Origin of the sequence: Oligella sp. HMSC05A10, from assembly GCF_001808335.1 — a bacterium.
GTDB classification, from domain to species: Bacteria; Pseudomonadota; Gammaproteobacteria; order Burkholderiales; family Burkholderiaceae_B; genus Oligella; species Oligella urethralis.
The window spans coordinates 1-55477 of the sequence record NZ_KV792853.1; the positions used below are offsets into that span (position 1 = coordinate 1).

At 46.6% G+C, this 55477-nt stretch carries 46 protein-coding genes and 2 riboswitches; of the genes, 10 read left to right on the forward strand and 36 right to left on the reverse strand.

Annotated features, from left to right (window positions below; translation table 11 throughout):
- Window positions 1-124: 124 nt before the first annotated feature.
- From HMPREF3144_RS01300 to HMPREF3144_RS01360, 13 genes are all read right to left on the reverse strand, one after another.
- Window positions 125-1132, reverse strand: coding sequence for an LLM class flavin-dependent oxidoreductase (locus HMPREF3144_RS01300; RefSeq protein WP_070475860.1), 1008 nt, complete (start codon window positions 1130-1132; stop codon window positions 125-127).
- 93 nt (window positions 1133-1225) lie between these two features.
- A complete protein-coding gene (locus tag HMPREF3144_RS01305) occupies window positions 1226-1528 on the reverse strand; it encodes a DUF2149 domain-containing protein (protein ID WP_048767303.1) in 303 nt (100 codons plus the stop codon).
- 3 nt (window positions 1529-1531) lie between these two features.
- Window positions 1532-2011, reverse strand: a complete 480-nt coding sequence (locus HMPREF3144_RS01310; protein ID WP_115117227.1) for a MotA/TolQ/ExbB proton channel family protein — start codon at window positions 2009-2011, stop codon at window positions 1532-1534.
- 21 nt (window positions 2012-2032) lie between these two features.
- Window positions 2033-6001 (reverse strand): cobaltochelatase subunit CobN, encoded by a 3969-nt coding sequence (gene cobN / locus HMPREF3144_RS01315; RefSeq protein WP_083290349.1) that lies wholly within the window; start codon window positions 5999-6001, stop codon window positions 2033-2035.
- A gap of 5 nt (window positions 6002-6006) precedes the next feature.
- Window positions 6007-8004, reverse strand: a complete 1998-nt coding sequence (locus tag HMPREF3144_RS01320; protein ID WP_070475867.1) for a TonB-dependent receptor domain-containing protein — start codon at window positions 8002-8004, stop codon at window positions 6007-6009.
- Between the two features lie 119 nt (window positions 8005-8123).
- Entirely contained in the window at window positions 8124-8885 is a 762-nt protein-coding gene (trmD, locus tag HMPREF3144_RS01325; protein WP_070475870.1) for a tRNA (guanosine(37)-N1)-methyltransferase TrmD, read from the reverse strand.
- Window positions 8885-9556 (reverse strand): ribosome maturation factor RimM, encoded by a 672-nt coding sequence (gene rimM / locus HMPREF3144_RS01330; RefSeq protein WP_070475873.1) that lies wholly within the window; start codon window positions 9554-9556, stop codon window positions 8885-8887. The genes trmD and rimM overlap by 1 nt, the downstream gene beginning before the upstream one ends.
- A 150-nt stretch (window positions 9557-9706) precedes the next feature.
- Window positions 9707-9961: a 30S ribosomal protein S16 gene (gene rpsP, locus HMPREF3144_RS01335; protein ID WP_018027193.1), complete on the reverse strand. Its 255-nt coding sequence runs from the start codon at window positions 9959-9961 to the stop codon at window positions 9707-9709.
- A gap of 144 nt (window positions 9962-10105) precedes the next feature.
- A complete protein-coding gene (locus tag HMPREF3144_RS01340; RefSeq protein ID WP_070475876.1) occupies window positions 10106-11503 on the reverse strand; it encodes an SLC13 family permease in 1398 nt (465 codons plus the stop codon).
- A 66-nt stretch (window positions 11504-11569) separates the two neighbouring features.
- Window positions 11570-11806, reverse strand: coding sequence for a sulfurtransferase TusA family protein (locus HMPREF3144_RS01345; RefSeq protein WP_070470149.1), 237 nt, complete (start codon window positions 11804-11806; stop codon window positions 11570-11572).
- A gap of 159 nt (window positions 11807-11965) precedes the next feature.
- Window positions 11966-14584: an alanine--tRNA ligase gene (gene alaS, locus HMPREF3144_RS01350; RefSeq protein ID WP_070475878.1), complete on the reverse strand. Its 2619-nt coding sequence runs from the start codon at window positions 14582-14584 to the stop codon at window positions 11966-11968.
- Between the two features lie 112 nt (window positions 14585-14696).
- Window positions 14697-15080, reverse strand: coding sequence for a TrbG/VirB9 family P-type conjugative transfer protein (locus tag HMPREF3144_RS01355; RefSeq protein ID WP_070475881.1), 384 nt, complete (start codon window positions 15078-15080; stop codon window positions 14697-14699).
- 94 nt (window positions 15081-15174) lie between these two features.
- A complete protein-coding gene (locus tag HMPREF3144_RS01360) occupies window positions 15175-15705 on the reverse strand; it encodes a DUF2818 family protein (RefSeq protein ID WP_018027199.1) in 531 nt (176 codons plus the stop codon).
- 237 nt (window positions 15706-15942) lie between these two features.
- On the opposite strand from HMPREF3144_RS01360, the gene HMPREF3144_RS01365 reads away from it, so the two are divergent.
- Both HMPREF3144_RS01365 and fghA read left to right on the forward strand, forming a co-directional pair.
- Window positions 15943-17052, forward strand: coding sequence for an S-(hydroxymethyl)glutathione dehydrogenase/class III alcohol dehydrogenase (locus HMPREF3144_RS01365; protein WP_102705430.1), 1110 nt, complete (start codon window positions 15943-15945; stop codon window positions 17050-17052).
- A gap of 12 nt (window positions 17053-17064) precedes the next feature.
- Window positions 17065-17898, forward strand: coding sequence for an S-formylglutathione hydrolase (gene fghA, locus HMPREF3144_RS01370; RefSeq protein WP_070475887.1), 834 nt, complete (start codon window positions 17065-17067; stop codon window positions 17896-17898).
- Between the two features lie 64 nt (window positions 17899-17962).
- On the opposite strand, the gene HMPREF3144_RS01375 is transcribed toward fghA, so the two are convergent.
- The 7 genes from HMPREF3144_RS01375 to HMPREF3144_RS01405 form a co-directional block, all read right to left on the reverse strand.
- Entirely contained in the window at window positions 17963-18967 is a 1005-nt protein-coding gene (locus HMPREF3144_RS01375) for an FAD:protein FMN transferase (RefSeq protein WP_231552504.1), read from the reverse strand.
- 10 nt (window positions 18968-18977) lie between these two features.
- Window positions 18978-19583 carry a nitrous oxide reductase accessory protein NosL gene (locus HMPREF3144_RS01380; protein ID WP_036559624.1) on the reverse strand — a complete coding sequence of 202 codons (606 nt, stop codon included), beginning with the start codon at window positions 19581-19583 and terminating at the stop codon, window positions 18978-18980.
- 19 nt (window positions 19584-19602) lie between these two features.
- Window positions 19603-20430: an ABC transporter permease gene (locus tag HMPREF3144_RS01385; RefSeq protein ID WP_018027204.1), complete on the reverse strand. Its 828-nt coding sequence runs from the start codon at window positions 20428-20430 to the stop codon at window positions 19603-19605.
- Window positions 20427-21329 (reverse strand): ABC transporter ATP-binding protein, encoded by a 903-nt coding sequence (locus HMPREF3144_RS01390; RefSeq protein WP_018027205.1) that lies wholly within the window; start codon window positions 21327-21329, stop codon window positions 20427-20429. Before HMPREF3144_RS01390 ends, HMPREF3144_RS01385 begins: the two co-directional genes overlap by 4 nt.
- Complete coding sequence (locus HMPREF3144_RS01395; RefSeq protein ID WP_018027206.1) at window positions 21316-22560, reverse strand: nitrous oxide reductase family maturation protein NosD; 1245 nt, start codon at window positions 22558-22560, stop codon at window positions 21316-21318. The genes HMPREF3144_RS01390 and HMPREF3144_RS01395 overlap by 14 nt, the downstream gene beginning before the upstream one ends.
- 73 nt (window positions 22561-22633) lie before the next feature.
- Window positions 22634-24571, reverse strand: a complete 1938-nt coding sequence (nosZ, locus tag HMPREF3144_RS01400; RefSeq protein WP_026156938.1) for a TAT-dependent nitrous-oxide reductase — start codon at window positions 24569-24571, stop codon at window positions 22634-22636.
- A 64-nt stretch (window positions 24572-24635) separates the two neighbouring features.
- Window positions 24636-26918 carry a NosR/NirI family protein gene (locus tag HMPREF3144_RS01405; RefSeq protein ID WP_083290351.1) on the reverse strand — a complete coding sequence of 761 codons (2283 nt, stop codon included), beginning with the start codon at window positions 26916-26918 and terminating at the stop codon, window positions 24636-24638.
- Between the two features lie 381 nt (window positions 26919-27299).
- Window positions 27300-27386: riboswitch (glycine riboswitch) on the forward strand.
- Between the two features lies 1 nt (window position 27387).
- Window positions 27388-27485: riboswitch (glycine riboswitch) on the forward strand.
- A 27-nt stretch (window positions 27486-27512) separates the two neighbouring features.
- Between HMPREF3144_RS01405 and HMPREF3144_RS01410 the strand changes: the two genes are divergently transcribed.
- The 8 genes from HMPREF3144_RS01410 to HMPREF3144_RS01445 all read left to right on the forward strand — a co-directional run bounded on the left by HMPREF3144_RS01410 (window position 27513) and on the right by HMPREF3144_RS01445 (window position 37520).
- Window positions 27513-28133: a trimeric intracellular cation channel family protein gene (locus HMPREF3144_RS01410; RefSeq protein WP_018027209.1), complete on the forward strand. Its 621-nt coding sequence runs from the start codon at window positions 27513-27515 to the stop codon at window positions 28131-28133.
- A gap of 259 nt (window positions 28134-28392) precedes the next feature.
- The gene (locus HMPREF3144_RS01415) at window positions 28393-30615 is read left to right on the forward strand and encodes a TonB-dependent receptor (protein WP_070475894.1); all 2223 of its coding nucleotides are present in this window, start codon (window positions 28393-28395) and stop codon (window positions 30613-30615) included.
- A 73-nt stretch (window positions 30616-30688) separates the two neighbouring features.
- Window positions 30689-31369 carry a Fe2+-dependent dioxygenase gene (locus HMPREF3144_RS01420; RefSeq protein ID WP_018027211.1) on the forward strand — a complete coding sequence of 227 codons (681 nt, stop codon included), beginning with the start codon at window positions 30689-30691 and terminating at the stop codon, window positions 31367-31369.
- 1 nt (window position 31370) lies between these two features.
- Window positions 31371-32474, forward strand: a complete 1104-nt coding sequence (locus tag HMPREF3144_RS01425; RefSeq protein ID WP_070475897.1) for an alpha-hydroxy acid oxidase — start codon at window positions 31371-31373, stop codon at window positions 32472-32474.
- A 102-nt stretch (window positions 32475-32576) separates the two neighbouring features.
- A complete protein-coding gene (locus HMPREF3144_RS01430; protein WP_181778368.1) occupies window positions 32577-32915 on the forward strand; it encodes a zinc ribbon domain-containing protein YjdM in 339 nt (112 codons plus the stop codon).
- Window positions 32916-33107: 192 nt separating this feature from the next.
- Window positions 33108-35201, forward strand: a complete 2094-nt coding sequence (locus HMPREF3144_RS01435) for a TonB-dependent receptor domain-containing protein (RefSeq protein WP_018027214.1) — start codon at window positions 33108-33110, stop codon at window positions 35199-35201.
- Window positions 35202-35275: 74 nt separating this feature from the next.
- A complete protein-coding gene (locus tag HMPREF3144_RS01440; protein WP_018027215.1) occupies window positions 35276-37015 on the forward strand; it encodes an ABC transporter ATP-binding protein/permease in 1740 nt (579 codons plus the stop codon).
- A 19-nt stretch (window positions 37016-37034) separates the two neighbouring features.
- Window positions 37035-37520, forward strand: a complete 486-nt coding sequence (locus tag HMPREF3144_RS01445; RefSeq protein WP_018027216.1) for a HugZ family pyridoxamine 5'-phosphate oxidase — start codon at window positions 37035-37037, stop codon at window positions 37518-37520.
- Window positions 37521-37615: 95 nt separating this feature from the next.
- Here HMPREF3144_RS01445 and nuoN read toward each other — a convergent pair whose 3' ends face one another.
- The 16 genes from nuoN to HMPREF3144_RS01530 all read right to left on the reverse strand — a co-directional run bounded on the left by nuoN (window position 37616) and on the right by HMPREF3144_RS01530 (window position 54992).
- The gene (gene nuoN / locus HMPREF3144_RS01450; RefSeq protein ID WP_070475900.1) at window positions 37616-39100 is read right to left on the reverse strand and encodes an NADH-quinone oxidoreductase subunit NuoN; all 1485 of its coding nucleotides are present in this window, start codon (window positions 39098-39100) and stop codon (window positions 37616-37618) included.
- A 9-nt stretch (window positions 39101-39109) separates the two neighbouring features.
- Entirely contained in the window at window positions 39110-40588 is a 1479-nt protein-coding gene (locus HMPREF3144_RS01455; protein WP_018027310.1) for an NADH-quinone oxidoreductase subunit M, read from the reverse strand.
- A gap of 1 nt (window position 40589) precedes the next feature.
- Window positions 40590-42593, reverse strand: a complete 2004-nt coding sequence (gene nuoL / locus HMPREF3144_RS01460) for an NADH-quinone oxidoreductase subunit L (RefSeq protein WP_070475903.1) — start codon at window positions 42591-42593, stop codon at window positions 40590-40592.
- A 10-nt stretch (window positions 42594-42603) separates the two neighbouring features.
- A complete protein-coding gene (nuoK, locus tag HMPREF3144_RS01465; protein ID WP_018027312.1) occupies window positions 42604-42930 on the reverse strand; it encodes an NADH-quinone oxidoreductase subunit NuoK in 327 nt (108 codons plus the stop codon).
- Window positions 42927-43571, reverse strand: a complete 645-nt coding sequence (locus HMPREF3144_RS01470) for an NADH-quinone oxidoreductase subunit J (RefSeq protein ID WP_036559609.1) — start codon at window positions 43569-43571, stop codon at window positions 42927-42929. Before HMPREF3144_RS01470 ends, nuoK begins: the two co-directional genes overlap by 4 nt.
- A 12-nt stretch (window positions 43572-43583) precedes the next feature.
- Entirely contained in the window at window positions 43584-44072 is a 489-nt protein-coding gene (nuoI, locus tag HMPREF3144_RS01475; RefSeq protein WP_018027314.1) for an NADH-quinone oxidoreductase subunit NuoI, read from the reverse strand.
- A gap of 10 nt (window positions 44073-44082) precedes the next feature.
- A complete protein-coding gene (gene nuoH, locus HMPREF3144_RS01480; protein WP_018027315.1) occupies window positions 44083-45183 on the reverse strand; it encodes an NADH-quinone oxidoreductase subunit NuoH in 1101 nt (366 codons plus the stop codon).
- Window positions 45183-47483, reverse strand: coding sequence for an NADH-quinone oxidoreductase subunit NuoG (gene nuoG, locus HMPREF3144_RS01485; RefSeq protein WP_036559607.1), 2301 nt, complete (start codon window positions 47481-47483; stop codon window positions 45183-45185). Before nuoG ends, nuoH begins: the two co-directional genes overlap by 1 nt.
- A 12-nt stretch (window positions 47484-47495) precedes the next feature.
- Window positions 47496-48863, reverse strand: coding sequence for an NADH-quinone oxidoreductase subunit NuoF (gene nuoF / locus HMPREF3144_RS01490; RefSeq protein ID WP_018027317.1), 1368 nt, complete (start codon window positions 48861-48863; stop codon window positions 47496-47498).
- 5 nt (window positions 48864-48868) lie between these two features.
- Entirely contained in the window at window positions 48869-49354 is a 486-nt protein-coding gene (gene nuoE, locus HMPREF3144_RS01495; protein WP_018027318.1) for an NADH-quinone oxidoreductase subunit NuoE, read from the reverse strand.
- Window positions 49355-49397: 43 nt separating this feature from the next.
- Window positions 49398-50654 carry an NADH-quinone oxidoreductase subunit D gene (locus HMPREF3144_RS01500; RefSeq protein WP_018027319.1) on the reverse strand — a complete coding sequence of 419 codons (1257 nt, stop codon included), beginning with the start codon at window positions 50652-50654 and terminating at the stop codon, window positions 49398-49400.
- A gap of 2 nt (window positions 50655-50656) precedes the next feature.
- Window positions 50657-51355 carry an NADH-quinone oxidoreductase subunit C gene (locus tag HMPREF3144_RS01505; RefSeq protein ID WP_070475906.1) on the reverse strand — a complete coding sequence of 233 codons (699 nt, stop codon included), beginning with the start codon at window positions 51353-51355 and terminating at the stop codon, window positions 50657-50659.
- A 9-nt stretch (window positions 51356-51364) separates the two neighbouring features.
- Complete coding sequence (locus HMPREF3144_RS01510) at window positions 51365-51850, reverse strand: NuoB/complex I 20 kDa subunit family protein (RefSeq protein WP_018027321.1); 486 nt, start codon at window positions 51848-51850, stop codon at window positions 51365-51367.
- 21 nt (window positions 51851-51871) lie between these two features.
- Window positions 51872-52231: an NADH-quinone oxidoreductase subunit A gene (ndhC, locus tag HMPREF3144_RS01515; RefSeq protein WP_018027322.1), complete on the reverse strand. Its 360-nt coding sequence runs from the start codon at window positions 52229-52231 to the stop codon at window positions 51872-51874.
- Window positions 52232-52741: 510 nt separating this feature from the next.
- Window positions 52742-53275, reverse strand: a complete 534-nt coding sequence (locus HMPREF3144_RS01525) for a hypothetical protein (protein ID WP_070475912.1) — start codon at window positions 53273-53275, stop codon at window positions 52742-52744.
- 439 nt (window positions 53276-53714) lie between these two features.
- Complete coding sequence (locus HMPREF3144_RS01530) at window positions 53715-54992, reverse strand: porin (RefSeq protein ID WP_070475915.1); 1278 nt, start codon at window positions 54990-54992, stop codon at window positions 53715-53717.
- Between the last annotated feature and the right edge of the window lie 485 nt (window positions 54993-55477).

The window sequence follows — 55477 nt, forward strand, 5'->3', positions numbered from 1 at the left end:
GCGGGACACGCCCGGTTCGCCTGTGAAGTGAGCGGTGCAGTCATGCCGCCAGCAGCAGGAACCCACCGAAGCGATTCAGGTGCGGCTCAATGCCGCAGCTGAGCGCCGTAGGAATCTCCGGCCTTCAGACCGGGGAGGATGTCAAAAACTGCGCTAGTACCTTAGCACTACGCTGCAGTGACTCAAGCCGTGCATCAATATCAAAAATTCGGGCATGCACCATCAACTCATCCGTCGGCACATCATTTAAAAACTGCTCTAATTGCGCTGCGACCGTCGCCTCCGAGCCCACAAAAGAATAGCGCAAATGTGAATCCACGGCATGACGCTCAGACACATTTAAGGACGCCTCATAGCCCTCGATCGGTGCCTGCAACTTCTGACTGTGATTACGGAATAAAGCCAAAACACTTTGTTGATGCGAACTAAACCAATACTTCGCCTCTTCATCCGTCTCGGCCACCACCATATTTACCGCAGGCATCGCATACGGTTCCGCTACCGCTTTAGAGGCTTTAAATTGCTGACGATACACCCTGAAGGCATCATGTAACATGGCTGGTGCAAAGTGTGAGGCAAAGGAGTACGGCAAACCTAAATACGCGGCTAATTGTGCCCCATACAAACTGGAGCCTAAGACCCATGGCTGCACTTGTGAATTCTGACCAGGAAAGGCCTGCACCTGCTGCCCCGCCTGCGGTTCCCCGAGGTACATTTGTAATTCTTGAATATCTTGAGGAAATGACTCAGCGGCTGCCCTGAGATCACGGCGCATGGCTCTCGCCGTCGTCTGATCGGTGCCCGGTGCTCGACCCAGACCCAAGTCCACCCGTCCTGGATACAGCGCATCCAAAGTACCATATTGCTCCGCAATCACTAAGGGCGAATGATTTGGCAACATCACCCCACCGGCACCAATGCGAATTGACTGGGTACCTGCCCCGATATAGGCTAAGGCAACCGCTGTCGCCGAACTGGCAATGGCCGGAAAATTATGATGCTCTGCCATCCAAAAACGGTGATAACCGTTGGCCTCAGCGGCTTGCGCCAATTGTAATGACTTGGCTAGAGCCTCACTCGCTCCCTCACCCTCAATAATGGTTGAAAAATCCAGTACCGAATACGCTTGCATAAAAAACTCCCTTACTCATTAGCTCATGCATCATTTTTATGTGGGGCGTATTGCTAGATTATCAATAGATCATATCTCTATCACTCAGCCACCCTATTCAGGCACATAGATCATACGACCGTCATTTAAGCGATAGGTAACACCGGCGCGCAAGCCCTCACCCTCACCGATTTGTTGAGTGGACTCATACTGTTGAATTTCCTCACCCTCTTTGATGGTGATGCGCATACGCTCCTCGCCGGGATTTTCTATCACAATCACCCTATCCTGCTGAAAAGGGCTTAAAGGATTTTGTGCCATCATGATCATCAGCACACCGATAATCACCAAAAAAAGATCAATTAAATTGACCACCGAGAGCATCGGATCGTTATCCTCTTCCGTGATAAATCGCATGCTTTAGGACTCCTGCTTTGCACTTTCGACACGACGCAAATCTTCTAATAACCAGCGACGCCTAAAGCTGAAAATAAAAAAGCTAAGGCTCGCAGCTAGCAGGGCCAAAATCACAGAAGAAAAGGCGACAACCATATTACGCCCAACCGCCGCCGTATCATGCTGACCTAAAGCCAGTAAGGCCGGCCCCATGGGAATCATGGTTGCAATTAAGCCCAACATGGGCGCTGTGCGCGAAATAATACGCAACCAATCCAGCGCTTTGATAATTTTCAATTCCAAATCATCGCTCTGAGAGCTCGCGCCATCACGCACAACAAAGGAACGGAATTGACCGCGTCGACGCTGCCACGCCTCCATTAAAAAAGCCCCAAAAGCAAATAGTGAATACAGCAAAGCCACCACGATTAATATCATCACCGGCACTAAAAAGAGTCGGGAGAAAGCATATAAAAAGCCTTCAAACTGTTGCATAACTTCCATTTAAACACTCATCATTTATGGCTAAGGACGTTGTTGACGATATTGCCAAAAACCACCCAAAGCGATCCATAACATTAAAAACAACACGTAATACGCCGGGCGAGGGTCGATAGCTTGCACCCTCACCCTTTCCAATACTTGTCCCTGTACCTGCTCTAATGGCGGTGCCTGCGAAGCGTCAGCTACCTCGTTCTGAGGCGGCTGTGCAGACTCAGTTGCCAGCTCAGCGGCGCTATCTGGACGAGCTCCAGTTAAACCATAACCCGCAGCCATCTCAGCTAAAAACGTCTGACTGACAGCGGCAATATCCGTGATCTCATAGCGCGCATTCAAATCCTGCCAACGCTCGGCCAAAGCCGCTTTGGTACTAGCCGAGGCCTCCCAGTAACCGTGACGAATAGCCTCTGCCATCCGCTCTAACAGTTGCGCCTCGGCATTGGGGTTATGCGCTTCAAACCATTGATTTAAACCGAGCTCATAGCGATCCATCACATAAGTATCAAACATGGCTTGCCATTGATCGTCTCGCACCGTGTTCTGATTCATCACTTGCCAACCAAATAAATTATTGGTGATATTCAACATCGCTAGGGTCCCAGCATAGCCCTCTCCTTGCATCGCTTGAATCCACTGCGGATTCAGATAGCGTGAACGCAATTCCTGCGCTAAAAAATGTTCTAACGAGCTCGTATGAGGTGTCTGCTGACGCAAATCAGACACCAATAACTGCGGCGCAGCCCCATTTATCAACTCAATCGCAGCCGATAAGCCACCCAAAAACTCAAAGCCATGATCGGTGGACAAAACGCCGTGGACATGAGAAGAACGGCTCATAATCGCTGCATCTACGCCTGCTAATTGAGCTGACAACACCGCCTTAGCATTTTCTGCACTAAGCTGACTTAAGCCAGTACCGTTGCGATAAGGATAGGATTGACTTTGCATAAATTGCTGCGCCAACACCTCGGCATCATCCCACTGACTAGACTGCAAGGCCAAATGTGGTACGCCCGTGCCATAATGACCGGCATCATTCGAGAAAATGCGTAAATTTGCCTGCGCCAGTGCCGCTTCTGCTGATAGCGACAGACCCGCTGTCTGCCTCAAATGCGCCGCCACGGCTTGACTATTCGCAGCAATGGGATTCATCGCCGGATCCTCATCTAAGGTCGCCAACTCGGCAATTGCCTGATTTAATAGCGTCATAAAATGATCAAACTGATCACGATAAACACCGGTCACCTGCACCACCACATCAACCCGTGCTCGCCCCAGTTCACTGAGCGGGATAATATCCAAGCGCTCTAGCCGCCCACTCGGTTCCCAGACGGGGCGCAGACCCAAGGCATGTAGTAACTGCGCCTCGGTGACACCTAAATGACGAATCGCCTCCGACGACCACAAACTGAAAGCCAATTTCTTAGGTAATGCGCCCTGATGCGCAGCTTGATACGCCGCTACCAACTGCTTAAAGGCAAGCTCACCCGCCTCATAGCTCTGCTTGGTAGGGATTTTATTTGCCTCAAATGCGTATAGATTACGCCCGCTAATCAGACCAGGTTGACGTATCGGATCACCCCCATTACCCGGCAAGACATAACCACCAGCCAAGGCCCGAATTAAGGCTGCATTTTCTTCATTCTGCTGCAGGGCTTGATTAAAGCTTAATGCATCATCATAAAAACCGCTTAAGGCACTCATTGCCTCAGGTACCTCGGCGCCATTTAGCCAAGCGGCAATTTTAAGATAGGCCGGATGCTGTTGTACTGTCTCCGCATCACTTACTAAGCGCTCCTCTGCAGCTAAACCCAAGGCATCATAAAAAGGCTCACCCAATTGCTGCATCAGGGTCACCATACGCTCATGCTCGCTCGCCGGCTCACCGAAAGTATGTAAACCTAAAGGTATGGCCGCTTCGGCTATCTCATGCAAATAATCATGTAACGCTGCGCTAAAAGCCAAGCTATCTTGCTCTGCCGTCTCACGCGTCCACCCTAAATCCTCTAGGTAGTGATGCTGAGCTGCCAAATCAATCAACTGCGCAAAAGTTTGCTGCTTGACCATGCCCTCATCTAATTGACTTAAGGCATGAATTAAATCGTGCATTGTGCGCAACTGATCGTATAAACCGGCCGGCGCAAAGGCAGGCGTTTGATGACTAATCATCACGGCCCGTCCGCGGCGTTTTGCTTGAATCGCTTCACCGACGTTATCTTGAATGTAGGGATAAAATACCGGCAAATCACCCAAGGCCAACCAAGGATAATCCTCCACCGCCAAGCCTCTGTCCTTACCCGGCAACCATTCCTGTGTACCATGCGTACCCAGATGAATTAAAGCGTGGGCGGCATACTGTTGTTGCAAATAAAGATAAGCTGCCATATAAAGATGATCCGGAATCTGCTGCACATCATGATAATGTGCATTCGGATCACCGGCTCGCGGCATTTGTGGCATCAATACTAGATTTGCTAAGCGTAAACGCGGCAGAACAAAATAGCGCTTACCGTCAACCTCTCGCAGCGCCCAATGGGCTTGAAGATCATGGTGACGCATCATGGCAGTCTGCACCGCTGGTGCTTGGATTTGCAACCATTGCATATAACGTTCGAGTGGCAACAAGGCATAGTGACGATACTCAAGCCGCTCTGCTGTTGGCACTTCCGCGGCAAGTAAGGCGTCCAGCTGCTCAGGCCTATAAATCGCACTCAACAAGGCCTGCAACTCAGTAATCAAAGTCTCTTCACTTAGCGTCTCACCCACCTCATAGGCGGCCGCTTGTAAAGCCTGTTGAATCGACAACACACTCCGCGGCACATTAAGATTAGAAGCACCGAGATTCTTTTCACCGGGTGGGTAGTTCCAAAACAATAACGCCAAACGCTTTTGTGGATTCGGCGTTTTTCTTAAGGCAATTAACTTCCTCAGTTTAGCCATCAAGGCATCCAACTGCTTTGGCATGAGGACATCACGCCCCTGACTACGCCCAGCTAACACAATCGGATCGCTTAAACCCCAGGTCTCGGGTAGCGCCAAAAACGTTGCCGCCACCGAGGCCGAGACCCCGCTACTTGCTTTGGACCACTGACGGATATCTGCCTCTCTAAAGCGCAAACTCTGAATCACCGGAATATCTAAAGCATCAAACTCACTGACTAAATCATGGCTATTTTGCAAGTGTGTCAAATTGACGAGGGCATCTAGCTGCGCCTCCTTAAATAGCGCTTGTAAGGCACCCGCTGGGGCATCATTTGCCAGCCAAAATACGATTGGCTGAATCCCCTTCAACTCCGCCGCAAGCATGATCTCATCAATTATGTCGGTGACTAAATCTGACACCACGCTAGCCGAAATTAAAAAAGCCACACGTCCTTGAGGTACGACCACTGGCGCTTGAAAATGATTGCCAGCCTCTTGTAAATAGGACTGATGCCACGCCAAATAGGCATTTAAATCGCTAAACACCGTTGCTGCGGCAAAGTGATAAAAGCCGCTTTCCGGCAAAGTCTGCACGGTCGGCAAGTCATTGACCTCTAAAGTAGCCAATGCTTGCTGCTGAATCAACTCAAAGAAATGCTGAAAATTCTGCGCCCCACCCTGTGTGTACAAGGCAATCAAGTGCTTTGCCAAGGTCGCATCCATATGCTGCCAATGCGCTGGCCCAGCGCCCATCACTAATTGCTTTTTGTCCTGTACCTCAAAGGCCGCCAAAAAACGCGCTACACTCGCCCTATCACTGGGCCGAGGCACATCCAAAATTAAGCAATCGGCATCCGCAATTAACTCCGCAGCACGGGCTGCAGGCGTATTAATATTGAGCGATTGCAATACCACCTCATGCGCATCAGCAAAGCGCTGCAACACCTCGATTTTCTGCGTCGCCACAAAATCATTATGCACCACTAACAGCCGTGGCTGACTGTGCGCTGTTGTCATCGCCCCCATTAAGCAGACAATGAAACACAAGGCTTGTATAACTCGACACCACATACCGCTTAATACGCCAAATTAAAACCTGCATAAAAACGTCTACCCTCATCCGCCGCCTGATAAAGCTCGGGCTGCTCATTGGCTAAACGTTTATTGCTGATATTTTCTACCCCACCATAGAGTCTGAGCGATTTATTCAGCTCATAACTTATATCCCAGTGGATTAAGGCATAGCTTGGACGTTTAATTGATTGATTAGCGACGGCGCCACTACCTAACTGCGATCCCACATACTCATAACGCAACGTCGTCTCAAGCTGCGCCAATGGGCTCCAAGTTAAAGCCACATTCGCGCGATGACGCGTACGATCCAATAAAGGCTCATTTTTTAGGCGATCGCGCGCACTCAAATAGGTGTAATTCGCACTGACTGCCCAATCCGTACTAACATCCCATTGCGCACTTAATTCCACCCCTTGTAGCCGTGTTTGATTAATGTTTTGGTAATCTAGACAAACAAAGCCACGCTCATTGCACTTAGGTAAACGTACGGTGGTGATAAGATTTTTCACATGATTTTGAAATAAGGTCGCTGCCACCGACCAATCATCTGCACGATACGCAGCCCCTAATTCGTAGGAGGTATTTGTTTCTGCTGCCAAGTCCGGATTACCACGAACAATACCACGCCCTCCCATGGCCGCTCGAGACTCATAAGATGGTGACAATTGTTTTAAGGTTGGCGCTTTAAAAGCCTTACCCACACCGGCTCTGAACGTCCAGTTATCAGTAGGTTTAAATAACAAATAACTGCGTGGGCTAAACTGCCAACCAAAGCGCTGATGCTTATCAAAACGCCCACCAATCACAGCCTCCCACTGCTCGCCTAAACTAATTTCATCCTGTAAATAAACCGCAAAATGACTTTGCTTATCCTTTTGCTCTGCATTGATATTCGGATCTTCCACCTGTTCACGGCGCCATTCCACACCTAAGCTCAGACGCTGGTAGGCTCCCACATCAATTTGCGTTTGCGCATCCCAAACCGTGTCCACAAAGCGGTTTGGTGCGCTTACTTCCTTGGTATCACTCCGCTCCACATCACGCTTTAAACGGCTTTGGTACCAGCGCAACTGCAACGATCCCCAAGCCCAATCACCACGATAAGCCAAGCTATAGCGATGTCGACGAATCAAGCTATCAATCTCATAGGGCGTATTAGCCTTAGTCCGTCCAGCAGATGCTAAGCGCACCCCCGCTAATTCCTCTCGATTGATATCAACCCCTAAATCAATGCGTTGATTCGTATCTGGCGTCCACGTCAATCCCACATGCAAGCTTTTTGCTTGTTGTTCATCGAGCGTACTAAGACGCCGATCCTGCGCATTTAATAAAGCTTGACGACGACGCAATTCACCCCATAGATTGATCCCTAAGGTATTTTCAATCAACGGTCCACCCGCATAAAAACCGCTTTTATATAAATCCCCCTTTAAGCGCTTGGAGCCCAAGCGAAAAAGCTGATTAAAAGAGGCCTGCCATTGTTCAGTGGCTGCCCGCGTTACCACATTCACCACACCGCCCAAAGACTCGGAACCATAAAGCGAGGACATCGGACCACGCACAATTTCAATACGCTCAATCGCTTCGGCAGGGACCCATGTTTGTTCCAAATTCGAGTGCGCAATGCTGCCTGCCGTATGATTAATCCGCTGCCCATCAATTAATATCAAGCTATGCTCTGAATCCATGCCACGAATGGATATACCGCGTCCGCCCCCAGCACCCACATACTCAGAAGCTATACCGACTTGATCGTGAATCATATCGAACAAATCATTATGCGGACGACGTCGCACCACAACACCATCGACCACGGACACACTGGCCATGGCTCGCTCAAGCTCACGTGTGGACGCTGTGGTTGAAACCACCACATTAGGTAATTGCTGAATTTCCTCCAACGCTTGGGCCTGCAACGCAGTGACTGGCACCAATGAATACATGGCAAAGACGATGCCTTTTATCGCTACAGGCTGATAACACGGTTTAAATGGAATCATTTTTAATCTTTTTATACACTCTGAAATATACGATATAACATAACAAACATTATGTAACGATATATCGTATCATTTTATGCTGATGCATTGCAATGGTTGTGAATGATTCCCAACACGAGTTAGAATAAATTATCGCTTGCTAGTTGTGCTAAAAATTTAAGATCAGCCTTAGAAAGGAGGCCTTTATCCCTAGCCTGTTGCAGTAGATCGGGACGACGCTCTGCGGTCAGTTGAAGCGAGCGCTGACGGCGCCATTGCTTGATATTGGCATGATGCCCAGAGAGTAATATCGGCGGCACCGCGGCCCCCTCAAACACCTCCGGCCGAGTGTAATGCTCACAGTCCAAGAGCCCTGACAGCGCCGGATGAAAGGAGTCCTGCAAGGCCGATTGCTGGTCATTCAACACCCCGGGCAGCAAACGGATGGTGGCATCCAACACCGCTAAAGCGGCGATCTCACCCCCCGACAACACAAAGTCACCGAGCGAGATTTCCTCATCCACATAGTGCTCGATAAAGCGCTGATCAATGCCTTCATAACGACCACAGACAAAGGTCATGTGCGGTAATTGCGAGAGCCGCTCTGCCTGCGCCTGATTAAAAGGTACCCCCGCTGGGCTTAGTAAAATCACTGGGCCACTACTTTGCTGATGCTGCTTAATATCATTGAGCGCATCCAGTAAGGGCTGTGCTAGCATCACCATACCCGGGCCACCACCATACGGACGATCATCGACCGTTTTATGGATATCATGCGTGTAGTGCCGAGGGTTCCATGTACTTAAGGACCAAATCCCTTGCTCATGCGCCCTACCCGTCACGCCCTGCGTGCTTAGCAGCTCGAACATCTGCGGGAATAGGCTAATGACATTAACTTGCATTAGAAATCCAAGGGCCAATCAACCTCAAGCCAGTTATTTTCGAGGTCAACCTCTAGTACATGGGCATCTACAAAAGGCACCAGACTTTGCTGCGGCTGCCCCTTGGCATTTAAGAGCGGTTGCGGCTCGCTATCGGGCTCGCCACTATCGATATAACGATCGATATGCAGCACGGCATGCACCCCATTATCCGATAGCTCACGTACACGACCTAGGAGTACATAGTCCTCGTCAGCCACGGCTAACTCACGCACCGCCGCCTCATCAACGGTATAAACCCAGCAACCCACCAGATCGACCCAGTAGAACTCATCCTCAGCCTGTACCGGAAAGTCCGCTCGGGAAACCGAAATCACCATCCCTTTGAGCTCTTCTGCTACATCACGATCGCTAATATCACAAAAGGCGGCAATTAAATGGTCCGCATGCCAGCGGCACTGACTCACCTCAAACAGCTGATGCGCTGCCGGTGCCACGCTAGCGGCCGTCATGCCAGGCGCTAAACGACGCTGTAACCACCAACGATCGACCTGCGGCAAAATGGACTCGGTAGAGTACGGCTTGATCTTGACCATACCACGCACCCCGAAGGCGCCGGTAATGTGACCTAATGCGACCAGATCATCTGGTACTATGGAAGGACTTTGCTGCTGTGAGTGAGCTTTTTTCATAGAATTGTGCTTTTTTATAGGCATAAAAACAAGATTGACCGTCAAATAGTTGACGGTCAATCAAATCCACTAGGATCATCGCCTTTATGCTAATGAGTCAAAAGAGCTACTCCGCCTCGGTCAATCCCGGGCGCATAACGATAAACTCAATTAAGCAGCTTGCTGCTGAGCGTACTCTTTAGCTAAACGAGCAACGGTAGGAGATAACTGAGCGCCCTGACCCTTCCAGTACTCTAAACGATCCAAGGCAATACGTAAGGCCTCAGTGCCCTCAGGAGCTACTGGGTTATAAAAACCGATGCGCTCAATAAAGCGACCATCACGACGGTCACTACGGTTAGCTGCAACAATTGTATAAAATGGACGTTTTTTAGAGCCACCACGGGCTAAACGAATAACCACCATAGGTGTACTATCCTCATTAATTGGTAAATTGATATAAATATTGACAAAAATTAGCTAGATAGTATAACAACTTATTAGCCCTGACCGCAACAAAGCTTCACAACTAGGGGAAAAAGTGTCGCCTTTTCCCCTATGAAGCAGCGCTTATCCTACAAAAAAGTAAATAAATAACGACACCGCTGCCACGCATAGTACGTTAAGCACCATCCCGGTGCGGATCATTTCTCGCTGATGAATTAAACCACTACCAAACACAATCGCATTAGGCGGCGTTGCAACTGGCAGCATAAAGGCGCAAGAGGCACCAATACCGATCACCAACACCAAGACCTCTGGCGGCATATTCATCTGCGTTGCCACACCAGCAAACACCGGCACTAGTAGCGCAGCCGAGGCCGTGTTACTTGTGAACTCTGTCAAGACAATAATGAAGGTACAAATCACAAAGATAACTAGCAGCGGATGAGCACCGCCAAAGGTATCCGCCACCAACTGACCAAGCACCTGGGAAGCACCGGATTGCTGCATGACCTGACTGAGGGTAATACCACCACCAAATAGCAATAACACGCCCCAGTCAGTATTATCCGCCACGTCCTTCCAGCTAGCACAACCTAAGACGACCACCATCACGGCCGCAAAGATCGCAATCAATGAGTCAGTACTGCTAGTACCTAATAGGGCCGTGATATTGCTACTGAAAATCCAGCAAAGCGCAATAAACACAAACAAGACCAAGGTCACCAAGCGGATCGGGGTCCACTCAATATCCTCTTTAATCGCTAAGCTACCAGTCTCACCCTTAAAATTAGGACGGAAAACTAACCATAAAACATAAATCATCAATGGTAATAAAATGATCACCATTGGCAAGCCGATTTTCATCCAAGCAGCGAAATCCATACCCAGCTCACGTGCAGCAATGGCATTTGGCGGCGAGCCAACTAGGGTACCTAAACCACCGATACTGGCACTATACGCCACACCCAATAAGACAAACACGTAGCTGTTACGGTTAGTATTGCGATCCAAATTGCTCATCACGCCCAAGGCTAAAGGCAACATCATGGCAGCCGTTGCGGTATTACTAATCCACATAGACATAAAGGCTGTCACCGCAAAGATCATCAAGGATGCGAGCAGTAAATTACCGCGTGATAAAGACAGCAAATAATAGGCAATTTTGCGATCTAATTGCTGTATGTGCAAGGCAGTGGCTAAGGCAAAACCACCAAAGAAAATAAAGATCACGGGATCGGCAAAATTACTTAAAGCTGATTTAGTCGTGATCCCCTCAAAACCCAAGACCACCGCAATAATTGGCACCATCAAGGCCGTCACGGTAATGTGCACCGCTTCGGTAAACCATAAAATTGCGATAAACAAAAGCACCGCTAGGCCTTTGTTAACATCATTTTCAAAAGGCAAGAATAAATACAACAAATAAGCCAACACAAAGGCAAGCACAGCAACGGCCATCCCCTTGATACTGCCGCGAGGCATCAGACGTGTTAGCTGTTGATTCGATTGAGGCTCCGTCATACATACGCTCCATAAAGATAGAAAAATCGATACTAGCTGTACTCACATCAGATTGAATAGCAGGCACTAGCGACGCTGAATATAATGCTCGGTCGTCGCACCGGAATCGCGCTGAGCCAGTAATTGGTTTTTAGATTGCGCACAAAAAGCCTGAAAATCCCCCATCGCCTTAGGATCGGTGGTAAGCACCTTAAGCACTTGCCCACTCTCCATCGTAGACAAGGCCTTTTTAGCTTTTAAAATAGGTAGTGGACAAAGTAAGTTTTGCGCCTCAACCACCTGATCAAAATGAACCTCAGTCATATCACATCGCTCCGCAGCAGAAATTAACATATACAACAAATCATAACGACACTGCCCCGACACAATCCATCGGGGCAGTACTAAGTAGGCTAAATCAATTACAACATCAGTAAGATGGCCATATCAAGCAATGGCGCTTAAGCCAAAGCAAAGGACCGTTTAACTTAATTTATCCTGTAGCCAAGGCATTACCGCATCCATGGCCGCCGGTAAAGCAGCCACATCGCTACCGCCACCCATCGCCATATCGGGGCGACCGCCCCCCTTACCGCCGATATTGGAGCACACCAAGGACACTAATTCACCCGCCTTAATCCGCTCCGTGAGATCAGCAGTCACGCCCGCAGCAACGGATACCTTATCCGCCGAGGGTGCCGCTAAGACAATGACGGCAGACTTTAACTTATCCTTGAGCTGATCGATCATGCCACGTAAATCCTTGGCCTCAACTCCCTCAAGCGACTTGATGAGTACCTTAATACCGGCGACCTCAAGCGCTTCGGCGCTGAGATCGGCACTGGTCGCCGCAGCCAGCTTGGCCTTTAATTGGCTTAGCTCTTTTTCCAAGCTGCGTAGCTGCTCTTGGGTGGCTGTCACACGCTCAAGTAAATCAGCCGGATTGGCTTTAAGCACTGCTGCTGCTTGATGCAATTGCTGCGTGAGTGACTCCACCCAAGCAAGTGCATTGGTACCTGTGATCGCCTCTACCCGTCGAATCCCGGCAGCGATACCGCCTTCGGAAACAATTTTAAAAAGACCAATATCACCGGTGCGGGCAACGTGCGTACCACCGCAAAGCTCACGTGAGGTACCAATATCCAATACTCGCACCTCATCCTCGTACTTCTCGCCAAATAACGCCATTGCACCACCAGCAACCGCCTCATCAAAACTCATCAATGCGGCTTGTACTGGCGTATTAGCAAGAATTTCTTGATTCACAATGGCCTCAACTGCAGCAATCTGCTCGTCCGTCATCGGTGCATCATGTGAAAAGTCGAAACGGGTCTTATCGGCATCCACCAATGAACCTTTTTGCTGCACATGCTCACCTAAGACTTCACGTAGAGCCTTGTGCATAATATGAGTGACCGAGTGGTTACGTACCGTATTTTGACGCTGCTCAAGATCAATCCGAGCACTCAGCTGATCACCCAGCTTAATCGTGCCTAAACTCACAACCCCGTAATGACCAAAGACATGCGGCAGAATCTTTTGCGTATCCTCTACCTTAAAGCTGCTGCCGTAGCCGCTCAACACACCGGCATCACCGACCTGACCACCAGACTCGGCATAAAACGGCGTCTGATCCAACACCACCACGCCCTCTTGCCCCTCGGCCAACTGCTCCACCTGAGTACCCTCAAAATAGAGCGCTAACACCGTGGCCTCGGTCTCTGACTTCTCATAGCCCTCAAAGCGCGTATCCTCGCCCTCGTAGCTTAGCTGCTGCTTAACCTTAAACTTACCGCTGGCACGTGCCATCTCGCGCTGCTTCGTCATGGCAGCCTCAAAGCCTGCCTCATCCACCTCAATGCCATGCTCACGGCATACATCTGCAGTCAAATCAAAAGGGAAGCCGTAGGTATCATACAAGGTAAACGCCACCTGGCCATCAAGCCGATCGCCCTGCTTTAGCTCGGCAAGGGCACGCCCTAGGATATCCATGCCGTTAGACAGGGTTTGTAAGAAGCGCTGCTCCTCTTGCAACAGGACTTTTGTAATGCGCTCACTTTGCTCGTTCAAGGCCGGATACGCCTCACCCATCTCAAGCGCTAAATCAGCCACTAGCCGATGGAAAAACGGCGTCGTCTGACCTAAACGATAACCATGACGCAAGGCACGACGAATAATACGGCGTAACACATAGCCACGACCCTCATTACCCGGCACGATACCATCCACAATCATAAAACTGCAAGCACGAATATGGTCAGCAATGACCTTAAGCGAGCTGTTACTCAAATCATCGGTCGCCGTCTCGCGCGCAGCCGCTTTAATTAACTGTTGGAACAGATCAATCTCATAATTAGAATGCACATGCTGTAATACTGCAGCAATACGCTCTAAGCCCATCCCTGTATCCACACAAGGATTAGGCAGTGGGTGCAGCACACCGTCCTCATCGCGGTTAAACTGCATAAAGACTAAATTCCAAATCTCGATATAGCGATCACCCTCCTCCTCAGGTGAACCTGGAGGGCCTCCCCAGACCTCGGGGCCGTGATCATAGAAGATTTCGGAACATGGTCCACAGGGACCCGTATCTGCCATTTGCCAAAAGTTATCCGAGGCGTAGCGAGCGCCCTTATTATCACCGATACGGATAATGCGCTCTGCAGGCACACCGATTTGCTTTGCCCAAATATCGTAGGCCTCGTCATCCTCCGCATACACGGTCACCCAAAGCTTTTCTGCGGGTAAATGATAAACCTCGGTCAACAACTCCCAGGCATAGCTAATTGCCTTTTCCTTAAAATAATCACCGAAACTGAAATTACCCAGCATCTCAAAAAAGGTGTGATGGCGTGCGGTGTAGCCGACATTTTCTAAGTCGTTATGCTTACCGCCGGCGCGCAAACAGCGCTGCGACGAAGTCGCACGCACATAAGGCCGCTTATCGTGCCCTGTAAACACATCTTTAAACTGTACCATGCCAGAGTTTGTAAATAACAACGTCGGGTCATTCGACGGCACTAAAGAGGAAGAAGGGACGATCGTATGCGCTTTGGATTCAAAGAAGTTCAAAAACTTACTACGTATTTCAGATGCTTTCATGGGCAAAGGCTATAGAAATAAAATGATTAAGATTAACCCTTAATTATAACGACTTCTATATACAAGCGGTGTCTTTTCAAGTAATTAGCACCTGAACAATAGCACAATAACACTAACGATCTAGGTTAAAGCTCGCATAGGCCTGCTCACCGGCTAAATTAAACTGCAATATCGGCCAATGATCTTTGATCACTAAATAGGGTAATTGACGATGATAGCTCAGCACCTGTCGCCGCCCCGCATGGTCAATACCAACAATCACCGGCAACTCACGCTCCGCCGGCCACTGCACCCATAGCTCATCTGAAGCACTGAAAACCTGCTGCGGTGAGGCGTAGGCAGCACCACTGATATGCCAATCAAAGCTGTAATCATGCACTTGCCGCGTCGAGTACTCCCAGCCGTGATACTGACGCTTGCGCTGTAGCCAATCGGGCTGCGTACTGCAAGCGCTTAAAAGTAGCAGTAAGAAAAGAAGAGAAAGCGATTTGATCATAAGTACCACCTTGAGGTTGAGATGGTACTTATTGTGAAGTAGGAATCAGACCGTGACCATACCCGCGACTACTTACATCAGCCGCAGCGCCACCCTACTCGTCATCGGCCAATTGAGTTTGGGCAATTAAGCGGCGGTTAAAACGGTTTCTAAATAAATGGCGATACACAAAACCGGGATATGCCAACACAATATATAAGCACAGCGCAATCGCATAAAACTGCCATTGTTGGCTATGCGCATTAGCATAATAGCCCTCAATCACAAAGCCAATCGCCCCCACAAAGAAATAAAAGGCCAACAGCTCAAAAATACGCACAGCAAAGCTTTTAACCGGCACCTGTCGACTAACGGTTAATAAGGGCAAAGCAAATAATAGCAAGCTGCCGCCAAAGGCGATTAATTGATAGCTATGCGCTGCGCTATTGGCCATGAGATAGGCCGCAACAATAATTAATATCCACTGCAAAAAGGCACGCACAGCAATCAGCCACGCAGGTGTAGCGCTTGACTCGCCCTGTTGGCGCCAAGGCACAAAGACAAAGGATTTTTCAGTAAAAAAAGGCAATAATGCGCTAAACGCGGCAATTGCGATAATCAACCAAAAGGACGACTCTGGAAACATAAAACAATCAGGTCCATATAAAAAATGACACGACGGCCAAAAGGCTAGCAGACTATTTTAACTGAAGTCTTAACAACAAAGCTCCAACAAAGCAAGCCTTTAGAGTTTATATCGCCAGATAAAGTTCAATGCGCCACGCATAAACCCCGAAAAGTATCGGAAATAATGACTCGCCGCATAAATTAAGGCTATAGTGGACCTTACATTATTCCTTTTAGTAGACAGGAGATCGTCATGATTAAATCACGTGCCGCCGTTGCTTTTGCCCCGGGTCAACCACTAAAAATCGTCGAAATTGATGTGGCCCCGCCCAAAAAGGGCGAGGTATTAATTCGTTGTACGCATACCGGTGTTTGCCATACCGATGCATTTACCCTCTCGGGCGATGACCCTGAAGGCGTGTTCCCAGCGGTGCTAGGCCACGAAGGCGCTGGTATTGTGGTTGAGGTGGGCGAAGGGGTGACAAGTGTCAAACCGGGCGACCACGTGATCCCGCTTTATACTGCCGAATGTGGTGAATGTGAATTCTGTACCTCCGGTAAAACCAACCTCTGTGTTGCTGTGCGTGAGACCCAGGGCAAGGGCGTCATGCCTGATGGCACCACCCGCTTCTCTTATCAAGGTGAGCCCATCTATCACTATATGGGCTGCTCAACCTTTAGTGAATACACGGTGGTGGCCGAGGTTTCTCTCGCTAAAATCAACCCAGATGCTAATCCAGAACATGTATGCCTACTAGGTTGTGGTATCACCACGGGTATCGGTGCCGTACACAATACTGCCAAGGTACAAGAGGGCGACTCAGTGGTCGTGTTCGGCCTGGGGGCCATTGGTTTAGCGGTGGTACAAGGTGCACGTCAAGCCAAAGCAGGTCGCATTATTGCTATCGATCTGAATTCAGACAAATTTGAACTGGCCAAACAATTTGGGGCAACTGATTGTATCAACCCTAAGGATCACGATAAACCCATCAAAGACGTTTTACTAGACATCAGCAAATGGGGCTTTGACCACACCTTTGAGTGTATCGGCAATGTCAATGTGATGCGCGACGCACTCGAAACAGCCCATCGAGGCTGGGGACAATCCGTGATCATCGGTGTCGCTGGCGCTGGTCAAGAAATTTCCACGCGCCCGTTCCAGCTGGTAACCGGTCGCACGTGGAAAGGCACTGCTTTTGGTGGGGTTAAGGGTCGCAGTGAATTGCCCGGCATGGTAGAAGATGCGATGAAGGGTGATATTGAATTAGCCCCTTTTGTCACACATACCATGCCACTCGATCAAATTAACGAGGCTTTTGACTTAATGCATGCAGGCAAGTCAATCCGCTCGGTGATTGTTTACTAATTTGGAGGCTTTATGAAACAAAAAGAACAGCACTTGGTTTTTGGTGGCTCGCAAGAGGTTTGGGAGCATCAGTCCGAGCTTTTGTCTTGTCCAATGAACTTTGCGATTTACATCCCACCACAAGCCAAAGATAAAAAACTTCCTGTGCTTTATTGGCTCTCAGGTCTTACCTGCAATGAGCAGAACTTTATCACAAAAGCTGGTTTTCAGCGCTATGCAGCCGAACAGGGACTGATTGTCGTCTGCCCGGACACTAGCCCTCGCGGTGAGGATGTGGCTGATGATGAGGGCTATGATTTAGGTCAAGGTGCTGGCTTTTACCTTAATGCCACCGAAGCGCCTTGGGCAAAGCACTACCGCATGTACGATTATATTGTCGAAGAATTGCCGGCCTTGATCCGTGAGCATTTCCCCGTGAGTGATAAGCAATCTATTTGCGGTCATTCAATGGGTGGTCATGGCGCATTAGTACTGGCACTTAAAAATCCCGAGTTTTATACTAGCGTATCTGCCTTTGCGCCGATTGTCTCACCCATGCAAGTGCCTTGGGGTCACAAAGCCCTTGGCGCCTATTTAGGTGATGACAAGACGGCCTGGCAACAATACGATGCGGTCAAACTCATTGAACATGGCGCTCGTGTACGCAGCTTATTAGTGGACCAGGGGCTGGCGGATACTTTCTACGAGGAGCAATTGCGCACACCGCTGCTAGAAAAAGCCTGCGCGGATGCTGGGATCGCTGCGGATATTCGCTATCACGAAGGCTATGACCATAGCTACTACTTTATTGCTAGCTTTATCGTAGAGCATATTGCTTATCACGCTGACAAACTACGCTCAGACTAAAGCGTCGACAGTATAAACAACCGGGCCTTATTCAAACTGACTAAGGCCCTGATTTTATTCACCACTAAGACAATTCAATCCACTGTCGATCCCGATCTAAAATCCATACCGAGACCTTTGAAATCTGCTTTAAGGTGTTCTTAATCGACTCTATTGGCATTATCGAAAAGGCCGTTGCCAAAGCATCTGCTTGAGTTGCGGTTGGAGCAATTACTGTAACACTTAAATAGCGCTCATCGGATTGTGAAGTTGCGGGATCAAAGATATGATTAATACTTTTTTCATAGCTTAGATAAGTGCCTCTAGAAGATGAGGTTGCCATTGCTTGATTACCGAGTTCAAGCGTTTTTAAAATCTGACTAGCATCAAGCGGATCAGCTATCCCCAAGGACCAAGGTGCTTTGCCCAACGGTAATAAACCACGAATTTCACCCATATTGATTAGGGCATGGTCTACTCCTCGTTGTTGCATTAGATCCGTGACTCTATCGGTAATAAAACCCTGAGCAATGCCATTGAGAGTAATACGCTGTCCCGGTTTTGCTAAGCGAATACGATTAGGCGTTAATTGAATACCGTCCCAACCTAGTAAGTGCCGCACTTCTGTCATTCTTGCCTTTAACTCCTCCGGACTGGCCTGAGGATTCTCAATAAGATAATCTCTATAAGTTTCCCAAAGTATCTGAACAGTTGGGTCGAACACTCCGTGAGTTAATCTGACATGCTCATCAGCTAAAGACATTAGCCAATAAAAATCATGAGAAAATCCAGAGACTTCACCCTCATTATTTAAGTGGCTAATAACACTATCATCTCGGTATAAACTAAACAAACGCTCTTGACGCTGAACCTCTTTTAATATGGCCTGAAGCAGGTGACGGGCCTCGTGCTTATCCTCGTGGTAGATTTTTAACTGTGCATCAGCGCCTAGCGCAATCCCACGCCACTCTAACAATTCCACCTCATTGGAATTAGCAAGTGACACCAGTGGCCATTGTGATAGCGCTACTGTGCTACAAAACAAAGCAAGAATTTGTCGTCGCTTGGTCTTAAAAGGTTGCTTCATCATTTTTCACCAATTAGTGATTATGGTGCGCATCATGGGCAGAATGCTCTGCTTTAGAACCATGATTATCATGAGCACCTTGTGTGCCATGTCCTGCATGCGATTGTGGAGGTTGCTGGAACACAAAAGACTTTGGCATTTCATCAAAGGTCACCACACGTCCACCATGAGTGCTGGAATATTCTTCGGCCTTTGCGCGCTCTTTAAACGGTAAAGCATCTGAGCTACCCATCCCCCCGACAAAAGAACTTTCAATCACATAAAAAGCGGTTTTTGCGTCTAGCCATTTTTTGTTTACGCTGTGGTCAGTCCAATCTTCTACATCTGTAGCGTCATTAACGTACATAGCGCTAATATTTTTAGCCTCTTCTGGCAATAGACGGAAAGCAAAGAGCTGATTTACCTCGGTAAACCAAATCGGATCCGCCTGATCTGTCAAGAATAAATGTGCTTTAGGACCATCGTGCTCAGACAAAAACATATGACAAAAATGCCCTGTTGAGTCATCACTGATTTGTGCAGCAAGAGGTACTTCTACAGACTCTGAACTTGGTTTACAAGCAGTCAGGCTAAAACATAATAATAAAGAAGCTCCAATCACTTTAAATGTCATTTTCATCAAAAATTTCTCCGATATGTTATAACTGCTTACGATTAAATACTGCTACAGCAAGAATAAAGGGCACCATTACCCATAAACTTAAGGCGACATACAAAACACTGACTCGCAAATTCATTTGATCACTCAACCCCGCCATTCCTGCAAAAACAGAAATATTTTCAGAGTCCACTAAATTCAGTAAACGGTAAATATCAGCTGGATTAAAGAGTAATATATAGTTCAGCGTATCAGCGGTAATCGTTTGCTGCGTATCGGCCACCAAAATACCGATCAGTGCGATATCAAAAATCACCACCATAAAGAGCCATACAAAAAGTGCTAAACCGGCAGCAGTGGCTCGCTCTTTAACCAGCGTACTCAGCAAATAGCCAAGACTTAAAAAACTCGCCCCCAAAAAAATACTTAAAGTAATCATTTTGGAGAAATCTATCCACGCCTCAGTGCTAGAACCGTAAATAAAATGCAATACGAGTCCGGCAATCCCATAACCCACGACGGTAGCAATCGCTAAAATAGCCACATGCCCAATAAACTTTCCAGCTAACACGTGCCAACGCGCAACTGGATAACTTAGCAACAAAGACATCGTGCCACGCTCAACCTCACCAACAATGGCGTCATAACTAAGCAATAAGGCAATCAGTGGAATTAAAAATATCGATAGACTGGACAAACTCACCAACGTCACGGTTAAAGGATCAACCTTGACCGTACCAGTCGGAGCTGTACCCAATAAACCAAGCACCAAAGCAAACACCACTAACAATAAAGTGGTTGCCAATACCCAGCGATTTCTTAAACCGTCACGGATTTCTTTTAGACTGATAGACAGGATTTGCCTCATACATCCTCTCTTCTTAAATAATGAGCATAGATTTCATCTAAACTCGGCGCATATGTATTCACATCCAAAACGTGGGGATTTTGTACTAGCGTACTGAGCAATGACATTTTTTCATTTTGTTCACAATTGAATCGATAAATATTGGCATCAATTCTCTGCCACTCGTGCCCCGTATCCGGTGGATTGTCTGTGACGGTTTTTATCTGAATACGATAGCTCAATCCACTGTCACTGCGTAAACTATCTAAACTACCATCAGCGACCTTAAGTCCTTGATTCATCACCACTACTCTATCAACATTACCTTCAAGCTCAGTCAAAGCGTGAGTGCATAATAAAATCGTTGCACCACGTTCACGAAGCTCACGAATGATGTCGTAAAATTGTTGTCGTGATGCCGGATCTAAACCTGTAGTCGGTTCATCAAATAATAAAATTTTAGGATCACCTAAAAGCGCCTGAGCCAAAGCCAAACGCTGTTTCATACCTTTAGAGTAAGTATTAACTCGTTGCTTAGCGGCATTAGCGATCCCGACTTTTGCCAATAACTCAGGATAAGACCTATCCTTGATTTGTTTTAGTTCAGCATAAAAATCTAGTGTTTCCCTGCCAGTCAAATTCGGGTACAAAGACACGACTTCGGGTAAGTAACCTATATCAAAGCGTAGCTTGACTGATTGACGAGCGGAAGCTTGGCGTCCGAGTAAGCGCACCTCCCCCTTGCTCGGACTAATTAGCCCCAGGATCAACTTCATTACCGTACTTTTACCGGCTCCGTTATGTCCAGCCAAAGCAACGCACTCACCCTCGTGTAAAACCATATCCAGAGAATGAATAACTGTCCGTTTACCGTAAGTCATTTCGACCTGTTCAAGACAAACCAACTCATTTGCGCTCATCCAACAACTCCTGTAGTTTTTCATAAGTCTGGGTTTGCGGCATCCGCATAATCGGTGAGCTATCCATCAGACCACCTGGTAATAAAGCGGGAAACTGTGATTGCGCCCAACGCACGACAGCGACAGCCGGACTATTTAATAGAATGCGGCTGCTGGGTGCCCGCCAAATGACTTGATCAATAATGTCATTAGGTCGATAGGCTGTATCCGAAATCCCATCGCCATCCAAATCAAAACCACTATGATCGCTCCAGTAGTTACCCCTGCCCTCATAAGCCCAGTCCTCATAACGAGTACCTACATACTTGACCTGAGTCTGGTTGTAAACAAAGGCATTATTAAAAATGACATTACCTTGAGCAGCGCCCGTATAATGAACACCAATCTCACATTGTTCAAAATAATTATCTGTGATTTTATTGATATTGGCGTTATAGAAATAAACGCATTTCTCGGCTTTATGAACTGCATTAGCTATTACCGTAGAGTGATTGGCGTAGTTCATCATCACACCCTGATCTCTACTATTAATTGATATATTGCGCAATACTTGGATGCGATCTGAAAACATAATCGCATAACCAATATCATTATCTAAAGATATATTGTCCGACACCTCACTGTCATTGGTGTACATATAATGCACCCCATAACGTAAATTTCTAAAGGTATTACCGGAAAAGACATTTTCCCTACTCGTGTTAGAGAAAATGCCATCACGACCATTGAGAATGTCATTTTTTAAAACTTGACTGCCAGGAGAGTTCCAGACCGTCACCCCATTACCACGTTCTGACATACGTAATTTATTATTGCCGACGATATAATTTTCCCGGACCACCACATTATGCGGCCCCCAAAGATAAACGCCGACCAAATTGTCCAACACGCGATTTTTTTCAATTAAAGCTCGGTGCGCTGTTTTATCCAGGAAAATGCCGGCATCCATCTGCGATAAACTCTGACCAGAATTCATGACCGTTAAAGAACGTACCGTCACGTCTTCACTTTTAATCCAGAGAGTACGTCCTTCACGAGCTCCCTTAAGCACCGCGCTATGATCATCGGGGCCAATGAGTTTGAGATTGTTAACATCAACAACAAACTGCCCTTCATATTGACCTGACTCAAGCTGAATCGTATCACCTGACTGTGCAGCGTTCAGGACGGCTTGTAAATCATCACCTTCCTGAACAACATGCACATCACTGTGGGCTGCTGAGTGCAGCATCAACGCACCAAACAACCCACTAGATGCTAGACTTATAAGACGTTGCCATCTAAATAAAGTCATAGACACTCAATTACACCTTTTTAGGGTGAACCAACATCTGACCAGACATCTCCATATGTAATGCATGGCAGAACCACTGGCAGTAGTACCACTGTACGCCAGGACGTGAAGCTTTAAAAGTTACTGAAGCAGTTTGACCCGGAGAAACCTCCATCGCAATACCATGACCTTCTAACGTAAAGCCGTGAGTCAAGTCTTCAATTACTTCCACGTTACTGACATACACAGTGACTTCATCACCTTGATTTACTTCAAACTGGCTTAAACCAAACTGAGGTGCAGTCGCCGTCATATAAACACGCACTTTATCACCATCTCTAATGACTGTGTTAGCTGTATCTAAATCAACACCATCGGCCTTGGCTTGTTGTCTTGCAGTTTCCCATTGCGGGTCATCGCGATCCCAGATATTTTTCGGATTAACGACGGAACGATGTACTAAAAGCATATCGTGCGGTTCAGCAAAACTTGGTACGTCAGCGACTAATTTCATCTCATCACCCGAAATATCAATTAACTGATCGTTTTCAGGCTTTAATGGACCAACGTTAAGAAATCGGTCTTTAGAGAATTTATTCAGAGAAACTAACCACTTACCATCAGCATCTTTCGTCTCACCCATGGTTGAGTGATTATGACCTGGCTGGTAGTGAACATCAAGTTTCTGAATAATTGGGTCAACATCTTCACCCTCGTACTGACGTCTCGCTAAATCGATATTCCATTTCACTAATTGGCTATCAATAAAGAGTGTAGTGTAAGCATTACCACGACCATCGAAGGCAGTGTGTAGAGGACCTAAACCTAACTGAGGCTCAGCCACCACACAATCACGCGGTTCGATCTTGTCATCAAACAAATCATCCAATCTGCGCACGTCAATTAAAGTGACAGTTGGGGAGACCTTACCATTAAGAGCAATGTGAATACCATCAGGAGCAGCGTTACAACCGTGCGGAGAGTTAGGGATCGGAATATAACGAGTGTATGGCGAACCATGACGTCCATCAACCATCTTCACGCCGTTTAGTTCCTCATAATCACCTTTTTCAATCGCTTCTTCAATACGCTTAATATTAAAGACCACTACCCAGTCTTGCTCATTAGCAGAAGAACCTGCTAAATTAAGTGCTTGCTCAGAGTTATAACAAGTAGCAAAGGAGTATTTACCTTGGTAATCCGCATCACCGTTATCAAGGTTACCGTCAACCTTGACCTGCCATGCAATTTCCATGGTTTCACCGTCAACCGCAGTATAGACAGCAAAGAAATTCTCTTTTGGATTATCCATCACAGTACCATCATTAGGCAGCGGGATAATATGTTCACCATTACAAAATACGTAACCAGTCTTAGGATAACGCTGTGGACGTAAACCGTGAACTGCTGCAACGTTAGGTAACTCAACAATCTTGTCGGTTTTCATTACATCACAGCGAATACGAGCAATACGGTTATTGGCCTTATCATTAATGTAAACATAACGACCGTCATAGGTTTGATCAGTGAAGGACATATGCGGGTGATGCGCGTCACCGTTAGGCAAGCAACGTAAGTTCTGATCTTCCAAGAACTGGCGAGTTTGTGGCGTAATATTCCCATTAAGTATCTCTAGGCTCTCATTGGTACGCCCCCAACCGGTAGCACTACACATATTAAAAACCGGGATACGCATAAGCTCACGCATAGAAGGTAAGCCTAGAATACGGATTTCACCAGACTGACCACCTGAGTTAAAGGCGTAGTACTCGTCCAATTCACCAGGACCTACATGATTATCCAAACCACCTTCAGCACCTTTAGCTTGAGCATGGGCGTTCTTAGCGCCAAAGACTTTAGGCAATCCGACGCCACCCGCAAAACCGGCAGCACCGGTAGCTGCTGCCGCACCTAAAAAGCGACGGCGCTTCATTTCAAGAATTGGCTTCTTGTCTGCATTATCTTTCATAGTAAACCTCATGGATTATTGTGCTTTTTCAAGCACGATGACTCAGAATAAATAGAACACCAAACTATCTACCCTCTTTCTGCTTCTTGGGCTTTGCTTCAAAAGCAGTGGCATTAGGCATAAAGCGTAATACCTCTTCTGTAAACACCGGCTCCGGACTCGCTTTCGCACCAGGTGATGGACGACGACGACGTTTAGCCGAACGTTGAATTAATTCAGGACATTTTTTCTCATGTAAATACAACATCTGACAATGTAAGCACTGGATACACTCATTAGGTTCAATAGGACCTTCCGGTGTAATCGCATCAACCGGACACTCCACCGCACAACGCTGACATGGGTCACCACACATTTTGTAACGGCGTAACCAGTCAAAAATTCGTAACCTAGCAGGAATCGCTAAGCCGGCACCAAGGGCACATAAATAGCGGCAATAAAAGCGTTCAATAAATAGACCTGCAACAAGTAATAACACTGCAAAAGTAACAAACGGCCAACTGCGCAAGAACTTCAAGATAATTGCCGTCTTAAATGGTTCAACCTCTGCCAACTTCTCGGCAAATGCCAAGTCATATAAAGAGAAGCCGAATAAAGCAATAAAGATGACGTACTTAATTGCAGCTGCCCGATGGTGAATGGCATAAGGCACCTTGATCTGTTTAATGCCCAGCTTTTTAGCTACTTTATTAAGTAATTCCTGTAAGGAGCCAAAGGGACATAACCAGCCGCAGAATGCACCACGGTTCCAGAAGATCATAGAGATCGCTGTGGCACACCAGAGAATAAAGACAACGGGATCCATCAGGAAGTATTCCCAATTAAACTCTGTCCGCAGTGAGGTAGTAAAGGTTAAGACGTTGACTACTGATAATTGTGCATTGGCGTACCAGCCGATATAAAACAGACTAAATAGTAAGAAAGCAGTGCGGAAGTAATTGTATAGCTTCTCGTGACGCGCCAAGGCATGCTGGAAGAAGAATACAAAGCCAAGCAATATCAGTGCAATAACAACCACGATAATCTGTGGCAATTTAGTTTTCCAAATAATCTGCCATAACGGCACGTCGTCCGCAAACATTTGCGCATGATCAGTGACTTGGTGGTCAACAGGTCCAGCCGTTTCGGCTTGAGAAGGCGTCGCTACAGCTGCAGCGATGTCTGTCACCACCGGTGCAGAAGGATCATCCATGGTATAAATTTCTGGCAAATGATAATTTAGCTCGACTGGAATGAAAATTTTCTCATGCACGGTGATTTCACGCTGAACTAACAACTGCAGACGCCAAGGTTCAACCGGATTAAAGAAATCATAATCCTCAGATACAAAAAATAAACCAACCTCTTTAAAGCGAGGCGACCCCTCAGCCATCACATCATAAAGTCGCTTATGTTCCAAGTCGGTAAAACGGAAACTATGTTCGCCCTGAATAATATCGAAACGATCAAAAATGCCACCGCGCACATAACCAGAGCCTTTAAAAGAATAAATGCCATTACCGGCAATCAGAATCGCCTGCTGTCCCTCCTTTAGGCGAGACTGCATATAGTTAAACTCAGCCTCTCCTAAAAGACTACGACCAATGGATGGCACAGACACCACTGCCGCATACAAATCAATAAACTCAGCGTCAGGGTCCCCACCTACTTCTTTACGCCCAGCCCCGGGACGACCAGAGTCTATGAAGCGTTGATTAATCTCACCAACGTTGATGTTTAGATTAGCAACAGCGCCCTCTTCTAATAAAACATCCCAAGACTTTATCTCCAACAGGTCTTGATTAATTACTTTAGGTGTCGCCTTAGTGTCAGTCTCAGCTCTTGCTACGGTATCGGCAACGGGAGAGACCGCATCTGGTGACATACCAATTTGATACGCTTGCCCCATAATTCTGGATGAACGCAAAATACTGTCACCAATAACCATCAATGTCACCGTAGCACCACTAATCATATCGACTGGTGGCGGCGCGCCGACCGGTAATGGGTTTTTAATTAAGTTCATACCAATGTAGCCGTTAATGAAATCGACCATCTTGGTTTCAGGAATACCAATTAAAACAATTGGTTCGTGGTGTTCAACTAATTTAGCACCGACAATCTTACCCTCATTATCCAATGCCACTAAGGTATCAATAGGCTTACTAGAATAACCACGCGTGTTCACAATATCCGTGGTCAGAAATACATAGCCCACAGCCTCCCGGCCTTTAAATACCTGAGCATAGGGCGGATCACCCTGAACGGCACCATAACCATCAGCGTCAGGAAACACCTCAGAAGCTTGAACCGTAGCGAGAAACTCACCCAAGCGCGAGTTAGCCACAGCAGCTGAGCTAAAGAACATACAGCAAACAATGAGCATAAAGCTCAGCAGAAATGGTAGAAAGGATTTAGAAAAGGGGCATGCTAAGCACTCTAACTGAGTTGACCCAGAACTATCTGAAGGATTTACTGGTATATTTTGTCGATATAGCAAGATATTCTCCTTAGCTTTTCCTCTACCTACAGCCAAGAAAAGCTCTCTTAAGCTTTAATTTTTAACTTGAAAAATATATGTATTTTAAATGCATCTTTTGTAATGAATATTAACATGAAACTTCGCTAGCATTTAATCACTTATTGACAATTTTTGATTTTAATCAAAATCTTTAATGAACTATTACACTTATTAATAAGATAACTAGGGCAAATCTTAATTTACATTCATGCTTTCTAGCGTATAATCATGCTCTGTCGCAGGAGAGAGGTTTTCCACACCCGCCGAAGGCGCAAACTCCCATAAACGCTCAGGCTCATGTACTGCACATCGCAATTATCCGCCAACTGGAGAGTGGTTAGATGACTAACCCACCGAAGGAGCAAGTAGCCTTAGCTATCAAAACTCTCAGGTACCAAGAACAGAGGGAGTGGCATCACAATCTAGTAGGTCTTGCCGATGATGTTAAACTATATTTTTGTGATCGCTATTACTGCCGAAGCCATGTCCGGGGCACTAGCCGCTGGTCGTCGCAATATGGACTTATTCGGCGTTGCGCTGATTGCCTTTTTAACTGCACTTGGTGGTGGTACCGTGCGTGATATGCTGCTCGGCAACTACCCCATCACTTGGACCCAACACCCACTCTATATTTATCTCACCATTGGTGCCGGCCTGTTTACCATTGTCATTGCCAAATACATGCGTAAACTCAATCAGATCTTCTTATTAGTGGATGCCATGGGTCTGGTTGCCTTTACCATTATTGGTTGCAATGTCGCGCTGAAACTGAACTATGCCCTACCCGTGGTAATTATGGCAGGGATTACGACGGGGATTTTCGGCGGCATACTCAGAGATATTATGTGTAATCGCACGCCCTTAGTGCTTCGCAAGGAGCTCTATGCGAGCGTGTCCTTTATTGTGGCAAATGTCTATCTGCTACTGATTTACTTTAAGTTTAATGAAAATATCACCTTACTGGTACCTTTTGTACTGGGCCTCAGTATGCGCTTAGCCGCATTGAAATGGCAATGGTCACTGCCCGTTTTCTCCTACGATCCCGAGCGCTGGGATAATTAGCCACCCTGCCCTCACTTCCCCTCATCAATACAAAGCCGTTCAGCGCATGAACGGCTGATTTTTTACTACCCTAGCCCAAGTCCTCTATCCCTTAACATTGTTGTAAAAAACTTACAGAAAATTAACAATTATTGCAAATACATTAAAATCTTTGCCTTTCTTAATAGTAATCATTACCATTTGCATTAGTGTTCTTGACATAAATCAAGGGCCCCACTTTTAAACACTCAATTTTCCTCAGAGGGAAAGGGAAAAATTAATGTCTACAAAGTTTGATTTAAATAAGCCGATCACACAGACGGTGCTATTTTCTGCCATGTCTGCTGCCTTAGGCAGTGGTATTGCACTGGCACAGGAGCAAGGGAATGTGCAACAGCTGCCGTCGCTCAACGTTGAAGCGAGCGCAGCGAGCAACTACCAGGTAACGCGCGCCCAATCACGCAAAATGACGGCGCCATTAGTGGATACGCCGCGTACAGTGAATGTGGTGACAGAAGAGCTGATGAAAGACAGAGCAGCCACTTCATTACAAGACGTATTAAGAACCACGCCGGGTGTGACCCTAGGCTCAGGTGAAGGTGGTACGCCCACAGGTGACCGTCCATTTATTCGTGGTTACGAAGCCAGTACCGATATTTTTATTGATGGTGCACGTGACTATGCACGCGGTTCACACGAAACCTTTAACCTAGAATCGGTAGAAGTAGTAAAGGGCCCAAGTTCAGCCTATACAGGCCGTGGTGGTACCGGTGGTAGCATTAACCTCGTGACCAAGAAGCCTCACTTAAACAATGCGATCGAAGGCGGTGTCACCTATGGTAACCGTGGTCAGCATCGTTTAACCTTTGATGGGAATGCAGTCTTAACCGATAGCATCGCCTTCCGCTTAAATGCCATGCGTATGGGTGGTCAGGTGCCCGGTCGTGGTCCGGTCAAGTATGACCGCTGGGGTATTGCTCCGTCTATCGCCTTTGGTTTAGGCACACCAACACGCGCTATCTTAAGCTACTCACATATTGAAAATAACGACACGCCAGACTTTGGTATACCGTATCAAAATTTTCGCCAGCCTGATATGAGCGAGCCATTAAAACCTAACCGTAGTAATTACTACGGCCGTTATGGTGCGGACTTTAGAAAAAATATCTTTGATACGGCAACGATTGAATTAGAGCATGATATTAACGATAGCTTCACCGTACGTAACTTAACGCGCTATGGCCGTAGCTTAAATAAATACCTCTATACTCGCCCAAGCTTTGATAACTGCGGTTCGATGCGTCGTGGTAAATTAGCCCCAGGTCCAAAAGCCCATTTAGCAAGTTGTCGCTCGCTTGATGATAACCTCATGTTCCGACGCGATGATCGTGCTCGTTGGCGCTTAGCGGAGTCACTCATCAACCAAACTGATATTTACGGTGAGTTCAAAACAGGCTCTGTGGAGCACAGCATCAGTGCGGGCTTCGAATTTGCTAAAGAGGATATTTATAACCGTGATACGAGCAAGGTAAAGATCGGCAGAAGTCATGATAACTTCTGGCAGCCTAACCCACACCAAGACTGGGGGCACGTCAACAAAAGCTTTGGTGATAAAAGCAAAGCAGGTGATATCAAGACTAAATCAGTCTATTTATTTGATACCATCAAGTTCAACCCGAACTGGTTAGTGAACGCAGGTGTTCGCTTCGATAATTTCAGAGTCTATGATGCGATCAACAATCAGCGTGCCGATCACAATATCGTGAGCTGGCAAGCTGCCTTAATTTATAAACCTGTGGAGTACGGCTCCATCTACTTCTCGTATGCCAGCTCTGCTAACCCGCCGGGTGAAAACTTAGGTCAGGCAGGTGGTGCAGACGGGCCAGCAGGTGCGGCTAAAATCTATGACGATCTAAAGCCTGAGCGCGCCCACAGCTATGAGTTAGGTACCAAGTGGGATCTGCTTAATGAGCGCTTAAGCGTTGCCGCAGCCATCTTTGAGACCCGCAAAAATAATGCCCGTTCATCTGACCTTGATGGTTCGGTACAAAATATCGGTAAGAACCGCGTACGCGGTGTGGAGCTATCGTTTAATGGCTCAATCACCGATAAGTGGAATATTGCGGCCGGTTGGACTTATTTAGATCCTAAGATCCTGGAATACCGTAACGGGAAAAACGTCTTTGATGGCAATCAAACGAAGTTTATCGCCAAACATAGCGCTAATGTATGGACGAGCTATCAGGTACACCCTGCGGTGACCGTCGGTACAGGTATCACCTATGTTGGTAAGCGCTTTGTCGATGACGCCAACACCAAAAAGCTTCCATCGCATCTGGTATGGGATGCCATGGTACGCTGGGATGTGAACAAACATGTTGAGCTACAAGCCAATGTGAACAACATCACTGATACACGTGTCTATGATGCTTCACACGTGGGTATTTTTGCTAACGTCGGCCCTGGCCGTTCCTACACCTTAAATGCTAGATTTAAATATTAATCCTTTTTAGTATTTAAGCTACCACCCACTTTATTTATACTAGAGTGGGTGGTTTTTTTATAGAGTTATACCAATGATTATCGTAATTGAAAATCTACTATCAACCGATGAGCTGAGTATCATTCGACAGCGTTTAGAAAAGGCTAACTGGGAGGATGGTAAAAAAACAGCAGGTTTCCTAGCACAGGATGTTAAGCACAATCTACAACTCAACCCCCAAAGTGAATTAGCCTTAGAACTGGGTGATTTTTTAAGACAAGTCTTGCGTGCCAATCCTAGCTATATTGCCGCTGCCCTCCCCGCTAAAATTCTGCCACCACGCTTTAATCGCTATGAACATAGTGGCACCTACGGCAACCACATTGATAACTCCATTTTCAATCTACCCGAAGGCCAGCAAATGATGCGCAGCGATGTGTCTAGCACCATTTTTTTCAGTGAGCCAGATGAGTATGAGGGTGGTGAGCTGATCATAGAGGATAGCTACGGCAGCCATTCCGTCAAATTAAAAGCAGGTGATATGGTAGTGTATCCTGGCGACAGTTTACACCGCGTGGAACCGGTCACCTCTGGAGTGCGCTTTGCCTCATTTTTCTGGGCCCAAAGCATGATTCGCCAAGCCCATCGTCGACGTTTACTGTGGCAATTGGATCAGAGTATTCAGCGACTATCCATGAGCCAAGATGGTAGAGCAGAAGCCATTGCACTCAGTGGCGTTTATCATAATCTGATTCGCGAATGGGCCGAGGTATAGCATGGCCTTAGCCCCCTTAAGCCAAATCCCAGCTGATGTCGTCGCAGTGGACGACTATATTGAGCTGGCCAAAGCACGCATGTCACCACAAGCGTGGGCCTATTTTTCAGGCGGTGTAGCGGATGAGCGTTTATTAGTGGATAATATCCACGCTTGGCATCAATACAGCGTCATGCCCCGTGTATTAAGCGATTTTGATGGAGCCACCACCGCTTTTTCTTTACTTAATAAAACGCATCCCTTTCCGATTTTCTGTGCCCCCATCGCCTTTCAACGAATGGCCCATCCCGCTGGTGAACTCGCCTCTGCCCTTGCCGCAGCGGCAATGGAGACACCTTATATTATCAGCATGCAGAGCTCGACCCCACTAGAGCCACTATGTGAGCAGGCGCCGGGTACCAAGTGGTTGCAATGGTATTGGCAAACTGATGAAATCGCCTCCCAAAAACTCTTGAGTAAAGCGCAATCACTCGGCATTGAGGCCATTGTGTTAACCGTAGATGCTCCCGTAAATGGCCTTAGAAATCGTGAACAACGGGCTGGTTTTGTTTTACCAGCTGACATTCAAGCAGTGCTACTGGAAGACTTTGATATACCGCCGCTGCCGCAAGGCGCGCCCGGAGAAAGCCCCATCTTTGGTAGCGGTTTTTTAGCCAATGCCCCTAATTGGGACAAGGTCCAGCAGTTTATAGAAAACTGTCCCTTACCCGTGATGCTTAAGGGCATATTACATCCCCTAGATGCGCAAAAAGCCCTTGAAGTCGGTGCGGACGGCATAATTGTGTCCAATCATGGCGCCAGAGTCTTGGATATCTTGCCCCCAACCGCAAGGGTCTTAAAAAGCATCTGTGATCTTATTGACGGGCGCATACCCGTGTTGGTGGATGGCGGCATTCGACGCGGTAGCGACGTATTTATTGCACTGGCTTTAGGTGCTACCGCCGTGATGATCGGCCGTCCCTATCTATATGCCCTCGCCGCAGCTGGTGCTCCCGGTGTGGCGCATGTATTGCATATACTACGGACGGAATTAGAGGTCTGCATGGCACTCAGCGGTTGTAAAACGCTGGCGCAAATTAAATCCATCGAGCTGCTCAGCCATTAAGCACCAGCTGATTTGGCACTTAGCAATATAAAGCTTATAATGCCTTATATTTCGGCTAATTACATTGATTTATTTTAAATCAAAACTAGTTATAAGGAGATGATGATGCCTTTTCCACCCTGTCCTCAATGTCAGTCTGAGTTAACGTACCATGACGGTATGCAGCTCGTGTGCCCTGAATGTGCTCACGAATGGTTAGCGTCCGAGCCGGAAGTTGAAGAGGACGATGGTTTGCAGGTCTTTGATGCACACGGCACGCGACTACAAGACGGTGATGATGTGGTGTTAATTAAGGATTTACGCGTCAAAGGCAGCTCCACCGTGATTAAGCAAGGCACGCGAGTAAAATCCATTCGCTTACAAGCAGGTGACCACAACTTCTCTGGCCGCGTCGATGGCCAATCCATGGATTTAAAATCTGAGTTTTTCAAGAAAACTTAAGATTAACAGCCTAAACACATTCAAAGGACCGCTTCTCCCATGAGACCGGTCCTTTTGCTTTTTAATTCAGAAAAACAATAACTAAACAAGGATTAATTATTATTAAAACTTAGTAACACTTGACTTACATCAAACCTCGAACAATAATGATAACGATTCTTATTATGATTAATATTAAGCATGAGGTTTTTGATGCGTTTAAAATTACCGGTACTTATTATTACAGGTGCCATTACTCTTCCCGTCTACTCACAAGACACCACAACTAGCTCAACGCCTGTCATTGAATTGCATGGCATTAATCTACGCGCCACTTCTTACTATACTAATAGTGAAGTTCACGAAGACGATCTTCAGTTAAAAAATGCAGGCGATCCACAGCGTGTCTTGCGTGGGATACCAGGGGTCTTCACCAACCAATTAAGTAATCAACCTGGGATAGAGATTAGTATTCGTGGTTTAAGTGGTTATGGTCGTATTAACACCATGCTTGATGGCGTTCCGCAAACCTTTAAAAACATTGCAAGTCATACCTCATCTGGGAATAGCTTAATCTATGTACATCCTGAACTGCTAGGTGGGATTAATGTGACTCGTGGTGTTGTTAAGGGTGCTCATGGCACTGGCGCACTAGCAGGTGCCGCTAACTTAACAACAATCACTGAGGATGACGTATTGGCTTTTGGTAATACCGGTGGCCTCACTCGAATCCGTTTGGGTAATAATGGCATGCATGCCTCAGGTCTAGCTGCAGTAGGTCATCGTTTTACTGAGGTAGGTGGAGAGGATGGTACGCTCAGTATCATCGCAGCAGGTGCTTACAAAAATGAAGGTAACTATAAAACGGGTAATGGCACTAAATTAGACTCCGCCAATTCCTCAGCTAGCTCACCTAAAGGTGGTTTAGTTAAAATGCGCTTCAAACCTAATGAAAGACACCAGCTTGACTTAGGTACTGTTTGGTATAGAAATACATTTAGCAACTCTAACTACGAATGGGACGTAGATAATACCACTGTCACTGCGGATTATGCCTACACTCCTAATAATCCACTAATCTCACTACAAGCACATGCCTACTACAATGAAACCGTGCTGGATTATGCCGATCACATTGGCGGCACCTATGCCGGTAGACGTATTGATAATGAAACTTGGGGTATCAATGTCACCAATGACTCCCTCTTATCAGTGCTTGACCAATACGACTTATTACTTAGCTATGGACTAGCATGGGATCATAATAGCTTTATTCCTAAGAAAAACCGTGGCGGCAACCATCCTGGAAAAATCGACAAAGGCAGTGTGTTTACTGATCTACAATGGAAAATTGGCCAAGCCACCTTATTAGCGGGTCTTCGCTATGACCACTATCGTCTCAATGGCTATCGACCTCCGTACAATGCCGGCATCGCTGGTTGTCCAGCTGGCGGTCCCACATGTGGAGATACTTGGGAGCACAACTCAGATGGTAAAGTACTGCCAAGCATTGGCTTCCAGTATGACTTAACAGATAACTGGAGCTTATACGGTATGTACTCTCATACCTACCGTCCTCCAACCACACATGAAGTGTTCTATGCTGGAACACCTTTCGGTGATGGTATAGGTAATGGACAAAGTAATAACTTAGCACTTAAGGGTGAAACCAGTGATGGCTTTGACGTTGCTATTTCTTATCAAAATAACAATGTATTCCTAGACAAAGATAGTCTGCACTTCCGCCTTGGTTATTTTAATAATAGAGTAAAGGATTATATCTTCAATGATTTTGGTCCAGTGGCAGGTCTACCTTATGACACCATTATGTGGGTCAACTCTAAAGAAGATGTTCGCATAAGAGGTGCAGAGATAACCTTAGGCTACGATGCGCGTGTAGCCTATATAAACTTTTCTTACTCTCATAGTAAATTAACTAACCAACCAATTGGTTTTGGTACAGGTATTAATGGTGGTGCTGCGAGCTTAGCGCCTGATACTTATTGGACCATTGACCTAGGCACACGACTACTTAATGAGCGTCTTAACTTAGGTACTCAGATCCGCTATGTGAGCAGCAGTAAAGCAGCCGCTGGACAGTTTACTGATAATTCCTATTGGAGAGATTTACCAGGCTATACACTAGTGGATCTCTATGCCAATTTCAAAGTTAACAAGCATCTCGATATCTTTGCGAATATTGACAACCTCACTGATAGAAACTATGGCTACGCAGGTTCTATGAACTACGACACCTTATCCGGTCGTGGCCGAACCTTCAGCGCTGGTATTCAAGCTCGTTTCTAAGCTCTATTTAATATACAGCCACTTTCAAGCATACGCTAGGAAGTGGCTTTTTCTCTTTATTTATTAATAACTTTATGCAACGCTTTTTTTATCCTTTTTTTAGACTAATGAGATTGTGCACACAAAACAAAGCGGGTGTTTTTGGTATTGCACAATTCATTTTTGTCCTGCTGCTAAGCTTAGCTGGACTAGCCATTTCCATTCGTATGATTCGATGGAGTAACGATTTTTATAATGCGCTTCAGGAAATTAATGGTGAAGAAATTGTTCATCAAATCGGTATTTTCGTCGTTCTTGTGCTATCTAGTGCAGCACTGCATCTCATTGGCAAATACATACAAAATCTATTAGAAATACGCTGGCGGAAACTACTTACAACCTCAATCACTAACCGCTGGCTCAGTGGTCATAAGCATTGGTATCTCAAACTAGACTCAAATTCTGACATTGTAGATAACCCTGAACAACGTATTGCCGAAGACTGTAAGATTTTTATCAATCTGACTGTGACACAAGTACATGCATTAATCATGGCCATCATCTCCGTCATATCGTACTTTTCTGTTTTATGGTCTTTATCTACTTTTGCTCTTTCTTTTAATGTCTTTGGCTATGTGGTAGAAATTCCTCGTTATATGGTGTGGGCTGCACCACTTTATGTTTTGATTTCAAGTGGTGTTACGCATTTTCTCGGCTCCCCGTTAAGAAACTTAACAGTACAGCAACAGCGACGTGAAGGAGACTTTCGCTATGCTCTTACTCATGTACGTGACTCCAGTGAAGCTATCGCACTACAGCGTGGTGAAAAGCAAGAGCAAAAGCATCTGCAAGCATTATTTAAAGCAATCGAAACAAATTGGCGTCAACTCAACGTGCGCAATCTGATTTTAGGTTGTTTTACACGACCCTATTATCAAACCGTACTCAGAATTCCCATGTTCTTAGCTCTACCCGCATTTATTGCTGGAAAAGTAAGCTTAGGCGGTCTCATGCAATTGGCAAGTGCCTTCACCAATGTAGTAACTACCTTGTCTTGGTTTATTTTCTCTTACCAAGATTTGGCCGAATTAGCGGCATCTACTCGCCGTCTTGATCAATTACTCAAAAAACTCAATCATAACACGGTAAATGATTCAGACTATGCACACCAGGAGGATGGGTATTTATCAATTACAAACTTGCAACTATATACTCCAACGAAAGAACCCTTATTATTCGTAAAATCTCTCAACGTCAAACCTGGTGAGCGCATTTGGCTACAAGGAAATTCCGGTATTGGCAAAAGTACCCTATTAAAGTCCATTGCCGGTTTATGGCCTTATACCAAGGGTAATGTGCATTATCCAAGTCACCAGCAAAGTCTTTACCTACCCCAGACCCCCTATATTCCTAAACAAGGAATTCTCGCTGCTTTATGTTATCCCAACGCTAAAGAAAGTCTGAGTCTTGATGAAGCCAAGCAATTGCTAGATGCCGTTGGCCTCCCTCATCTGATCGAAAAACTTTCACTTTCGAAAGAAGAGCAACAAGCAACATTAAATGCCTTATCCGGTGGTGAACGACAACGTCTAGCCCTAGCAAGAGCAGTTTATCTAGCACCTAAATGGCTATTCCTCGACGAGGCAAGCAGCGCCCTAGATGCTGAAAGTGAAGCAAAAATACTGACTATGCTTAGCGAACAGCTCCTAGAGAGTGCCATTATTTTACTCTCGCACCATAAACCACATGGCTTCGACTATGAACGCCATATTTTATTCCGTTCGGACTCCGCATCCTCTACAGAGTCTGTAACAGAAAGCCCAAATTATTGTTAAATTTTAAAAAGGATTATAAATGTCTGAACAATCTGAATTACTAAAACATTTACAGCAATTACTACGTAGCAAACGCAGCGCCTCTTTTGCTACCCTGACCAACCAGGGAGAACCTTTTGTTTCTATGGTTCCTTTTGCAATTGACACACAACACGCACATTTTGTGATCCATATTAGTGAGTTTGCAGCTCATACACGTTATTTATTGCAGCGTCCAACGGCATCATTGATGTTATGCACTAGCGAAGAGGAAGATAAACCAGTCCATGATTTATCGCGAGTTACTTTTCAAGTTAATGCGATCGCCCAAGAACGTGGCACAACAAGTTGGGCGTATTATCGTGATGTGTATTTAAACCGCTTCCCTGATGTCGAGTTCATGACTCATTTTAAAGACTTCAATTTCTTTGCTTTAGAAATCACTCGAATCAGACAAGTGGCTGGTTTTGGAGCAGCAAAGACACTCGATGTTAGCGAAGTACAATCATTGATTAAAACGCTCTAACTACTTTAAACGACAAACGGCCCCGAATCCTTATCAGACTCGGGGCCGTTTTTATACCTACACAGAAAGAGCGCCGTAGCGCCCTATCCTAGTAATTAAAACTTCAAGGAAGCATCAATTACCTGCACACACAGTGCCATTAAGCCGCCTGGTAGAATACCTAACACAATAATTAATAAATTATTAACCGATAAGATACCCTCACGGAAAGTCATTGGCGCACTTAAAGCAGGTGCATCAGCCGCCGGCTCATCAAAGTACATTACCTTTACCACTCGTAAGTAGTAGAAGGCACCGATTAGGGACAGCAACACCGCTAATACTGCTAACCAAATATGACCGGCATTAACCGTTGCCTGCAATACAGCTAATTTAGCGTAGAAGCCAACTAAGGGTGGAATACCGGCAAGTGAGAACATCAGAATCAAGACGCCAAAGGCTAACCACGGACTACGACGGTTAAGCCCCTTGAAGTCAGCAATTTCCTCAGACTCAAAACCCGCACGGCTTAGAATCAGAATAATACCAAAGCTCGCCAATGTCGTGAGCACATAGGTCACCATATAGAATAAGGCCGTACCATAGGCACCACTACTCACCTGACCATTGGCATCCACACCGGAAAGCAAGCCTAAGAGCACAAAGCCGATATGCGAAATGGTTGAGTAACCCAATAGACGCTTAAAGTTCGTTTGCATCAAAGCAGTGATATTACCAATGGCGAGTGATAGTACCGCCATAATGATCAACATCGGCTGCCAACTGATAGCGACATCATTTAGTGTCTCGATCAGTACCCGCAAGGTCATCGCCAAGGCCGCTAATTTAGGAGCCGAACCGATGGTTAGCGCCACTGCTGTCGGTGCCCCTTGATACACATCAGGCACCCACATATGGAACGGTACCGCACCTAATTTAAAGGCAATACCTGACACCACAAAAACCAAACCAAGTAGCAACACAGATAACTGCGCTTCACCACTCTGTAGTACTTGCATAATCGTCGCTAGGTGAATCGCACCGGTCGCACCGTAGATAAGCGAAATACCATACAGCATAATACCTGACGCAAGTGAACCTAGAATAAAGTACTTCATCGCCGCTTCCGCACTACTTAGCGAATCACGACGCAAGGCCACCAAAGCGTAGAGTGATAAGGACATCAACTCTAGACCCAAGTAAATGGTCAGCGTACTGGCTGCTGAGATCATCACGAATTGACCTAATAAACAGAATAAGGCCAAGGCGTAGAACTCACCGCCGGTCACCATGCTGCGGTCAATTAAGTACTGACGGCTGTAAATTAAGGTCACCAGCACCGCAATCGTGGTACCAACTTTTAAGAAATGGCTAAGTGCATCGGCAATATACATTTGGTAGAAGGTAGTGCCTTCAACACCAGAACTCCACTGGAATAGCACGACCACTAAGACCAACAGTAGCGATAGCAAACTGCTGTAGTAGGACAGCACGCTGTCCTTACTGCGAGCAAAGGCATCGATCAACAACACACCCATTGCCAAGAGACATAGAAGAATCTCCGGCAAGGCCATGGCGAAATTAAATTGATTTTCTATCATTGTTCTAACCTACAGTTTGGATTGTGCAATCTGTTCCAGCAAATGCTGAACTGATACATGCATGACATCAGTAAATGGTTTCGGATGAATACCCATATACAACACAAAGATTGCAAACAGACCTAAGACCAAAAATTCACGCTTATCAAGATCAAGCATTTTGGCTACCTCAGGATTTGTCACCGGACCGTAAGCCACGCGTTTAACCATCCAGAGCGAATAAGAGGCACTTAAAATCAATGACGTTGCCGCCAATAAGCCGACCCAGAAGTTGAAGTCAATCGCCGCTAGAATCACGTAGAACTCACCCACGAAACCTGAAGTTGCGGGTAGACCGCTATTGGCCATTGAGAACAGTACAAAGAAGGTCACAAACTTCGGCATCACCTTGACCACACCACCGTAAGCCGCAATTTCTCGGCTGTGTAAACGGTCATAGAGCACACCGATACACATAAACATAGCGCCTGACACAAAACCGTGGGAGATCATTTGCACAATGGCACCCTCAATACCTGCTTCGCTAAAGAGGAAGGTACCTAAGACCACAAAGCCCATATGAGCCACTGAGGAATAAGCCACCAGCTTCTTCATATCATCTTGTACAATCGCCACCAAACCGATGTAGATCAGCGCAATCAGTGCTAACACGATCATTAACCAGCCCATTTCCTGACTGGCGTCCGGGGCAATCGGTAAAGAGAAACGTAGGAAACCGTAGGCACCTAGCTTCAACATAATGGCCGCTAACACAATCGAACCACCGGTCGGCGCTTCAACGTGCGCATCTGGTAACCAGGTATGCACCGGCCACATAGGTACTTTCACTGCAAAGGCGGCAAAGAGCGCAAAGAAGATGAATAACTGCTCATTCATCGTCAATGGCAAGGCATGCCAAGCGGCAATATCGAAGGTACCTGCCTGGAGGTACAGATAGATGAAAGCAACTAAGGTTAATAAGGAACCTAATAAAGTATAGAGGAAGAACTTAAAGGCTGCGTACACACGATTCGGACCACCCCAGACACCGATAATGATATACATCGGAATCAGGGTTGCCTCAAAGAATACGTAGAACAATAAGCCGTCCAAGGCAGCAAAAACACCAACCATCAAGCCCGATAAAATCAGGAATGCTGCCATGTACTGTGCTACTCGGTCAGTAATGACCTTCCACCCAGCAATCACCACCATAATGGTAATAAAGGCGGTTAACAGTACAAACCAAATGGAAATACCGTCTACACCCAGGTGATAATGTGCTGTAAAGGCTGAAATCCAGCGCACATTTTCAACGAACTGCATTTCTGCAGTAGTAGAGTCAAAGCCAAAGATCAGTGGCAAGGTGACTAAGAAGCTGACAATTGCACCAATCAAAGCCATTTGCTTGGTGTACTCTGCTCGCTCGTCACGACCGAATACGAGTACAAAAATACCGGCAATGATCGGTACAAAAATCGATAAGGAAAGCCAAGGAAATGTTGTCATCTTATCGCACCAATACAAAGAAAGAGATTAAAACAATAATACCCACCAACATGGAGAAGGCGTAATGGTATACGTAACCGGACTGGAGCTTGCGGCTAAGCGAGGCAATTAAAGCAACCGCTTTAGTACTGCCATTGATGATAAAGCCATCAATCACACCCTTATCACCACCTTTCCAGAAGCCTTGACCGAGCGCGCGAGCGCCACGAGCAAAGACATTTTCATAGACCCAGTCAACATAGTATTTATTTTCCAAAATACGGTTAATACCGGATAAGGAGTGGTAGATTTTGCCCGGCGTCGCTGGACTGACCACGTAAAGGAATAGGGCCACCACAAAACCGGCCACCACTAACCAGAACGGTAAGGTCATAAAGGCATGTAAGCCGTACTCAAGCCAACCATGGAAAGTCGCAGCAATGTCTGCCATCGCAGGGTGAGCTGCCGCATCCACGTAGATCACGTTCTTGAAGAAATCACCGAACAGCATCGGCTCAATCACCCAAGCACCGATCAACACCGATGGAATCGCTAATACCACTAAAGGTACAGTCACCACCCATGGTGATTCTTTAGGCTTCTCATTTTTCTCAAAACGATGCTCCGCATCCGCCGGCAAGTCCTCATAACGCTCCTTACCGTGGAATACTAAGAAGTACAGTCGGAACGAATACAAGGAAGTAACGAACACGCCAATCAGCACGCAGTAGTAGGCAAAGTTCGCACCCCAGATATTGGCCGCACCGGCTGCTTCGATAATATGCTCTTTGGAGTAGTAGCCTGAGAAGAATGGCGTACCTACCAGGGCTAAGGTACCTAATAAGAAAGTAATCCAAGTAATTGGCATGTACTTACGAATACCGCCCATGTAGCGAATATCTTGATTATGGTGCATACCGATAATCACCGAACCAGCGCCTAAGAATAGCAAGGCTTTAAAGAAAGCGTGCGTCATTAGGTGGAAGACGGCCACACTGTAAGCCGAAGCACCCAGTGCCACCGTCATATAACCTAACTGCGATAAGGTAGAGTAAGCCACCACACGTTTGATATCGTTTTGAATCAAACCGAGTAGACCGAGGAACAAGGCACCGATAGCACCCACCACAATCACTAAGGATAGCGCAGTATTAGATAACTCAAAGATAGGTGAGAAGCGAGCCACCATAAAGATACCCGCTGTCACCATGGTGGCCGCGTGAATCAATGCAGAAATCGGTGTTGGACCCTCCATCGAGTCAGGTAACCATGCATGTAAAGGTACTTGCGCAGACTTACCCATGGCACCGATAAATAAGCAGATAGCAGCAACCGTGACCAAAGACCAATCCGTACCCGGGAAGCTGGTATATGACAAGATGCTAGCACTATCAAACACCTGATCATAATTTAAGCTACCGGTGTAGGCAAAGAGTAAACCAATACCTAAGATGAAACCAAAGTCACCCACACGGTTCACAATAAATGCCTTCATATTAGCGAAAATCGCCGTCGGTCTTTCGTACCAGAAACCGATTAAGAGATAAGACACTAAACCAACTGCCTCCCAACCGAAGAATAGCAACAGCATATTATTTGCCATGACTAGCATCAGCATGGAGAAGGTAAAGAGTGAAATATAGCTAAAGAAGCGCTGGTAGCCAGGATCGTCCACCATATAACCGATGGTATAAATATGCACCATGAGGGAGACCGAGGTAACCACCACCATCATCGTGGCCGTTAGCGAATCCACCAAAAAGCCGATTTCAATCGGAATATGTCCGATCAAGGTCCAAGTGTAGATGGTCCCGTTGAAATAGGCATCGTGCGCAATCACCTGCCATAAGACATAGAGTGATGCCAAAGCGGAAAACGCCACTAAGGCAATGGTAATACCATGCGCACCGGCACGCGTGACTTGACGCCCGAAGAAACCGGTACCAAATAGACCCGCTAGCACGGAACCCAGTAAGGGCGCCAATGCAATGGCGAGTAAGAGGATTGGAGATAATGTTGATGCCATGATTTACCCCCTACCCTTGTAGACGACCAATGTCGTCAACGTTAATTGAATTAATCTTACGGAATAGCATAACAAGAATGGCCAAACCGATTGCCGCTTCAGCCGCCGCAACAGTTAAGACAAAGAAAACAAAGATTTGCCCTGCCGTTTCCGGTAAACCATCAGGTCCCGGATGCCATTGAGAAAAGGCCACGAAGTTCATATTGACCGCTAATAATAGCAACTCAATCGACATCAAAATCCCAATCATGTTACGGCGATTTAAGAAAATCCCGAAAACCCCAATAGCAAACAGCACAGCGCCGAGTATTAAATAATGCGCTAAACTCAAGGTCATTTGCTTTCTCCCTCTTGGACTTCAACTGCAGCCGCCGTGCGAGGCTCAGACTCGGAAGCCATACTCACGATACGTAAACGATCCTTAGGATCGGCTTTTAACTGATCACTCACATTGGTGTATTTGCGATTCTTACGTTCGCGTAAGGTAATACCTACCGCTGACACCATACCCACTAATAATACCAAGGCACCGACCTGAATCGCGTAACTATACTCAGCATACATAGCGATACCGATCTGTACCACGTTGTTGTAGGATTGAGGTAAAGAAACCGCAATTGGTGCGCCTGTACCCAAATAAACCGCCGCTAACACGGAGGCGATTTCCAACACCATCACACCGCCAACCACTAAACCGAGTGGCAGATAGGTACGGAAACCTTGGCGTAGACTCTCGGGCACCACATCAATCATCATCACCACAAAGAGGAACATCACCATCACCGCACCGACATAAATAATAATCAGCAATAAACCGAGGTATTCGGCACCGATTAAAATCCACAGCATCGACGCAGAGAAAAAGGTCAGCATCAGGTGCAAGGCAGCAACCACCGGACTACGTGCTAACACCACACGGGCGGCAGCAACAATGGCAATAAAAGCCAGAATATAAAAAAGAACTGTCGAAAAAACCATGATCTCCACCTATTAGCGATACGGCGCATCTGCTTCGCGACGCTTGGCAATTTCGTCCTCATAACGATCGCCCACCGCAAGCAACATGTCTTTAGTGAAGTACAAATCACCGCGCTTCTCGCCGTGATACTCGTGAATATGCGTCTCAACAATGGAGTCAACCGGGCAACTTTCCTCGCAGAAACCGCAGAAAATGCACTTGGTTAAGTCAATGTCATAACGTGTGGTACGGCGCGTACCGTCTTCACGTTCATGCGACTCAATGGAAATCGCCATGGCTGGACAGACCGCCTCACATAATTTACAGGCAATACAACGTTCTTCCCCGTTTGGGTAACGACGCAAAGCATGTAAACCGCGGAAACGAGGCGACATCGGCGTTTTCTCGTAAGGATACTTAAGGGTGAACTTCGGCTTAAAGAAATAGCTACCAGTCAGCATCATCCCTTTGAGTAACTCGGTCAGCATAAAGCTGTTCATAAAGCGTTTCAACTTGCTCATAATCTCACCCTTAATTCCAAATACTTAATGGTGTTTGCATCCAAATTGCCACCACAAAAAACCAAATTAAGGTTAATGGAATAAATACCTTCCAACCTAAACGCATAATCTGGTCATAGCGGAAGCGTGGGAAGGAGGCACGGAACCACACAAATAGCGACACCACGCAGAAGGTCTTAATACCTAACCACAACCAACCAGGTACCCAGGTAAATGGAACCATATCCAATGGCGCCGACCAACCGCCCAAGAAGAAGATTGAGCATAAGGCCGACAATAAGATCATATTGGCGTACTCGGCTAAGAAGAACATCGCAAAGCCCATACCCGAATATTCCACCATGTGCCCGGCCACAATTTCCGATTCACCCTCTACCACGTCAAATGGGTGACGGTTAGTTTCCGCCACAATCGAGATGATATAAACAATAAATAAAGGGAATAAAGGAATAAAGTTCCATGATAAGAAGGTCACCCCTTTATCAGCAAAAAAACCGCTCGTTTGCTGAAGTACGATACCGTTCATATTCATGGTGCCGGAAACGAGAATGATGGTCACCAACACAAAGGTCAGCGATAACTCATAAGAAATCATTTGTGCCGATGCACGCATCGCACCTAAAAAAGGATACTTAGAGTTAGAGGCCCAACCTGCGAAAATCACACCGTACACACCCAATGCGGTAATCGCCACAATATATAAAATACCGGCGTTAACATTGGCTAAAACAGCTTCTGGACCAAACGGCACCACGGCCCAGGCCGCTAATGCTGGCACTAAGGTCATAATTGGTGCCAAGATGTACATCACCTTGTTGGCTTTGGCCGGGACGATCACTTCCTTGGTCAATAGCTTAAGCACGTCAGCAAAAGGCTGTAATAGACCACCAGGACCTACCCGGTTAGGACCGCGACGCACGTGCATATAACCAATCATGCGACGCTCCCACAGGGTTAAAAACGCCACACAGATAATAATCGGTAGTGCGATCACGAGGATCAGAATAATCGTCCACAGCACCATCCATAGGGTTTCACCAAGTAAATTGCTACCCCATGCATTGAGCGCTGCTACACCATCAGTAAACCATGCCCAAATATTCGTATTCATTAGACCTTCTCCACTGAAAGTTGGACAAATGCACCACCTAAGACAGCGGTTTGCTCAAAGCCCAGCGGCACACTGACCGTATTATCAGCCAATTGCGCTTGCAACTGCACTGGCAACACGACTTCGCCCCTATTGCTCTTAACGCGCACCTGATCACCCTCAACCACGGCTAAATTGGCCATCATGGCAGCGTTTAGACCGGCCACTGGAGCCGCTGTCTGCTTTTGTAAGGCAGGCGCACGACGTACTATCGCATCGCTTCGATAAATCGGAAGATTAGCCACTCGTTCAAAAGCATTAAGCGCTACATTTGGATTATACGGTTCTGCCTTCACCTCGTTATTGAAGCTACCGGTATAGTTCTGAGCTAAAACCGCATCACGTACAGCCTCTGAGCTTTCCGCATCAAAGTCAGCCAGTTTTAGTAAATTACCTAAGACGCGTAATACCTTCCAGGCTGGACGGCTATTACCCAATGATGGCACCACGCCTTTAAAGCTCTGGGCTCGTCCTTCAGCATTAATAAAGGTACCGGAAGTCTCGGTAAAAGGACCAACCGGCAGCATAATTTTGGCCCATTGCTTTGCATCTGACTGGTAAGAAGTCAGGGCAATGGTAGCGGCCTTACTGAAAATCTCACGCGCTCGAATCGGATCCTCAAAATCCAAGCTCTCCGCATGCAACACCACATAGGCGCTTAGCGGATTCTTCATCATCTGCGCGGCATTCATACCGTTTTGCTGCGGCGTCGCCCCGGCAACCGAAGCACCCACGTGGTTAGCACCACGCGTTAAATAGCCTAATGGTGCTGCTAAAGCCTCTGCTAACACATGGCTATGGGCCAAGACATTACTGGCCGATGACTTACTTAAGACACCGTTACCCATAAACACAGCTGGCTTTTTACCCGCTAATAAAATAGCGGCAATCTGATTGATTGGATCCTGCTCGTCAAGCTCTGCACCGCCTTTCAGCTGCGCTACCGCCTTGGCGATATTATCAATCGCAGCGCATAGCTGGCTTGGTGCCACCGTTAAACGCGCCGCCACTGGGAATAATGGATCCTCGCCATTACTATCAAGCAAGACGATACGCGCACCGGCCTTTGCCGCTTGGCGTAAACGCTGTGCAAATAATGGATGATCTTGACGTAAATTACTGTCAACCACCAACACACCGTCTAAGTGATTCAGCTCAGCAATCGGCATACCCAACCATGGGGTACCCTCTAAGGCCTTGTCAATGTTCTCGTCGCCTAAACGTAAGCGGCTATCGATGTTGTTAGAGCCTAGACCACGCACAATGCGGCTTAATAAGGTCATCTCCTCGAGTGTAGAATACTCGGCAGCAAATGCACCGATGCTATCCACGCCCTGTTGCTCATTGACATTTTGTAAAAGCTCAGCGGCTGCTAATAATGCCTCTTCCCAGCTCGCTTCACGCCAAACACCGTCACTACCCTTAAGCATCGGCGTGGTTAAACGATCCTCGGCGTATAGACCCTCATAGGAGAAGCGATCCTTATCGCTAATCCAGCACTCGTTAACCGCTTCATTTTCAAATGGCACCACGCGTAGCACACGGTCATTTTTCACCTGTACCACAAGATTTGCACCCACGCTATCGTGCGGGCTGACCGAGCGACGACGTGCTAATTCCCAGGTACGCGCCTGATAGCGGAAGGGCTTAGAGGTTAAGGCACCGACCGGGCAGAGGTCGATCATATTACCCGATAACTCGGAGCTGACCGCCTTACCTAAGAAGGAAGTAATCTCTGCGTGCTCACCGCGATTTAACATACCTAGTTCCATCACCCCGGCCACCTCTTGGCCAAAGCGAACGCAACGGGTACAGTGAATACAGCGACTCATCTCCTCAGCCGAGATTAGCGGACCCATTGATTTGTGGAACACCACCCGCTTTTCTTCATGGTAGTGACTGGCATCATAACCGTAGCCCACGGCTAAGTCCTGTAACTGACACTCACCGCCCTGGTCACAGATTGGACAATCGAGGGGGTGATTGATTAATAGAAACTCCATCACCGCCTGCTGTGCAGCTAATGCCTTTGGTGATTTCGTATGGACAACCATACCCTGTGTCACCGGTGTGGCACATGCCGGTAATGCCTTTGGCGCTTTCTCGACCTCGACTAAGCACATACGGCAGTTGGCGGCGATAGATAATTTTTTGTGATAACAAAAATGTGGCACATAAAGACCCAGTTCGGTCGCAGCGTGCATAACAAAGCTGCCCTCAGGAACGGATACTTTCTTGCCGTCAATGGTAAGTTCAACCATGGTACAAACCTATTAAATATACGGCGCTACCAAACATTGCTTATTATCAATGTGGTACGCGAACTCATCACGGAAATGTCTCAAGAAACCCTGCACCGGCATTGCTGCCGCATCACCAAGGGCACAAATGGTACGGCCCATGATATTACCGGCAATGCGCTCCAGCTCATCCAGATCCTCAGGACGACCCTCACCATGCTCAATACGGTGCACAATGCGCCATAACCAGCCCGTACCCTCACGACAAGGGGTACATTGGCCGCAGCTCTCATGCTGGTAGAAATATGACAGACGCAATAATGAACGCACCATACAGCGACTATCGTCCATCACCGTTACGGCACCGGAACCCAACATCGAACCGGCCTTGGCGATGCTGTCATAGTCCATGGTACAGTCCATCATGATATCGGCCGGCAACACCGGCGCACTCGAACCACCGGGGATCACGGCCTTGAGCTTAGCGCCGTTACGCATCCCGCCTGCAATCTCTAATAGCTTGCTAAATGGTGTTCCCATCGGAATCTCATACACACCTGGTCGCTCAATATCACCGGTGATAGAAAATAACTTGGTACCGCCATTGTTTGGTTTACCGAGCTCTAAGTACTGCTGGCCGCCCATCGCTAAAGCATAAGGCACACTGGCAAAGGTCTCGGTATTGTTAATCGTGGTTGGCTTACCGTAAACACCATAATTCGCAGGGAATGGCGGCTTAAAGCGTGGCTGACCCTTTTTGCCCTCAAGTGACTCAAGTAAAGCAGTCTCCTCGCCACAAATATAGGCACCGTAACCGTGGTGCGCATGCAGTTGGAAACTAAAATCACTGCCGAGGATATTATCACCTAAGAAACCGTGAGCTCGCGCCTGCTCTAGCGCCTCTTCAAAACGCTCATAGACCTCGAAAATCTCACCGTGAATATAGTTATAGCCAACACTCGCACCCATGGCAAAACCGGCAATAATCATACCCTCAATTACTGCATGGGGGTTAAAGCGCAGAATATCACGATCCTTAAACGTTCCCGGCTCACCCTCGTCCGAGTTACAAACGACGTACTTTTGACCGAGGTAGTTTTTAGGCATAAAGCTCCACTTTAGGCCCGTCGGGAAACCTGCACCGCCGCGACCGCGTAAGGAAGAGAGCTTAAGCTCATTAATCACCGTGTCCTGATCTAACTGACCGGCACAGATTTTGCGCAATACCTCGTAACCGCCACGGGCCATATAGCCCTCAATACCCCAGTTATGACCGTCTAAACCCTTGAGAATCTGTGGGTTAATATGACGATTATGAAATATCATACTGCTGGATAAATCACCGCCCGGATTGGGCTCAAGTCCGCCGCTATACTTTTGGATAATACGTTCTAAACCCATGACGCTTAACCCTCACTTTGAATATCGGCTAACAACTCATCAATACGCTCTTTGCTCATGCGCACGCACATATGATGGTTATTAATTAATAAAACGGGGGCATCACCACAGGCGCCCTGACACTCACTCTCTTGGAGCGTGATTAAGCCGTCAGGCGTCGTTTCACCAATGGCAATACCTAATTTTTCGCTGATGTAATGCGCAGTTTTCTCACCATCTCTTAAGGCGCAAGGTAAGTTGGTACAGACGGTTAGTTTGTACTTACCTACCGGCTTTAATTCATACATATCGTAGAAGGTGGCGACCTCTTGCACCGCAATTGTCGGCATGCCTAAATACTCGGCAACGTCAACGATGACTTCATCGGAGACCCAGCCTTTTTCCTCTTGGGCAATGCGCAAAGCGGCCATAACTGCTGATTGACGTTGATCGGCAGGATACTTTGCCAACTCCTTGTCAATCTTTTTATAAGCCTGTTCAGAAAGCAACATGTTAATTTCCTGTAATTCGTTGATGCTATGAAGCACTGGCTTCCTAGCGGTCAATCTCACCAAATACAATATCCTGGGTACCGATAATGGTTACCGCATCCGCCAACATATGACCACGCGACATCTCGTCTAAGCCTTGTAAGTGCACAAAGCCCGGGGCACGGATTTTGAGACGGTATGGCTTATTGGCGCCATCGGAAATCATATAAATACCGAACTCACCCTTAGGATGCTCAACCGCTGCGTATGCTTCACCCTCAGGTACAGGGAAACCCTCTGAGAATAACTTGAAGTGGTGAATCAACTCCTCCATACCGGTCTTCATCTCAAGACGCTTAGGTGGGGTGATTTTATTGTCCTCGTACATGACAGGGCCTGGATTATCACGCAACCACTGTACACATTGCTTGATGATTTTGGTACTTTCGCGTAACTCGGCAATACGGCATAAGTAACGGTCATAACAGTCACCGTTAACCCCGACCGGGATATTAAAATCTAACTCATCATAGACGGCATAGGGCTGCTTACGACGAATATCCCACTCCACGCCGGAACCGCGCAGCATCACCCCGGTAAAGCCCTTATTGAGGGCGCGCTCAGGGGTCACAATACCGACATCGACCAAGCGCTGCTTCCAAATACGGTTATCGGTCAACAGCGTCTCGTACTCATCAATCGCCGATGGATAGTAATCGACAAAGGCCTCAATAAAGTCAAGCATCGAGCCTTCACGCCACTCGTTAAGACGCTTCATATCGCGTACGCTACGGTACTTCGAGTCAATCTCGTGCTTAGGCATGCTGTCAGGCAGATCACGATATACACCACCGGGACGATAGTAGGCGGCGTGCAAACGCGCACCGGACACTGCCTCATAGCAGTCCATCAGGTATTCGCGATCACGGAAAGCGTATAAGAACACCGCCATTGCACCCACGTCTAAGGCATGCGAACCGATAGACATCAAGTGGTTAAGAATACGGGTAATCTCATCGAACATGGTACGGATGTACTCGGCACGCTTAGGTAATTCGATACCTAATAGCTTTTCTACCGCCATACAATAGGCGTGCTCGTTAACCATCATGGAGACGTAGTCTAAACGATCCATATAAGGGAGCGCCTGCACATAGGTACGCTGCTCAGCTAATTTCTCGGTACCGCGGTGTAATAAACCAATATGCGGGTCCGCTCGTAAAATCACCTCACCATTAAGCTCAAGAATCAAACGTAAAACGCCGTGAGCTGCCGGGTGCTGCGGACCGAAGTTTAAGGTATAACTTTTAATATCTGCCATAATTACTCTCGCCCTGCTCCATAACCCTCTTCGCGAATGACTCGCGGTGTAATCTCGCGATTTTCAATCGACACAGGCTGATAGACCACACGCTTTTGCTCAGGGTCGTAAATCATCTCAACATGACCAATCACCGGGAAGTCCTTGCGGAAAGGGTGACCGATAAAGCCATAGTCAGTCAAAATACGGCGTAAGTCGGGGTGCCCCTCAAACACAATACCGAATAAGTCAAAAGCCTCACGCTCAAACCAGTTAAGACTGTTCCAGATATTGACTAAGCTAGGTACGGATGGGAAGTCATTATCCTGCGGGAAGGTACGCACACGTAAGCGCCAATTATGCTTGACTGATAATAAATGCAAGACCACCGCAAAACGCCCTGGGAACTGACTGGGTTGCTCGGAGGGCATCGCATCCACAGGCTCCAAGGCCGCATCTAAATCAGCAGTAGCCTCTGTTGGCAGCAATGGTTGATTATCCTCAGGCGCAACCGATACCCCACCATAGGTTAAATAGTCCACACCACAGAGATCAATCGCTTGTTGGAACGCTAGCTCCTCGTGCTCATGCAGCATTGAACAGGTCTGCACCCAATGCTCGGGCGCCACGGTCAAGGTCAATTCACCAGCATACGCTACAATCTGAGCCTGCTCGCCTAACAGCTTGACTAAGGTGTGATGTAATTTCTCTAAACGCGTCATCTCAGCCTCCTACGCCTCACGAGCGATCGTCTTTTGATGACGAATCTTATTTTGGAGCTGTAATAAGCCGTATATCAAGGCCTCTGCGGTTGGCGGACAACCCGGCACGTAAATATCAACCGGCACTACGCGGTCACAGCCACGCACCACAGAGTATGAGTAGTGGTAGTAACCACCGCCATTAGCACAGGAACCCATGGACACCACCCAACGTGGCTCAGCCATCTGGTCGTATACCTTGCGTAGCGCAGGTGCCATTTTATTACACAAAGTACCGGCAACAATCATCACATCGGACTGACGCGGACTGGGACGGAAAATAATCCCGAATTGGTCCATATCATAACGTGCCGCACCAGCGTGCATCATCTCTACCGCACAACAGGCCAAACCGAAGGTCATCGGCCACATCGAACCCGTCTGGTACCAGTTCATCACCGCATCCACGGAGGTAACCAGAAAGCCCTTTTCTTTTAATTGAGTTTGTTCAGACATTTATCTACCCTTTTCTGAAAATTAATCCCAATCTAGCGCACCCTTTTTCCACTCGTAGATAAAGCCAACCGTAAGAATGACTAAAAACACGACCACTGTGGAGAAACCGACTAAGCCAACTTGCTGATTGGCAACCGCCCATGGGAATAAAAAGGCAATCTCTAAGTCGAATAAAATAAATAGAATGGCGACTAAGTAGTAACGAACATCGAAACGCATGCGCGAATCCTCAAATGCCTCGAAACCACACTCGTACTGGGACAGCTTCTCATCATACGGGTTTCTCGGGCCCAACACGACCCCCAGCAATAACAATACAACCCCAAGGCCGCCTGCCACTAGGACAAACAAAAGCACCGGAAAATACTCTGCTACATTCATGAAACACCTTTAAAGAAAGCTTATGAACTTTTTAAACTGTCTATCGCTACAATTAATTAATAAAATTGTAATTAAATAAACCTTTCTATTGTAGCATTTTTTCACACATTGAGCGTTGCGCATATACTATAAAAGTAGGAGGAAATTCAATCTAGACTGTGGAGACAATAGATGCATGCTACTAGGTGCATTAACAGACTATTACAAGTAGCTGAAAAACAAAAATCAATCAATTGAAACTTGAAACTACCGAAACTGGCAAAAAGGAGACTTTTAAGAGCTGCACCAAGCTGCTGCAAAAACGCTATATTGAACCATCCCTTACCACTAACTCGCCAGCCACCATCACGTACTCGGTCTGACCCCGCCCTTGGCCAGCAGCACTTTGCCATTCGAATTATCTTCCCCTTCATTCCCCTTAGGCAGGGCGATTCAGCTTGACCAGCCTAGCTAGGCAGACACAAAAAAAGCTGCGAATTAAAACCGCAGCTTTTTAATCGAGGAGGCCACTCACTTTTTAGCCTCGTCTTTTTCCAAACGTTTGTCTAGCTTTTTATTTGCTTCTTTAAAATCTTCATACCTGTCTTTACAGGTCTGGGTGAACTGCTCTAAATCACCCTCCATGGATTCAAAGGATGCTCTCAACTCCTCAGCTGCTTTTACAGCGGCGTCTTTTGCTTCGGGGAATCGATGCAAGCGATCCTCAAGCGCTTGGAAATAGTCTAAACACTCTTTAGGTAAATCATCACGGGGAATAGCACTTAAGGGACTGTCATCACCCATCGCCTGCTCCACCGCCCCTGGCAGCTCTTCCTCAGTATCATCCCGAGACATCTTATCAACCACCTCAGCTGAAGATGCTTCATTGCTGTCAGCCTCTTTAGGTTGAGGCTTATCGGGCGAGCCTGCACCAGCATAACCCGTGCTCGCTGGACTACCAAGCGAGTTGGCTTCTTCAACGTAAGTGTCATTCGTATCAGTATTGCCGTGAGCTATTAAGGCAAACGAAGCGAATAATGTTGCTACTAATATTTTTACTTTCATCACACCACCTCTATTGTGAATGGTTAAAAAACTAAGCTAATAAACAATTAAGGGATATTAGTTAGTCGTGATTCAAACACTTCTAAAGCTATTTAAACCACATTTTGCAAACTCAGCTATCTCTGCCTCACTTGCGCTTCCTTTTTTTGCTTCACCAATATGACTAATAAAAGCAAAAGAAGTCAGTCAAGTGTAACCATCGCTTGTGATGAACGCTATTACCAATCTATGTTAGATGCGACATATTATTACGAGAAGGAGATCAGTCTAACCATGTTTAGCTGGGATTTTTGCAGGCGGTCATGCTATTACTTGTTGACCATGATGACAACTTTAGGTCAGGCGAACTTTGCGGCTTTCTTAAGCACAAATGCAAAAAGCCACTCCGAAGAGTGGCTTTTTTATCTATTTATTCTACATGGTCAAGCCATGCGAACAATTAGAAGCGGTGCTGTAAACCAATAACTGCTTGAGTAGCATTGGTTTTAGTTTTACCGCTGAAGTTATCACGACGCTCTTTACCTTCAGCCCAACCGTAAGAGGCTACACCGTATACAGAAGTGCGCTTAGATAAGCTGTGACGGTAACCTAAAGCAAAGTTGTGAGATTTAACTTTTACATCAGGGTTAACATCTTTGTTCTTAACAGTGTTACCGGCGTAAGAGAACATTACTTTACCAGCATCACCCACAGGCGCAGATAAACCACCTAACCATGAGTGCTGACGTAAACCTTCACCATTAAAGGCACCCGCACCAAAGCCTGGAGTAGCCTCCAAACCAATTGTTTCAACAGCATGATCAGCTAAGGCACCCACACCACCGATAGCACCATCAACTTGACCGCCGTACATTAAATGCAATTTTACTACGTCAAAGTCGTAAGTACCACCAACGTTCCATGCTTTAGTTTTAGCGTCTGAAGTAGTCTCACCGTTTAATTTAGACTTCAAATTGATGTAATCAAATGAGGCACCTAAGTAGATAGGACCTGAAGTAAAACCTAAACCAGTAGTCACACCGAATAGACGGTCACTTGTTTTAGTGTCACCACCAAAGCGCTCACCGCTAGTTTTTACACGGTTATCATCATGCACTACACCCACACCAAACTGGAAGCCGCTAAAGTTAGGAGAAACGTACTTAATTGCACGATCGTAGCGAGTAGAAAGTGAGTCACCAAACACATTAGTCGCAGAAGCTAAACCACCACCAGTACCGAATGGATCAACTGGCGCTACAAAGGTATCAGCAGCGTTGTATTGACGACCGATAGTGAAAGTACCCCAGCTATCGCCAGTTAAACCAACATAAGCCTGACGACCAAATAAGCGATTTTCTTTAGTTTTTAAGGTACCGTATACAGGTTTACCATCAGCATCAACATCTACCACAACCTTATGAGACACTGATTTAGCCTGCGAGGCAGAGCCATCACCTAAATCAAAACCACTTTCTAAAACGAAGATAGCAGACGTACCGTTACCTAAGTCCTCTTTACCTTTTAGGCCCCAACGGTTACCGTTCATAACACCACTACGTACGCCGAAGTTACGAGTTGATACCTTACCATTCGTGTAATCACCGCGGTACTTAGTTTCAATGTTTTGATAACCGTAACCAGCGTCAACTAAACCGTATAAAGTGACAGATGATTCTGCGTGAGCAACACCGGCGAAACCGGTAACAAGAGCTGCAGCTAGCAAAGTCTTTTTCATTTGTTAAATCTCCGTAGATTTGAGTAATTAGAACAGTATTCGCAACATCCACTTGTTTGAATGACTGCCCTCTAAATATTCCACAAAGGGAAGATGTGTTTATTGCACCAAATTTTGAGTGTTTTGACTACTCTTAAACTCAAAATTCTCTTTTTTTTGTTGTTTTAGTCATGCTTCTGTTGCCATGAGGCAACAAAAAAGAACTAAAACAACAACCCTAGGTCTTGCTGCTTGTTGGTATTCTTAAGAAAATACTTTAAGTTAGAACCCCAACTACTTCATACAAACAAAACCAAACAACAACTTCAGTTTACCTGTTTTTAGCGATAAAACAACGTTTATGTTGTATAAGCGATACGTTTTTGCTGTATTCTGTTATTTTTACACAACAAAAACACCTTAAATCTCACTTTTACGTAGCTTGTACGCAACAAGTCAAGCCAATGCAGTGTGAGACTTTTGCATAAAAACGGTTAAATAGCGCT

Excerpts from the sequence above, each read along its gene's own strand:
- HMPREF3144_RS01300 (WP_070475860.1), bottom strand. The coding sequence starts at position 1,132 with ATGCAAGCGTATTCGGTACTGGATTTTTCAACCATTATTGAGGGTGAG.
- HMPREF3144_RS01305 (WP_048767303.1), bottom strand. The coding sequence starts at position 1,528 with ATGCGATTTATCACGGAAGAGGATAACGATCCGATGCTCTCGGTGGTC.
- HMPREF3144_RS01310 (WP_115117227.1), bottom strand. The coding sequence starts at position 2,011 with ATGGAAGTTATGCAACAGTTTGAAGGCTTTTTATATGCTTTCTCCCGA.
- cobN (WP_083290349.1), bottom strand. The coding sequence starts at position 6,001 with ATGTGGTGTCGAGTTATACAAGCCTTGTGTTTCATTGTCTGCTTAATG.
- HMPREF3144_RS01320 (WP_070475867.1), bottom strand. The coding sequence starts at position 8,004 with ATGATTCCATTTAAACCGTGTTATCAGCCTGTAGCGATAAAAGGCATC.
- trmD (WP_070475870.1), bottom strand. The coding sequence starts at position 8,885 with ATGCAAGTTAATGTCATTAGCCTATTCCCGCAGATGTTCGAGCTGCTA.
- rimM (WP_070475873.1), bottom strand. The coding sequence starts at position 9,556 with ATGAAAAAAGCTCACTCACAGCAGCAAAGTCCTTCCATAGTACCAGAT.
- rpsP (WP_018027193.1), bottom strand. The coding sequence starts at position 9,961 with ATGGTGGTTATTCGTTTAGCCCGTGGTGGCTCTAAAAAACGTCCATTT.
- HMPREF3144_RS01340 (WP_070475876.1), bottom strand. The coding sequence starts at position 11,503 with ATGACGGAGCCTCAATCGAATCAACAGCTAACACGTCTGATGCCTCGC.
- HMPREF3144_RS01345 (WP_070470149.1), bottom strand. The coding sequence starts at position 11,806 with ATGACTGAGGTTCATTTTGATCAGGTGGTTGAGGCGCAAAACTTACTT.
- alaS (WP_070475878.1), bottom strand. The coding sequence starts at position 14,584 with ATGAAAGCATCTGAAATACGTAGTAAGTTTTTGAACTTCTTTGAATCC.
- HMPREF3144_RS01355 (WP_070475881.1), bottom strand. The coding sequence starts at position 15,080 with ATGATCAAATCGCTTTCTCTTCTTTTCTTACTGCTACTTTTAAGCGCT.
- HMPREF3144_RS01360 (WP_018027199.1), bottom strand. The coding sequence starts at position 15,705 with ATGTTTCCAGAGTCGTCCTTTTGGTTGATTATCGCAATTGCCGCGTTT.
- fghA (WP_070475887.1), top strand. The coding sequence starts at position 17,065 with ATGAAACAAAAAGAACAGCACTTGGTTTTTGGTGGCTCGCAAGAGGTT.
- HMPREF3144_RS01375 (WP_231552504.1), bottom strand. The coding sequence starts at position 18,967 with ATGATGAAGCAACCTTTTAAGACCAAGCGACGACAAATTCTTGCTTTG.
- HMPREF3144_RS01380 (WP_036559624.1), bottom strand. The coding sequence starts at position 19,583 with ATGAAAATGACATTTAAAGTGATTGGAGCTTCTTTATTATTATGTTTT.
- HMPREF3144_RS01385 (WP_018027204.1), bottom strand. The coding sequence starts at position 20,430 with ATGAGGCAAATCCTGTCTATCAGTCTAAAAGAAATCCGTGACGGTTTA.
- HMPREF3144_RS01390 (WP_018027205.1), bottom strand. The coding sequence starts at position 21,329 with ATGAGCGCAAATGAGTTGGTTTGTCTTGAACAGGTCGAAATGACTTAC.
- HMPREF3144_RS01395 (WP_018027206.1), bottom strand. The coding sequence starts at position 22,560 with ATGCTGCACTCAGCAGCCCACAGTGATGTGCATGTTGTTCAGGAAGGT.
- nosZ (WP_026156938.1), bottom strand. The coding sequence starts at position 24,571 with ATGAAAGATAATGCAGACAAGAAGCCAATTCTTGAAATGAAGCGCCGT.
- HMPREF3144_RS01405 (WP_083290351.1), bottom strand. The coding sequence starts at position 26,918 with ATGTTCTTTAGCTCAGCTGCTGTGGCTAACTCGCGCTTGGGTGAGTTT.
- HMPREF3144_RS01410 (WP_018027209.1), top strand. The coding sequence starts at position 27,513 with ATGTTAAACTATATTTTTGTGATCGCTATTACTGCCGAAGCCATGTCC.
- HMPREF3144_RS01415 (WP_070475894.1), top strand. The coding sequence starts at position 28,393 with ATGTCTACAAAGTTTGATTTAAATAAGCCGATCACACAGACGGTGCTA.
- HMPREF3144_RS01420 (WP_018027211.1), top strand. The coding sequence starts at position 30,689 with ATGATTATCGTAATTGAAAATCTACTATCAACCGATGAGCTGAGTATC.
- HMPREF3144_RS01425 (WP_070475897.1), top strand. The coding sequence starts at position 31,371 with ATGGCCTTAGCCCCCTTAAGCCAAATCCCAGCTGATGTCGTCGCAGTG.
- HMPREF3144_RS01430 (WP_181778368.1), top strand. The coding sequence starts at position 32,577 with ATGATGCCTTTTCCACCCTGTCCTCAATGTCAGTCTGAGTTAACGTAC.
- HMPREF3144_RS01435 (WP_018027214.1), top strand. The coding sequence starts at position 33,108 with ATGCGTTTAAAATTACCGGTACTTATTATTACAGGTGCCATTACTCTT.
- HMPREF3144_RS01440 (WP_018027215.1), top strand. The coding sequence starts at position 35,276 with ATGCAACGCTTTTTTTATCCTTTTTTTAGACTAATGAGATTGTGCACA.
- HMPREF3144_RS01445 (WP_018027216.1), top strand. The coding sequence starts at position 37,035 with ATGTCTGAACAATCTGAATTACTAAAACATTTACAGCAATTACTACGT.
- nuoN (WP_070475900.1), bottom strand. The coding sequence starts at position 39,100 with ATGATAGAAAATCAATTTAATTTCGCCATGGCCTTGCCGGAGATTCTT.
- HMPREF3144_RS01455 (WP_018027310.1), bottom strand. The coding sequence starts at position 40,588 with ATGACAACATTTCCTTGGCTTTCCTTATCGATTTTTGTACCGATCATT.
- nuoL (WP_070475903.1), bottom strand. The coding sequence starts at position 42,593 with ATGGCATCAACATTATCTCCAATCCTCTTACTCGCCATTGCATTGGCG.
- nuoK (WP_018027312.1), bottom strand. The coding sequence starts at position 42,930 with ATGACCTTGAGTTTAGCGCATTATTTAATACTCGGCGCTGTGCTGTTT.
- HMPREF3144_RS01470 (WP_036559609.1), bottom strand. The coding sequence starts at position 43,571 with ATGGTTTTTTCGACAGTTCTTTTTTATATTCTGGCTTTTATTGCCATT.
- nuoI (WP_018027314.1), bottom strand. The coding sequence starts at position 44,072 with ATGAGCAAGTTGAAACGCTTTATGAACAGCTTTATGCTGACCGAGTTA.
- nuoH (WP_018027315.1), bottom strand. The coding sequence starts at position 45,183 with ATGAATACGAATATTTGGGCATGGTTTACTGATGGTGTAGCAGCGCTC.
- nuoG (WP_036559607.1), bottom strand. The coding sequence starts at position 47,483 with ATGGTTGAACTTACCATTGACGGCAAGAAAGTATCCGTTCCTGAGGGC.
- nuoF (WP_018027317.1), bottom strand. The coding sequence starts at position 48,863 with ATGGGTTTAGAACGTATTATCCAAAAGTATAGCGGCGGACTTGAGCCC.
- nuoE (WP_018027318.1), bottom strand. The coding sequence starts at position 49,354 with ATGTTGCTTTCTGAACAGGCTTATAAAAAGATTGACAAGGAGTTGGCA.
- HMPREF3144_RS01500 (WP_018027319.1), bottom strand. The coding sequence starts at position 50,654 with ATGGCAGATATTAAAAGTTATACCTTAAACTTCGGTCCGCAGCACCCG.
- HMPREF3144_RS01505 (WP_070475906.1), bottom strand. The coding sequence starts at position 51,355 with ATGACGCGTTTAGAGAAATTACATCACACCTTAGTCAAGCTGTTAGGC.
- HMPREF3144_RS01510 (WP_018027321.1), bottom strand. The coding sequence starts at position 51,850 with ATGTCTGAACAAACTCAATTAAAAGAAAAGGGCTTTCTGGTTACCTCC.
- ndhC (WP_018027322.1), bottom strand. The coding sequence starts at position 52,231 with ATGAATGTAGCAGAGTATTTTCCGGTGCTTTTGTTTGTCCTAGTGGCA.
- HMPREF3144_RS01525 (WP_070475912.1), bottom strand. The coding sequence starts at position 53,275 with ATGAAAGTAAAAATATTAGTAGCAACATTATTCGCTTCGTTTGCCTTA.
- HMPREF3144_RS01530 (WP_070475915.1), bottom strand. The coding sequence starts at position 54,992 with ATGAAAAAGACTTTGCTAGCTGCAGCTCTTGTTACCGGTTTCGCCGGT.